Below are 47,702 nucleotides of genomic sequence, written 5' to 3'. Positions count from 1 at the left end.
AGTTACTGTGATAATTACCGCTCAACCTTGTTATTTGGCACTGTAAAATCGAGTTAACAAAGTATGCTCCGGCCCTGGACCTTAACAGACGTTTCAGTCAGTCTGTAACAAGCCTCCTGTCATACACCTTAATGGTGTATGACGGGCCTATCCCCGAATTCTGTATGTCAATGCTTGAGGACAGTCAATTAACAGATACACAGTTTGGCTTAAATGGCTAGAAGCGATAGAAAATTATGCCGGAACCCAGATATAATTTTGGACGTTGGTAAATCTTGATTTTTGTATCGTGGAGATGAGAGGATTGCCGAGTAAGAAAAAAGGAGTAAGAGCTCGTGAGAATATTGCGACTGATTATGATGAGTTTCAATCGAAATCAGGATTTATATTATGATTGATCCAATTCAAACAAAATATTATTTCGGATTGTTTGTTTCTTATTCGTTAGGATTATACTTTTGTTTGTATACAGAGCTTGATCTATTTGAGCGGATGTTGTCTGGGGGAATCATGATCTCTATTCTATTGCTTGGTGTTGCGATAGACTTTTTGGATGATAAGAAATTATATTTTCACAAGTTCACGATATTTGTTTTTATCTTTGTCACGCTCACGACCATTATGATTGGCCGATTTTCATTTTTAATCATGTTTATTATAAATTTCATCATGTCTTTTTGGTGGGGTTTTTATGCTTTAAATTATAAAGGATTTTTGGATGAGCCCAAAAGGAAAAGAAAGTGAGGGTCATCCATGTGATCTCAATAAAAACTGGATACATTTAAGGGTGAGTAGATTGCTTTATTGGTATATTTTCAGGTAAATGTTGACTGAGGTCGCAGCATTTGTGGCGTCAAAAATCAGATTGTAGCAAAGCGCTATCGGGTGAAGTATCTTACGTCACCATGAACCCTTGAATCACAGTATGAGTGCGCCATGAAAACCATTCTCTTTCTATTATTTTTGATGAGCCCTGCCACCTGGGCGGCATGTAACAATATTGCCTGCTACGGTGTAGGGAAAGAAGTATTAACCCGAACCTATCTGGCATCCAGCGGTAATATCTATATTGGCGCGCCAGATGAAAAAGATAAACTAAATTGTCAGCTAGTACAGGGGAAGTATATGACGTTGAAAATGAACCACTTATTATACAAAGAAATTTATTCTACTCTCTTGACTGGAATTGCAGCGCAAAAGCACCTTCAGATTAGGATAGTCGAAGAATCGCCTGTGTGTGAAATATCATATGTGATGATGAATCCTTAAAAATCCAAAAGGTATAATAATGAAATATTTTATTTTCCTGCTGTTTTTTCTCAGTCCGACCACTTGGGCAGCGTGTTATCCGAACCAGTGTCAGGGTGTAGGTAAAGATATACTGGTGTCTGTGTACCCGAGTAGTACGGGTAACATCTACCTGGAAGCACCCGCTGGCAAAGAGAAGCTGAATTGTAAGTTAGCGGAAGGCTATTACATGACGCTGAAAAACACACATCCTATTTTTGAAGCGATGTATTCGACCATCCTGACGGCAGTATCAACGCAAAGAAAGCTGACGGTCCGGATTGTTGAAAACTCGGAAGGTTGTGAAGTGATGTATGTTCGGATGTTTATGTAATTGGAGAACAAAAATGAAAAATTATAAATATGCTGTTTTTTCGGCTGCCATCGCTATGGCATCGCTATCTGTGAATGCAGCCAGTCATTATATTTCAGGAAAAATAACCAATATAACGGCCATCGAAGGGGCGTTATTAGTGCAAGTTGATAATCAAGCGATTCCTGAAAACTGTGTAGGGACGCCATATAACTGGATGAAAATCAAACAGGAAAATACGACGATGATCTCTGTGGTGTTAGCACAGTGGGCAGCGAATAATCGTGTTGCAACCATATATACATCCGGCATCGAGTATCAGGGTGGCTACTGTATTGTTAATCAGGTTGATCCTGCAGGTTAATCAATTATAGGTTTTATGATGAAAAAAATATTATGCACATTACTTGGCTTGTTTTCATTCTCTTTCTCGGTGATGGCGAATCAAAGTGACCCTGAAATTAACCAGAGCTTGACGATCACCCAGGTGTTTTCGGAAGGCACGACGACGGCGGGTTTTTACACCGCGGAAGGGATCAAGGATTGTCAATGGGAAATTATGTACTTAGATCTGTCGACAGAATCGGGGAAAGCCATGTTTTCCCAGGTGCTCGCAGCAAAAAGTGCAGGGTTTAAAGTGGTTCGGATTTATTACAACAAGAAAGAAAGTGGCACTTGTACGGCGACGGGTCTTCATATTCGGTAAGGTTCATAATGTTTAAAATTAAATCAATTCTACTCTGTTTGATGACATTGATCTTTACATCTTCGGCGTGGGCCAAAGAATACTGGATTGATACCTCCGGGAAAGTATTTCAGATTGCCACCTATGCAACAACGGAGACAATCCTCGTTTATTTAGATACGTCTGGAAGCGATGTTGCGGAATGTTCAGATAAACAAGCATTTGCTATCAGTAATACGCTCTCCAGCGAGGCTCGTTCGAGAATGTATTCAATGCTCTTGGCTGCCAAAACAGCAGGTACGCCTGTGACGGTTTCTTATACCAATGTGGGGAGTTGTGAGGTATGGGGTACAAATAACAGTGCCTATCGGCGTATTATGCGATTGATGTAAGAAGGAGAATTGATGTTGAAAAAATTATTTTTGGCTATCGGCCTGTTGTGCGCTTGTACGATGACTTATGCTGGCTCTGTCACGGGAACGGTTTCCCAAATTATCGTCCGGGATGACGGTTTGCATTACGTCTATATCAACGGAGAAGCAACGAACCGAGCAGCGTGTGCGCAAAAAAATGATTACTGGATGATCAAAGATGAAAACAGCACGTACGGAAAATCTCAGTACAGTATGCTATTGGCAGCAAATGCAAGTGGTAAAACCGTCAGTATTGTAGGTGCCGGAACTTGCATGCGCTGGAAAGACGGTGAAGATATTCAATCGATTTCAATAAAATAATCTATATTTAAGCCCGTAAGATGAATTACGGGCATTTCATTAATTCAGATAAATATCTCTGATTTTAAACCAAGCCCCTTCACAGCCTTCAGTGGTGATTGTGACCGATATTGTTGCTGATTTTGCTGCAAGAATCGCAGATTTAATAGCGTTATCTGCCATACGAAGCCCTGCCCAGCCATTACCATCCGGACACTGATTATCAGATTTCGCTTTTGGGAAACCTTGCTTGAGTTGTACTGCAATAGCCCCTTCAGGATTGATATAAACCCGGCTGATGACACCATTGTCCTGACTGTAGGTATGTGTTGCTGCTGATACTTGAAAGCAGATGGTTGTGAGTAATGTCAGCGCTAAATATTTCATTAAAACCGAACCCTGTGTAAGTGACGGGAATCTTTTCCGTCAACGGTAGAGTCGGCATCTTTCGTACAAACGAAATCACCGGTTGCATTTTGCGCACGCATAGCAAGCACGATAGAAAGCAATTCTTTTTCAGTGGATTTGATATAACAGAACTCACCATTGCTTAAGCGAACCTGTGTACTGTTATTATTCCAAAATCCGTAAATAAATTGAATCGACACTTGGGTATTCCACTGCCAGCCATCTCGAAACTCTGGTGCGTTTGCCAAAGCTGAAGTGCTCATTAACATCAGTAAAGATGTTAGACTCAATTTTATTTTGTTCACAGAAACTCCTTATAAGTAGTAAACACCAATAATCTTGCCCTGATCCTGTGGTGTGCAGTCTTCAAAACGGATGACTATCTTTTTATTCGACGTTTGTGCAGCCAATAATACAGAGACGATGGCATCGTATTTGGGGTGGGTTGGCGATAAATAATATCGTGCAGATGAACAGCCATGGGCAGCCAAATCAACAAATGTATTGCCATGTAAATCATAAACATGGAAGTTTTTAGGCACACCTGCCGGGGTGGTCAAAGGTTCTGCGAGTGCGCTGAAAGAAAAGACCAGTAAGAACAGAATGAACTTTTTCATGCAGTGAACTACCTCTGAATTTTATTTGATGAGCTGAATGCTTCTGAGCTGACAGTAATTGTCATTCGAGCCGCTCCAGAATCGATCGGCATCATTCCATACCTGAAATCGAACCTTCTGGTTGGCAACATAAGCCGCCATCGACATTGAAAGATGTCGATCGGCATATTCGGAATCTTTGATATAAACACCGCCAGGGCATTCGGGCAGGCCTGTTGGCATAAGAATTAAAGTATCCCCATCAACCGAAGGAACAACTTCTGCAATGCCCCAGCTGTAGATGCCTTGGATTTGTCCTGTTTGCGTGACAACAATTTCTGCGGAAACAGTATTAGAAATCAGCAGGAATAACGCTGCTGGGATCATGTTTTTCATTTGAATCATCCTGATGAAAATAGCGGGAAATTATATCAGGGCAATCAATGAAAAGATGAAAATAAAATAAGGTTGACGATGAAAATGAGATGCGGACGATATTTCATCACAACGCTGAAGTATCGTTGGGTGAATTTCAGAGCCTGTGACACATAAAAACACCCCAGCTGAGTTTCAGCCGGGGCGTTGGGTTGAATCAAGATTATTGGCTGATTTGGATCAGCTTAACATCCACTGTTGTTTCATGAGTGTCTTTGTCGACTTCGCCCATGAGGGTAACTTCTGTGTCCGGGCCGACCTGACGATCGCCCCAAAGGTGATGATCAATTTCGACGATCATCTCGCCGGTGCTGTCTTTGAAGCGGTATTCTTCGTCACCCAGCGAGGCAATGATGTGGCCGGTCAGGGAGACGCGGCTGTCATCTGCCGCTTGCATGGCCTGCGCCACCGTGGTTGGTGCGTTCTGAGTTTCATTCGGGCCGGTATAACCGCCCTGAGCTGCCATGGCCGTCAGAGGCAGGGCAAGGCTGACGAGTAACACGAGGGTTGGGTTCATGAGACTTTCTCCGTTTGATATCAGACTGAGGACAACAGCTGCGCTGCAACGACGTGAAGCAGGCGGCTTATCCGGGTGCCCGTCACCCGCTGTCTCTTTATAAGATATGTGCCCGTTCGTGAAACAAACGTGAAATTCCTGAGAGAAAGCGACAAAAGCCTGCTCTGGTTCAGGGGGTGTGGCGTGCCATCCCGTGCCAGAGCATCTCGAATGAGGCTTGCCGGCATGTCGGATCAGCGGCCAGAGCGGGCTGCTCAGTCATGAGGCTGACGGTTGCGAGAAACTGGCTGTGGCAGGCATTGAGGATCAGCGGGAGTGGCCATTCAGCGATGAGGCCGTCCTGCTGCGCCTGCCGGATCAATGCGGGCAGAATGGGTAAAGCCTGGCTCAACATGTCGTGCTGATGACTCAGCAGGTAATGCGGATCGTTTGCCATCTGGCGCAGGAACTGAAACTGTTGCGGATGCGTCAGGCCCCAGTCGATGGCCGCCTGCCAGAGGTGCGCGAACTGTGCCTGAGTGCTCAGGCCGGGATCCGGTGGCAGCAGCACCTGTGACATGTCGGCTTTAATGCTCAGATACAGGGCCTCAACCAAGGCTTGCTTGCTGGCAAAGTGGTGGAACAGGGTGCCGTTGGCAACGCCTGCCGTTTTGGCAATTTTGGCTGTCGCCGTGGCCTGAATGCCGTGCTGGGTAAATAATGTCAGGGCGGCGTCGAGCAGTTGCTGTTTCTTATTGACGGTCATGTAATTCTGTTTGGATGTTGGGGAAAATCTGGCTCATTGAGAGCCAGAATCATACCAATCAAAGTCAATCAATGATCAGAAATCGCGCAAAATGCTTGGATGACCAGTAATTGAATTCGATTGGCTTCATACAGGGTCAGCGCAGGAAGAACGCCATCATGCGTGATTGCAGGCGGGCTTTCCAGCCTGAATATGGCGGCGTGACCAGTTTGGCTGTGCTGATACGGCCGCGGGTCAGGACAGTTTTGGCTTTTGAGAAGGTCAGAAACCCTTCATAACCGTGATAATGGCCCATGCCGGACGGACCAATCCCCCCGAAAGGAGCGTCGTCTGCGGCCACGTGGAACACGGTCTCGTTGATGGCCATCCCCCCGGCATGCACTTCCTGTTTCACCCGGGTTTGCAGATCGGGATCGAAACTCATCAGATACAGCGCCAGCGGGCGCGGCCGTTGCTGGATATATTGCAGTGCTTCATCGATGTGCTGATACGTGATCACCGGCAGCAGCGGTCCGAAGATTTCTTCCTGCATCAGCGTCAGGGTTTCCTGCGGATTGACCAGCAAATGCGGCACCATGCGGTGTTTCTGATCATCGCGGGCTTCGGCATGGGCCGGTTCTATCTGAACATCCTGCTGACGGGCTTCTTCCAGCCACTGGCTCAGGCGATCAAACTGACGCTGATTCACCACAGAGGTGAAATCCTGACTGTGAACGCCTTGCGGATACATGGCGGCGAACTGTTTTCTGAACTCTGCGATAAAGGCCTGTGCTTTGCCGTCGGGCACCAGGACGTAATCGGGCGCGACGCAGATTTGCCCGGCGTTGAGGCACTTCCCGAAGATCATGCGCTCAACGGCCAGTGAAATCTCGGCATCCGGTGCGATCAACGTGGGGGATTTTCCGCCCAGTTCCAGCGTGACCGGTGTGAGGTTGTCGGCGGCGGCCCGCATGACGTGGCGGCCCACGGCGGTTGAACCGGTGAACAGCAAGTGGTCAAAAGGCAACTGGGTAAAAGCGGCCGCAATGTCGGCTTCACCTTCCACCACAGTGACCTGCGTGTCATCAAACAGGCTGGCGAGCAGGGCAATCAGGACCTGGTTGGTCGCAGGCGTGAATTCACTGAGCTTCAGCATGGCCCGGTTGCCGGCAGCCAGCGCCGGGATCAGCGGGCCGATGCTCAGCATGACCGGAAAGTTCCAGGGCACCACAATGCCAACGACGCCGACCGGCTGGTACACCACTTCGACCTTGGCTGGCGCCAGCAAGAGTCCTGCATGACGCCGGGACGGACGCATCCATTTTTTCAGACGCTTGAGGGTGTAATTGATTTGGCCGACACAGGGCAGAATGTCGCTGATCAGCGTATCCTGATGACTCCGGTGTCCGAAATCTTTCGACAGTGCCTCGCACAAAGCATCCTGATTTTTGATCAGCGCGGCTTTGAGTTGCTTGAGCGCGTGGATCCGCTGGGTCAGATCCGGCATTGGCGCCGCCAGATAGGCACTGCGCTGGCGATGAAAAAGGTGCTGCAGTTCGAAACTCGTCTTGTGTGCATGAGGCAAAGGGGCTGCGGTCATCCTGATCTCCTGTCGGGGTCTGGCCCGAAATCGGTCTCGCTCATCAATGGGAAGGGCGGAAGGTCAGCGGAATCAATCAAATAAATAAAAACCGACTGACTAGTCGGTTTATCCTAGGCCGGAATGTCTCGGTTCGCAAGTATTAGCGTTTGTGGCCGCTTTGCTCGGCGTGGAAGATATGCAGAAAGGCATCGAAATAGTGCTGCAGCGCAGCGGCCTGATGGGATTCATCCAGCAAGGTCAGCAGTGCGATGCCCGTTTCACAGGTGCACAGATGCCCCGGCTGCTGATTGCGTCGCAACGCGTAACCCGAAAGCTGTTCCGGTTGCAGGCTCAGGCGTGGCAGGCGGGCGAGCCAGGGGCTTTTGCGCACCATTTTGCGGGCCTCCTGCCAGGTCGCATCCAGCAGAATAAACAACGGTTTTTTATTCGTCGCTGCCTGAAAGGGCACTGCCGGATGCTGATCATCGGCCGGAAATAACAGCCAGGGCTGCAGGGTGTCGTCGGCAAGCAGGTCAAGTAATGCCTGTGGCGGCTCGGTCCGGGACCAGCGGATCTGCTGACAGCCGGACAGGCTGCGTGCCATCAACTGACCGGTATTGGTGGCTTTGCCGAACTCTTTGTCGTGGGTCAGCAGAATGAAATGCCCCCGGCTGTGGAGTGTCGGCTGCGCATGGCAGATACAATTGAAACGAAAGCCGCAGTTCGGGCAGGAAGATTCGGTGCTCATGGAAGTCCGTTGCTGTGTTACTCTGCCGGTTATGGTACTGCCCAGACCCATAAAAATCACCAAAACAGGATGCACTATGGCTTATTGGCTCTTTAAAACCGAACCGGATACCTTTTCGATTGATACGCTGAAGCAACTCAAGGTGGGCTGCTGGGAAGGGGTACGGAACTATCAGGCCCGAAACATGATGCGTGATGAGGTGAAACTCGGCGATGAGGTTTTCATCTATCACTCTTCCTGTAAAGACATTGGCGTGGTCGGGATTGCGAAAGTCGTTCGGGAAGCGTATCCGGATCATTTTCAGTTTGACCCGGAGAGTCCTTATTTCGACCCGAAATCGGATCCGGCGAACCCACGCTGGGTGATGGTCGACATCGAATATGTCCGTCATCTGCGGCTGGTGCCGCTGAAGAAAATCAAAGCGAATGATGCGCTGCATGAAATGCCGCTGGTGCAACGGGGCAACCGACTCAGCATTATGCCGGTCACGGCCCAGCAGTGGCAGGAAATTCTGCGGATGACCGGGCAGTTTTAACGCACCGGTGTCGTGGTTGATTGTTTGAATATTCCCTCCCCTTGGCAAGGGGAGGGTTAGGGTGGGGTTCGAGCGGCGGGCGCGAATTGAGCGTTTGTGCCTTATAACCCCCTCCTAGCCTCCCCCTTGAAAAGGGGGAGGGGTCGTCTTGAGTTTTGCGGAAACCACGAATATTCCCTCCCTTTGAAAAGGAAGCAGGGAATATGGCTTACAGCAGTTGCTCTGCCAGATAATGTGCGACGGCTTCATCGGCGCAGGAGCCAATCACATCATGATCAGGCAGTGCCGCCATCACTTTGTGGTGCGCGGTGCCCATGACCAGTCCTTTCCCGGCCATGGTGAGCATTTCGACATCGTTCATGCCGTCGCCGAAGGCAATACAGTCTTTCAGTACATAGCCTTTGGCCTGTGCAACCGCTGCCAGAGCGTGACCTTTGGAGACGCCCGCATCCATCACTTCCAGACACCAGGGCGTTGAAAAGGCAATGTTTGCCTGATCGCCAAAAGCGGCGCGGAACTTATCTTCCAGCACGACCAGCTTGTCATGATCCTTGTCATCCCGGGTGAAGAAGACTTTGGCAACACCTTCCAGCGGCGGATTATCGACATCAAACAACTGATACGTGAAGCTTTCGTGGAAATCGCGTAAGTAGGGATCTTCCACATTCAGCAGCCAGTCGTCGTTGCGGTATAGATGAATGCGCAGTTCCGGCTCGTCTTTGGTCAGGGTCATCAGCGCCTGAATGATTTCCGGCTGAACGTCTTGCTGGAACAGGATTTCACCCTCGCAGGTATGAACCCGGGCACCGTTCGACGTGATCATGTAAGCCGGGATCCCCAGCTGGGCGCGCATTTCGGCGACATCGACATGATGACGGCCGGTCGCAAACACAAAGTCTTTCCCTTGCTGATGCAGCTGTTGCAGCACCTCTTTGGTGAAGGGGGCAATTTTGTGATCCGGGGTCAGCAGGGTTCCGTCGAGGTCAGAAGCAACAATTTTATACATGGCACGTCTCTGTATGATTGGCTCAGGCTGCCTGAGGCAGTCTGGCCGGGTAATTGAGTGTCCCATGCAGTGTAAACCAGAACGGGATCAAGAAAAGAGGCTAATCTGTTGTTGTGATTTTTTCCGCTATTTAGTAGTGATTCAATTCGCCTTATCCCACCTGACTGTTTGCCGTCAGTGTGGATGCAGTTTCTGTGCTGAAGTGGCTGAAATGGGCCAGAATTTCAGTGAGGGCAGGGCTGCGGTAGCGGTCTTGTTCAAACAGCACTTCATGCCGGGCTCCCTGAATGATGCTGAGCCGGCATTGCCCGCCACCTTGCCGGACATGCTGACAGAACAGATTCTGTGCCCGGTTATCGACAATCTGGTCTTCACTGCATTGCAGGAGCAGTAATGGGGTCTGGATACCGTTTGCCTGAGCCACGGCCTGACGGGCTGCCGCCAGTGCCTGCCAGACCCAGCGGGAACTGGGACCCCCCAGTTTCAGCTCAGGTTGATCTTCGTAAAGTTGACGAAACCAGGCATACCGACACTGGCTCTGGCTGAGCGGGTTATCGGCGAAGGGTTTGGGATAATAAGGTGTTTGTCCCGGAGCATAGCCGGGCTGGCGTTGTAACTGCTCGGCAACGCGGGCCAGCGGTGAGGCAATCGGCTTCATCCAGTGGCTGATTTTAATGCCGTGCATCGGGGCGCTCAGCGCTGCGGCATCGAAGATATCCGGATGCCGGGCCAGATACAAACTGACGACTGTCCCGCCCATAGAATGCCCCAGGATGAATAACTGGCGATAATGGGCAGGCAGGACCTGAGATTCGATCAAGGTGTGCAGGTCACTGACATAATCGTCAAATTCTTCGACGTGGCCCAGCTGTGTATCCGCGGTTAAACGACCGGAACAGCCCTGGCCACGATGATCCAGTGCGTAAACATCATAGCCCTGACGGGTCAGTTCCCAGCACAGTTCCTGATACTTATGAAAGCTTTCGATGCGGCCATTGACCAGCACAATCGCTTTCTCACTGCTGAATCCGGTCAGGCTCATCCAGGCGATCGGAATGCCTGCCACACCGGCAAATGCTCCCTGATGCCGACGGGACCAGCAGGTGGCGACCGGGCCGGACATGGTGTCCGTATATTCGGACTCTGTACTGAGTGCTTCTTGGCTGAGAGTAAAGGCGTTACCTTGCATCATGGGAAGTTTGTCCAACATTTATCAGTGATGTCTGGCGGCATTCCAGAATTAGTAATATGTTCCAGTATAACGTAAAGTGTTGATGGTTTTGGGTGTGACATCAAAGCTGATGTCTTTCTACAATGGTATTGTCATCCATCTGACTTGGGTCATTAGTATTCCTGATATGTACGCTTATGTAGCACGTCAGCCAATCTTGAATCGCCAGCAGCGTACCGTCGGCTATGAGCTGCTGTTCCGCGATGGTGAACGGAATGCGTTTCCTCAGATTGAAGCGAACACGGCCACCAGTCGGCTTCTGGTGGAAAATTATATGGCCGTTGGGGATGATCTGGCGACAGCCAGTCAGCGAACCTTTATCAATTTTCCTCATGACAGCCTGATCAAACTCATGCCCTTGCTGCTCCCCAGACAAAAAGTTGTGATCGAAGTGCTGGAAACCTGCACGCCGGATGATGAACTCTTTTCTGCGATTCGGCATCTGAATAAACAGGGCTATACCATTGCGCTGGACGATTATGAACTGGACCCGGCCTGGCAGCGCTTCATGCCCTATGTGCACCTGATCAAACTGGATTTCATTAAACTGGGCTGTCAGCGGGCCTGTGAATTTGTGGCACAGCAAAAAAGCCAGCGTCTGAAATTTCTGGCAGAAAAAGTGGAGACGCGGGAAGAGTTCGAGGCAGCCAAGTCGGCAGGCTTTCATCTGTTTCAGGGCTATTATTTCAGTAAGCCTGAACTGCTGAAAAATCGTCAGGTGACACCGGAAACGCTCACCACATTGCGCTTGTTGCGGGAAATCAGCCAGTCTCCGGTCGATTTTCAGCGGGTAGAAAGGATTATTTCCAGCGACGTTTCTTTATCGTATTTGCTCCTGCGGTACGTCAACTCAGCCGCCCACCGGACCCTGACACCCATCGGGAATTTCAAACAAGCGCTGGTGTATCTGGGAGAAGAGAAGGTTAAACTCTTTGTCTCCGTGGTGGCCGCGGCGCATGCTTCAATTCATAAACCTCGTGAACTCTATGTTCTGTCGTTGCAGCGGGCGCGGATGTGTGAAGAACTGGCGCGGTGCAGTGGGGTGAAACTCAACAGCGATCAGGCTTTTCTGGCCGGGATATTTTCCCTGCTGGATGCGTTACTGGATAAACCCTTACCAAAGCTGCTGGAGCTGTTACCGCTATCCGAAAATGTCCAAATCGCCTTGCTGAAACGGGAAGGGGAATTGGGCGATATTCTGAATTTGCTGGATGCCTACGATAATGCCGACTGGGAAGTGACCGCACATTACTGTGAAAAGCTGGGGGTGAAGGAAACACAGGTGGCCAGTATTTATCACGACACCTTACACTGGCTGACCAGTTACCAGATCCCGTATCAGAAATGACGAATGTCGGTGGAAAGGGTTGAAAAGAGGAAAAAACAAACCGGGCTGTTGCCCGGTTTGTGATCAATGTGACTGAGATTAGCCAGCAACGTTGTAGTAGGTTGCAGCACCCGGGCCGACCGGAATTCCCAGTACGAAAACCCAGACGTAGAACATCAGGCTCCAGCCCACAACGAATACCATGGAATATGGCAGCATGGTTGCGATCAGCGTCCCCAGACCCAGATTCTTCTGGTAGCGGGTGGCAACGGCCAGAATCATCCCGAAGTAGCTCATCATTGGCGTAATGATGTTGGTGACTGAATCACCAATCCGGTAAGCGGCCTGAATGGTTTCCGGCGCATAACCCACCAGCATCAGCATCGGCACGAAAATTGGCGCGGTCACGGCCCACTGTGCGGATGCCGAGCCGATCATCAGGTTGATGAAGCCACACATCAGAATGAAGGCAAAGAACAGCATTGGGCCGGTCAGACCAATGGACTGCAGGAAATCTGCACCGCCCACGGCAAAGACCTGGCCAAAGTTGGTCCACTTGAAGAAGGCGACAAATTGCGCCGCAAAGAAGACCAGTACAATGTACATCCCCATCGAAGACATGGATTTGGACATGGCATCAATCACATCGCGGTCTGTCTTCATGGTGCCCACCACTTTACCGAACACAAAGCCCGGAATGGCAAAGAACACAAAGATAAAGGCCACGATCCCTTTCAGGAACGGTGAGCCAGACACCAGACCGGTTTCCGGATGACGCAGAATACCGTTCTCAGGCACGATGGTCAGTGCCAGCAGGGCAGACACGGCCACCATGGCCAGACCGGCGAATTTCAGACCTTTCTTCTCCAGATCGGTCAGTTTACCCATCTTGTCTTTACCCAGATCGTCGCTGGCTTCTTCCACATTGTAAGTGCCCAGTTTCGGCTCGACGATTTTCTCGGTGACGAAGGCACCCATGATGGTGATCGCAAATGTCGAAGCAAACATGAAGTACCAGTTCACTTCCGGACCGACTTCATAGGTTGGATCGATCATTTGCGCAGCCGTCTGGGTGATACCGGACAGCAAAGGATCCACGGTACCCAGCAGCAGGTTGGCGCTGTAACCGCCGGAAACACCGGCAAAAGCAGCAGCCAGACCGGCCAGCGGGTGACGTCCCAGCGAGTGGAACAGCATCGCAGCCAGCGGGATCAGCACCACATAGCCCAGTTCTGCAGCTGTGTTGGAAATGATACCGGCAAAGACCACCACCAGTGTGACCATCCGACGGGATGCGCCCATCACCAGTCCACGCATTGCAGCAGAAAGTAAACCAGAGTGTTCTGCAATTGCGACGCCCAGCATGGCGACCAGAACCGTGCCCAAAGGTGCGAAACCGGTAAAGTTTTTCACCAGATTGGCCACAATCATCTGCATACCTTCAGTATTCAGCAGGCTGACCACATGGATTAGCCCATCCGCTGCACGGCCTGGTGCGCCTTCAGGACGCGGGTCGGCAACAGAAACACCAAAGTAACCGGCAATACCGGAAGCAATCAGGATTGCCAGGCTGAAAAGTGCGAATAAAGTAATTGGATGTGGCAGCAGGTTACCCAGCCACTCAACCGTGTCGAGAAAACGCGTAAACAGCGTTTTTTTAGTATTCACTTGATTTTGTGAAGCACTTGAATGCATCACGACCTCCATTTTTTACGTCATGTACCCGTCAATGGGCATCTTGTCGAGGCGGGAGGTTACGCTATTGTTAATGCATCAAACAATATAAATATGTGTCTAAATATTTCATTTGTGTGTTTATTGTCTGGTTTGCCGCAATTTTAATGGACTTTTATGTTGATAAAGGTGTCATGTGCGGCTCAAAAGGCTGATTGATATGCTTCTTGTTGGGTATTTGTGATAAATATTCAGGCATCCATAGCTGTTTCTCTGGACAAGTACGTTGTTCAGAATGGGGGTCTGATGTGACCGATGTCACAGAAATGAAGGGTTCATAATAAAACACCATGCAAATTAGCAATTCATTAACATGAGCGTGAATGTCTGGCGCTATGCTGGGAAACAGAGCGATGCGGGATGGAGCGGCCTGAGCCGGACTCGGAGAGGAGTACATGAGAGAGAAGATCGTCTTTATTGATTTATTACGCTGCGTCGCTGCAACTGCTGTCGTGGTCATTCATGTGCTTGGTCCTTATCGGGAAATGCTGGGCGTGCTCCCGGACCACGCCTGGATCACGGCTGTCAGTTACAACAGCTTCAGCCGCTGGGCTGTGCCTGTCTTTATTATGATCACGGGCGCACTGATGCTCAGTGATCAGCGGCCCTTCAATTTGAACTATTACCTGCGTCGGCGCCTTGGCAAAGTCCTGCTCCCTTTTATCGTCTGGTCTGTATTTTACGCAGTGCTTTCAGGAGCGACCGGATCCGGGTTCCAGCCAGAGCTTGCGCTGTCCACGCTGGTGGCGATGCCGGTCCATGAAACCTATTACCACTTGGGCTTCTTTTATTACTTTATTCCGCTGTATCTGGTGATCCCTTTTTTTCAGGCGTGGGTGAAGCGGGCAGATGACACGGCCGTGAAAGGGGTGACGCTGGTCTGGATGGGGCTCACCACTTTATTCTTGTTTCATGTGGATGGCCCGTGGAGTGCTGAGCTGGTGCTTTACAGTGGCTATTTACTTCTGGGCTACACCATGCTTCGTTTTTCCTGGCCGCCCCGTCGTTGGCTGCTGCCATTGGGAATCGCGGCTTTGCTTCTGACAGACTATATGGTTATCAGTGACAGCTTTGCACAAGGGGAATATACGGTGGGACGCTGGCTGTCCTACAAAACCCTCAATACCGTGCTGATTGCGGCGATGGTTTTTGCCGTTTGCCGGTATCTGGCGGATCGGCTGGAGGAACAGACGCTGTCCCGGCTGGCTTTCGTGAGCCGGTACAGTCTGGGGATTTACTTACTGCACCCGCTGTTTCTCTGGCCGGTGCGGGCATTTGATTGGTATCCCATGCATCCGGCCGTGATGATTCCGTTCTGGACGGTGATTGCAGGCGGGCTGGCGTTGCTGGTGAGCTGGTTACTCAGTCGCAGCCGTTTCACAGCCTGGCTGGTGCCCTGAAGCCGTTTCAGCGTTTCAGGGCAAAATGCAGAAATTGCTGGCCGCGATAGGTCAGTGTGCCCTGATCACCAGGGGTCAGGGCATGAAAATAATGCGGACCGACCTGGAATTCACGCTTGGGTCCGCCTTTGAGTGGCTGAACGAATACCCAATATGCTTCGGACGCCTGCCCGGGTTGGACATCACTCAGCGTGATGCTTTGTTTATCAAGGATTTGTACGGCCAACTGTCGTTCGACGGCGTTGGTGCCCGCCAGATGCCGGCGGTAAATCAGGCTGAAGCTGGCTACCGCGAGCAACAGCAGGACAGCCAGGATCAGAAATGGGATGAGGGTCATCGCGTTCTCCTTTTTGGCAGGCATTATGCGGAGACTCTGGAAGAATGTCTGTGATGGGGCTTTTGTTTGTATATGAACCGAACGGAGTTCAGGTTTGCAACTTGCTGATCTGCCTGTAAGGTTAAAAGAAAGTGTGGTCGACATGACCGAATGTAGGAGTAGTCATTGGTGACAGAAATTGAGTTAGTGGTGAACCGAAGCCGGCGGCTTGAGTATCTGCTGAAGCGACATTATCACGCCGAAGGAAAAGGTCTGCACCAGTTGATCACCAGTTGTGAAGAGCGATTACCCCACGAAATCATTCCTTCGCTGCGCTATGTTGCAACGATGCGCAATAAGGTGGTCCATGAAGAGGGGTTTGAGCTCAATGTTCAGGGCTTCCGAAAAGCCTGCCGTGATTGCGAAAAAGAGCTGACACCCAGAAGTACCCGTCGAGTCTGGGCCGTCGCCGTGTTGCTGGTGGTTGGGATGACCGCGCTCGCACTGTGGTTCTATTCGACGAACTGGCATCAGATTAAATTCAACCCATAGCGCAGGCTGGATGGGATGAAGGGGATGGAAACAAAAAAGGGGCTTCAGCCCCTTTTTTGTTAGAAATTCATTTTTGCTTAATAAAGCACAGGCAGCAACATGAGACCGGCGACGACGGCGATCATGACAAGCCCTTGTTTTTGAGATGAAGATAACATGGTATTAGGCTCCTAAACTGTTGCTGATGGGTTGATGGAAAAAGAATAGCACTTTTTTTATCTGCTGATCAAAGCCTGAGTGTGATATTTAGCGATAAATTTACTTTTAGTTGTCATAAATTTTACTGATTGAGGGTGGAAGTCTGCCAAAAATGACGTGATTAAAAATTAAACACGATTGTGTTTGAGCATGATTGATTCATTTATCATGTTGTTTTTATTTATTTTTTAATTGTTTTTTTGTGTTGATTATTTCATCTTGATGCACTTGTTGGGTTTTTTAAGGCTTAATGGCCATGCTGTGGTGGAATCTGACTTTTTTCTGTCATTTTATTACTGTTTTTTCCATCGGGTGTGCCTTTTGGGCGGTGATGGCCTTGTTGAAGAGGCTGGAAACGTCATGATTCTCATCATGATTGTAACTTTGTTAGATAAATCTAATGCGAGTGATGTTGAACGGGTTTAGAAGGTAAGTTTTTGTTTAACTTGTTGTTTATTATTGTGATTAATTGGTTATGATGTTCGGGTTACTGCGATAAATCAGAAGGGTTGTATGGGCATGGGAACGGTTTTTTCTCTGCTTGGTCTTCACTTCGGCTACCAAGCAAGGGTGACAGCATTTTTTCAGCCTACGGCTCATCTTTTCAGGAATGAAACGCGCAACTTTGACAGAAATAAGCCCTTTAAGAATAAGTTAGATGAAAGTGTGATAGATCACAGAGGTGAGAATTGGCCGGATTTCTGAGGGCTCCGGGCTAGACAATCCGCTGGGGGTTTTTACACTGTGACTGCTTTGATAACTCTGGTGAACGTATGTGGGTCTGGTTAGCCGTCTCTTTTTCTGCATTGCTGCATATTAATGCCGCTTATCGCGGCCCTCAGTGGCAATTTTATCTGTTCAAACCGCTGACGATTGTCTTACTGCTGGCAACAACCATCCAGTTTGGCCCCAGCGAACTGTATCAGAAGCTCATCATTGCCGGTTTGCTGTGTTCTGTGGTGGGAGACATCTGCCTGATGCTGCCGAAAGACAGGTTTGTCGCTGGTTTGGCGAGTTTCCTGCTGGCGCACGTCATCTATTCTGTGGCTTTCTGGGGAGAACTGGCCGGACCGATTGTCTGGTGGCTGCCAGCATTACTGGGGGGGGCAGGCATTATCGTTTATCTGCTGCTGTTGCCCTCTCTGGGTCGGTTGGCTGTGCCTGTTGCAGTTTACATCGCCGTGATTCTGCAAATGACCTGGGCAGCAGGTGAGTACTGGCTCACCACCAGAACCGGCGCGGGTCTGGCTGCGTTTGCCGGTGCGCTGATTTTTCTGATCTCCGATACCTTGCTTGCACTGGATCGATTCCGGGGCAGGTTTGCGGCGGCGACGGGGAGTATTATGACAACTTATTATCTGTCTCAGGCCTTGCTGGTGATCAGCGTGCTGCTCCGCTGAGACGAGTCGCAGAAGGAATGTCTGATGACCTCACCCTGGCAGCAAATTTATCATGCAGGTAATGCACTGGAAGCGCACCTGGTCAAAGGCATGCTGGAGCACGCGGGCATTGATGTCCGGTTGACCGGCGAGAACCTCAGTGCTGCGGCAGGTGAATTGCCTGCAGATGTGGTTCAGGTCGCGCTCTGGGTGCAGGAGAGGGATGTGTCCAGAGCCAGCCAGTTAGTGATGGGTTACGAACAGGGTGGGTTCAGCCCATGGCGCTGCCCGGCCTGCGGAGAATTGAATGAAGGGCAGTTTGACTGGTGCTGGCAATGCAGCACGGACAAACCTGAATCAGCCTGAAGCGATGGCCTGCCGCACTCCCTGCAGTCATCAAAAAAGGGTGCCTGGCGGCACCCTCAAATCTTTGCGATGGTCTTACATCATATGTTTGCGACGAATATCCAGCAGCGCAAAGATACCGAAGATCAGAATGGACCACTTTTCCCACCGGCTCAGTGATAACTTGTCCCCAAATGCGCCAATAAAAATCAACATTTGCAGGCCATGCATCGCCAGCAAAAAGGCGGTCATGATATAGAGTGCAATGGCTGCCACACCGGGGAATGGGTGGAACAGGTTGAGCAGCAACACGGCCCAGACAAAGCCAATGGCAATCTTGGCAAGTAAAATCAGCGTTTTCATGGTTTCTCTCTCTGATACAGGCGGTAGCAAACCTGGCCTGCTGTTTTTTCTTTCAGCAATTGCCAGTGCGTTGGAGTGTCTGGCGAACCGAGTTCTTTTTCGGCTTCCAGGTAAATCAGGGCATGGGGCATCAGCCAGCCGTTTTCTTCCAGCAGACGGATGACTTCCGGCAGCAGATCACGACGAAACGGCGGATCAATGAAGACCAGATCATAAGCGGTTCCTGGCTTTGCCAGATACGCCAGAGAATCGGTCTGATGCAAAATTGCGTTGTCTGAACCCAGTGTGTCCAGATTACGTTTCAGCTGATTGGCGGCCTGTGAATCCAGTTCTAACAGCGTCAGTTGTCCTGCGCCACGTGACAGGGCTTCCAGACCCAGACTGCCACTACCAGCGAACACATCCAGACAGGTCGCCCCGTGGATCTCAGGGGCCAGCCAGTTGAAGACGGTTTCTTTCACCCGGTCGGTTGTCGGACGAAGCCCGGCGACATCGTGGACGGGCAGTTTTCGTCCCCGCCAGCGGCCACTGATAATTCTTACAAAGCCTCCCGGACTGGGTTTGTTAGGCTTTTGTCCGGATTGTGTCTTACGTCTTGTCATACATTTCTTCGACCGTAGAGAAAGTGATAGTATACATGGGCCTGATTATCTTTGTGTTTGTGCCTGACGGCGCACCACAAGCCCAAAGATAAACAGGCCATTTATTTTCAGGCCGCAAATTGTACCAATCAATTTCCAGGATTTGCCAATGGCAGAAAAAAAGAAGCGCGGATTATTTTCATGGCTGGGGTTTGGCGCTGAAGAGCAAACCGAGTCGCAGGCACAGCAAAAAGAATCACAAGAGCAGGACGCCGCTAGTCCGGCAGATTCTGCACAGCATGAAACTGAACAGCAGGCAGCGCAGACTGAGTCTGAAACCGCGTCCGAGCAACCCCTTCAATCCGGCACCGTTGCTGAAGAGATGCAGGAGAAGCATGACGCTGAACCTGAGCTCCCGGAGCAAAGTGCCCATCTGGATGTGGAAGCTGCAACGCAGCCGCATCAAGCCGAGGAAATTTCTGAATCATCACGAAACACCGAAGCGGTGACAGACACAGCGCCTGAGAAAGCGCAGGCTGAGCCTGTCGTGCCGGTATCTTCTGAACCGGCTGTGCAGGATAAACCGCAGCGGGAGGGCTTTTTCAGTCGCCTGATGAAAGGACTGAAGAAAACCCGAAACAATCTGGGTTCGGGTTTCTTCGGACTCTTCCGGGGTAAACAAATCGACGATGATTTGTTTGAAGAGCTGGAAGAGCAATTGCTGGTGGCCGATGTCGGCATGGATACCACGCTGAAAATTATTGAAAACCTGACGGAAAAAGCCGACCGCAAACAGCTGAAAGATGGCGAAGCCCTGTATGGCTTGCTGAAAGATGAGCTGGGCGACATGCTGGCAAAAGTTGAGCAGCCACTGGTGATTGATACCCGCCGCAAACCTTATGTCATTCTGATGGTGGGCGTGAACGGGGTGGGGAAAACCACCACGATTGGCAAGCTGGCCAAACAGTTCCAGAGTCAGGGTCACTCTGTGATGCTGGCTGCGGGCGATACCTTCCGTGCAGCAGCGGTAGAGCAGCTGCAGGTTTGGGGCGAGCGCAACAATGTACCGGTTGTGGCACAGCACACCGGGGCGGACAGTGCATCGGTGATATACGATGCGATTGAATCGGCCAAAGCCCGGAACGTGGATGTCGTGATTGCGGACACCGCAGGCCGCCTGCAAAACAAAGGCAACCTGATGGAAGAGCTGCGCAAGATTGTTCGTGTGATGCAGAAAATCGATCCACAGGCGCCGCACGAAATTATGCTGACCGTGGATGCCGGAACGGGCCAGAATGCGATCAGTCAGGCGAAATTGTTCAGCGAAGTGGCACCAGTGTCTGGTATTACCCTGACAAAACTGGATGGCACCGCAAAAGGTGGTGTAATTTTCGCCATCGCAGATCAATTTAAGATTCCTATCCGCTACATTGGTATCGGAGAAGGCATTGAAGATTTGCGTCCGTTTGCCGCTCAGGAATTTATTGAGGCACTCTTTAGCGACGAGGAATAAACGTGATTCGGTTTCAGCAGGTCAGTAAAGCATACCGGGGGGGGCGGCAAGCCCTGCAAAAAGTGGATTTTCATCTGGGTAAAGGTGAGATGGCTTTTCTGACCGGACATTCCGGTGCCGGGAAAAGTACGCTGCTGAAGTTGATTGCGGCGATCGAGCGGCCAAGTGATGGCCGCATCTATTTTAACGATCACGACATCACCCGGATTGACCGCCATCAGATCCCATTTCTGCGGCGTCATATCGGAATGATATTTCAAGACCACAGATTGCTGATGGATCGCACCGTGTATGACAACATCGCCCTGCCGTTGCAAATCGCACAGTCTGCGCCCGGTGATATCAAGCGCCGGGTTTCTGCGGCGCTGGATAAGGTCGGCTTGCTGGATAAGGCGCAGTGCCTGCCAATCCAGCTGTCCGGTGGTGAACAGCAGCGGGTCGGCATTGCCAGAGCCGTGGTGAACAAGCCGCTGGTGGTTCTGGCGGATGAACCGACCGGAAATCTGGATGCAGATCTGTCTCAGCAAATGATGGGGTTATTCGCGGAATTTAACCGGGTGGGTGTGAGTGTCCTCATGGCCACGCACGACACCTCTTTACTGAGCCGTCACAGCTATCGTCGGCTGGATTTGCACAACGGCATGTTGCGAGAGGTTGCCTATGGCGCGTGAATCCCAAAGCTGGCTGACGATTCAGCGTCAGGTCGGTAAGCAAACACTCACTGATTTATGGCGACGTCCGCTGGGGAATGTCCTGACGCTGGCAGTGCTGGCCTTTGCACTGACGCTGCCATCCTGTTTTTATCTGGCTGCGAAAAATATCAGTATCGTGAGTGCAGCCTGGCAAAACCCCACGCAACTGACGGTGTATCTGAGGGAAGGCACCCGCGACGGCGAAGCCAAACAATTACAGGAAAGCATCGCCGGCTGGGCGGAAGTCAGCCAAGCTGAATATATCTCCCCCGAGCAGGGACTGGATGAATTTCGCGAGCATGCTGGGTTCGCTCAGGCGTTAAGCTTGCTGGATGAAAATCCACTCCCCGCAGTGCTGGTGATTAAACCCATCGACGCGTGGCAAAGCACGGATCAGGCAACTGTGCTGGCGGAGAAACTCAGTGAGCAATCGGGTGTGGATGATGTCCGGCTGGATAGTGATTGGTTGCAGCGGCTGGATGCGATTAAACAACTGAGTGTGTCACTGGCCATGCTGATGGCTGTCCTGATGTTGCTGGCTGTTTTTCTGATTGTCGGCAATACGCTGCGACTTCAACTGCAAAATCAGAAGGATGCCGTGCAGGTGATGAAGCTGGTTGGGGCAACCAACCGCTATATTCTGCGGCCATTTTTGTATACCGGGGCCTGGTATGGGCTGTTGTCTTCTCTGGCGGCGTTAGTGCTGACGACGCTGGTTTGCCTGATGCTGGAAGGTGCCGTTGATAAACTGGCGGCGCTCTATGGTAGCGACTTCCATCTGACCGGGCTGGCGTGGGATGAGAGTCTCCTGCTGATCATGCTCTCCTCCCTGCTTGGTGTGCTGGCTGCCCGGCTGTCTGCCGGGAGGCACTTAAAAGAAATTGAACCAATCTGACGTTTCACACTCTATGTATTGGTCATGTTGCTTGCAATTTGGCCATCATTAGAGGCATTATTGTCGGTCAGGTAACGTGTTTGTTACCTGATTTGATCTGAAAGACCTGAGTGTAAGACTCGGGCAATCCAATCCACAGGGGTTACTGAATGACAAAAGAGATGACTTCATTAGCTTTAGTTTCTGCAGACAGTCTGGACAGTTATATCCAGTCCGTGAACGGCTATCCGATGTTGACGGCTGAGCAGGAGCGTGAGTTAGCTGAGCGTCTGCATTATGAAGGCGATATTGAGGCTGCACGCGGTCTGGTATTGTCTCACCTGCGTTTTGTGGTCCATGTTGCCCGTGGCTATACCGGTTATGGTCTGCCGATGGCAGATTTGGTGCAGGAAGGAAACATCGGTTTAATGAAAGCCGTCAAACGTTTCAACCCAGAAGTGGGTGTGCGTCTGGTTTCCTTTGCCGTGCATTGGATCAAAGCTGAAATTCATGAGTATGTGCTGCGTAACTGGCGGATTGTCAAAGTGGCGACCACCAAGGCACAACGGAAACTCTTCTTCAACCTGCGTAAGTCAAAGAAACGTTTGGGCTGGTTTAACAACGAAGAAGTGGCAATGGTTGCCGAGCAACTGGGTGTCGAAAAGAGTGAAGTGCGCGAGATGGAATCCCGTCTGGCGGCACAGGATGCTACTTTCGATATGCCGGTCGATGAAGACGATCGCGACAGCAGCTATACGGCGCCTGTATTTTTCCTGGAAGATAAATCTTCAGATGTGGCGCAAAGCTTTGAAGACAATAACTGGGAAAACCATGCCAACAATCGTCTGTCTCTGGCGTTGTCGAACCTTGACGATCGGAGCCAGCACATCGTCCGCTCCCGTTGGTTAGACGATGAGAAAGCCACTTTGCAGGATCTGGCTGACCATTATGGCGTCTCGGCTGAGCGGATCCGTCAGTTGGAAAAGAATGCGATGCGTAAGCTGAAAGATGCGGTGGGCGACGCGTTCTGATGATCTTGTGCAGGCAAGATCCTGACAGATGCAGGATCCCGCCTGAATCTGGATTTTCTATCCACAAAGTTATTGCATGAAGAAACCGGCCAGCGGCCGGTTTTTTTGTGTCTGAAGTCAGGCAGGACGTGAGTTGAAGGCGAGCCGTATATTTTCAGCGCGATGCATGCTTCATATTATCCACAGGCTTTGATCGGATCCTCACTACATCTAGTGGATCCTTGGATTCGAAAACACATTATCAACGCAATTCACAGATTTTTCCACAGGTGGCCAAAGCTTGATCAATACTTGAAAGCAGGGCGGGAACTGTGAACCTAAGCGCTGATCCCCAAAGGGATATTTCACTGAATCAGACGTCGTGTGTGGCGGATTAGATTTTCAAAGCTGTGAGTAACTGACTCAGGTATACTGGCTGCCTGTAAGCCATGGCGGATCTATCCATGCCATCTGTCGCATTTTCTTGCGGCAGATACGGTTGATCCTCTATTTGCTTATGAATGATCATCTTGAAATTCGGACCTGCCGTCGCAGAATAGGGCAGGTGCATCCCTGAACACACCACGAGGCTATCATGGAGCAGTTTGAACACATTTCCGTTGAACAAGCGTATGAACTATTACAACAGTCAGAAAGCCGGGCCGTGCTGGTCGATATCCGCGATCCACAATCTCATGCATTGTCCCGTCCGGAATCTGCGTTTCATCTGACCAATGATTCCATGGTTCAGTTCATGAATGATGTCGACTTTGAGCAGCCCGTGATCGTCATGTGCTATCATGGCATTAGTTCTCAGGGCGCGGCTCAGTATCTGATTCATCAGGGATTTGAGACGGTTTACAGCATGGACGGCGGCTTTGAAGCCTGGCATCGTGCGGCTTATCCGTGTGAGACCCAGTCTGTGTAAACAAACAGATCAAGGGAGGCAGGCATGCTGCGGATTGTCGTACTCGACAATCCCCGGATGGCGCAAGCATTTATCGATTACATGGCCTCCCGAGGGATTGAGTTGATGTTGGCACCTGAACCGGGTGGCCAGTATGCGATCTGGCTGACCGATCCACAGCATCAGGTTGAAATTGAAGCCGAATGGCAGCGATTTTCCGATCATCCGGAGGATCCAAAATACCTAGCCGCATCCTGGCAGATGGTCAGCCGGCACCCGCAGCCGAAGTTTAACTATCACAGCCCGAGTCTGCTGGCTCAGATCCGGGCTCAGGCCGGACCGGTTTGTCTGACTGTACTGGGGGTCACCCTGGTTATCTATTGTCTGTGGTTGCTGGGCTGGCAGCGACCTCTCTTCCAAGCGCTGCATTTTCCTTTGATGCAAGGTGATGGGTGGCAACTGTGGCGGTATGTGTCACACAGTTTGCTGCATTTCTCCATCCTGCACCTTGTGTTTAACTGCCTGTGGTGGTGGATTCTGGGTGGTCGCCTGGAAAAACATAGCGGCAGTTTGAAGCTGCTCGAAGTGTTTTTACTGTCTGCACTGATATCCGGGCTGGCACAATATTGGGTGAATGGGCCAAACTTTGGCGGCCTTTCCGGTGTGGTTTACGCCTTGATGGGATATCTGTGGTGGCTGGGCTGGCTGGCACCGTCTCGCGGGTTGAGCCTGCCGAATGGCATTGTGGTCCTGATGCTGATTTGGCTGATCTTGGGCTTTACCAACATCATGGGGATCCAAGTGGCCAATATGGCGCACCTGTTTGGCCTGATCACGGGGTGTGTTCTGGGCTTTGTTGATGCGCGCCTGCGACACCCGGCAAACTCCTGAGCTTTCCTTCAGGAGTGGGATCCCTTCCCTAGCCACATGGCTGAATGACCAGTAAGATGAGCACGCCATTCATTTCCGGTCTCTCAGACCTCTGGAACAATGTTAATTCAGGAGCACTAACAGCAGTGAAGCAAAGCAAACGTCATCAGGAGATCATTGATCTCGTGAAAACTCAGGGCTACGTCAGCACTGATGATTTGGTTGCCCGGTTTCAAGTCAGCCCGCAAACCATTCGCCGCGATCTGAATGAGCTGGCGGAAGAGAATAAAATCCGTCGCCATCATGGCGGTGCGACGGTGCCATCCAGCTCAGTCAATACGTCTTATACCACCCGAAAAGTGATGCAACTGGCCGAGAAAGACCGGATTGCTCAGGCGATGGTGCAGCATATTCCGGATGGCGCGACACTTTTTATCGACATCGGCACAACACCGGAAGCCGTTGCACGCGCTTTGCTTGATCACAGCGACCTACGTGTGGTCACCAATAACCTCAATGTGGCCGGGATTCTGACCGGAAAAGATGATTTCCGGGTGATTCTGGCGGGCGGAGAAGTGCGAAACCGGGACGGCGGTATTGTCGGTGAAGCAACCCTGGATTTCATCTCACAGTTCCGTCTCGATTTCGGCATCATCGGGATCAGTGGTATCGATCTGGACGGCTCTTTACTGGACTTTGACTACCATGAAGTTCGGGTGAAACAGGCCATCATTGAAAACAGCCGCTGCGTGATGCTGGGTGTCGATCATACGAAATTTGGCCGCAACGCCATGGTGAACTTAGGGGATGTCAGTCAGATCGACATGCTGTTTACCAATAAAACGCCGCCGGAACCATTGTCGAAGCGTCTGGCCGAGCTGGACACCCATCTCGAAATCATTACAGACTGACATGGTAATCGCCTGAGCGTTTTCGCGCATTTCGCGTCAGCTATGACTCTTCTTTCTAGGAATACCCCCATAAAGCTGCCTGTAAGGCAGCTTTTTTTGTGCGTATGATCATAATGGTGTCATATTTCGCGCATAAAAAGGATGATGTTCGCGTTGCTTTTGGCTATATTGAGCGATAACGAACATTCAAACTCAGTGATGACTTTCGAATGCATGGCCTATGCTAATAAGCAGGCATGAATTCGAGTGGTGCGAAAAAGGTACAGGTGACAGGCATGACAGCAGCAAATGAGATTCTGGACATCATCGTTGTTGGTGGTGGTATTAACGGTGCCGGTATTGCGGCCGACGCCGCAGGGCGCGGTCTGAAGGTGGCATTGTTTGAGGCGGAAGACTTTGCATCTGCAACGTCATCAGCCAGCTCAAAGCTGATCCATGGTGGCCTGCGCTATCTGGAGCATTATGAGTTCCGTCTGGTCGGGGAAGCACTGGCCGAGCGGGAAGTCCTGCTTCGTAAAATTCCGCACATTGCCAAACCGATGCGCTTTCGCCTGCCGCACCGTCCGCATCTGAGACCTGCCTGGATGATCCGTGCCGGTCTGTTCCTGTATGACCATCTGGGAAAGCGCACCACGTTACCGGCCAGTGAAGGGCTGCGATTTGGCGCCGATTCTGCACTGGTGCCGGAAATCACCAAAGGCTTTGAATATTCAGACTGCTGGGTGGATGATGCGCGTCTGGTGATTCTGAATGCGATCGAAACCGCGTCTCGTGGTGGGGAAGTCCGCAATCGCTGCCGGGTTGAAAAGGCGGAACGTCAGGGCGATACCTGGCTGGTGACTGTGCTGGATACCCAGTCGGGTGAGCGTTTTACCCGTCGTGCTCACGCCCTGGTGAATGCGGCTGGCCCGTGGGTGAAAACTTTTTATGACACCAGTCTGGATACGCCGTCGCCACGCAACATTCGTCTGATCAAAGGCTCGCATATTGTGGTGCCGCGCGTGCACGACGAACCACAGGCTTACATTCTGCAGAATGAAGACAACCGGATTGTGTTTGTGATCCCTTATCTGGACCGTTTCTCGATTATCGGCACGACCGATGTGGAATATCACGGCGATCCGCGTCAGGTCGCGATTGATGAAGACGAAATCCGCTATTTGCTGAAAGTGTACAATGATCACTTCAAAGCCAAGCTGCAGCGTCAGGATGTCGTCTGGACATACTCTGGTGTCCGCCCGCTGTGTGATGATGAATCGGATTCCCCGCAGGCGGTCACCCGCGATTATACGCTGGAGCTGGAGCAGGAAGGCTCGCAGCCACCGCTGCTTTCAGTCTTTGGTGGCAAGCTGACGACTTACCGGAAACTGGCCGAATCGGCACTGCAGAAGCTGGCGCCTTTCTTTCCGAAGATGGGACCGGCCTGGACCGCAGACGCTTGTCTGCCCGGCGGTGAGGTGAACTTTGATTTATCTCGTCTTGCGAAAGATCTGCAGGCGCATTTTGCATGGCTGTCGGATTTTACGGCAGAGCGGTTGGCGACCAACTACGGCACGCTGAGCTGGAAAATCATGCAAGGTGTCAGCACCGAGGCTGATCTGGGAGAGCATTTCGGCGAAGGTTTGTATGCCCGTGAAGTGGATTATCTGATGCAGGATGAATTTGCTGCCAGTGTGGAAGACGCCCTGTGGCGCCGCAGTAAGCTGGGACTGTATCTGACACAGGAGCAGCAGCAGGCGGTGGCGGCGTATATGTCTGCCAAACAAGCCGAGGCCCATGCGGCATAAACGAATGACGGGAAAACAGGGCTGTTGCCCTCAAACGAACAAAGGCGCTCATTGAGAGCGCCTTTTTATTTTTGATCGCTTCATCCCACCGCAAAGATGGGTTTACTGATACAGATACTTGGTAAAGAGTAACTCGGTCAGAAGTTTCTGATTGGTTTCGGCAATCAGCAAGTCATTCACGCGATCCAGACACAACTGGCGGATGGCTTCACGCCCGGCCAGCGACTTGATTTTCGACTCTGGCTGTTCGCCGATAATCTGAATCACGGCATCACGGATCAGTGGGGCGTGGTGCTCGACCAGAGGCAGGTAATCCGGATCGGCGACCATGAGATCGACTTGCAGACGCAGATAACCCAGCTTTTTACCCTGAGTGATGTAATTGGTTGTAATATCTGGCGTCAGCGTAAAATAGCTGTATTGCGGGTTTGCTGAAGCAGTCTGTGCCAGCGCGGGCTGGCTCAGGGAAAACAGCAGCACCGCGAAGGTCAGGAGTAGAGATTTCATCTTGCTATCCATCTGTCTCTGGGAAAAATCTGTTACCCAAGTGCCTACTTTGGCGAGGAATCGTATTCCTGCCCGCGCCAGCTTGCTACAATAGGGCATCAATCAATGTGAATTAAACCAATCGCAGTCAATCACTGGTCATCCTAGCTTGTTCAAATGTTCGATCACTGCGTTAGATTTTTTGATTGCAGAATGACTACTGATCTAAAAAATCTGCCTTGTTTTCAAACATTTTTCCTGCGCTATTTCTGATTATTGACTGACGTTGATTGGTATTATTGAACACATTCTATCACCCTTTACAGGGGCTGTTGATCTTTTGGTTGTCAGTGAGACACGCAAAATCATTGTTTTTGCAGCAAGTGATGCAGTGCAGATATGCAACAATAAGGGCGCATTGGGTTTCATCTGTCATCAGACAATGTACCTGTCCTGACAATTAAGGCGGATCTAATCCGTTGGATATAAACCTCAAGATACCGCAGTTTCGCGAATTGAATTGGGAAGATGTCGACATTCAAGCAGATTTATAAGCCCCTGCTGGCTCAGGCCGACTGGCAATCCAGCGACCAGGTCAAGATGGCCGATGCCGTGCTGGCCAGTTGGCTGCATGAGCAGGGATCGCTGTCACGCCGGTTTGCCCGGGATTGTCATCAGTTCAGTGTGCTGTTGCTGGAGCAATCGCCCATCAAAGCGGCACAACTTCAACCCGGTGAACAGCAAATGCTGGGGCGGGTGGATTGTCTTGAGCGGAATGTGGTGCTTCAGGGCGACGGGATTCCCTGGGTATTTGCACGGACATTGATTCCGTTACCGACTCTGACTGGCGATGAGCAGGATCTGGCGCAGCTGGGCGAATTGCCGCTGGGCTACCGGGTGTTTACCGATCAGAGTGCCCGCCGGGATGCATTGCAGCTGGCTGAGTTCCGGCTGGAAGGTGAATCGCTCTGGGCACGGCGCTCGCGGTTGTGGGTGAAAGAAAAACCGATGCTGGTGGCCGAATTATTTTTATCGGCGGCACCTGTGTACCCGCGAAAAGCAGCGCAGGACGGCAATCCGCTGTCTACTTTCAAACCGTCAATATCCGTCACATCAGGCCGGTAGTCTGCGGTGAATGCTTTAAAAAGGAGAATCTGGGTTTTGGAGATAACCAAAGCAAGGGCTTACTGTCAGTTAGCCCGTCTGGACCGCCCGATTGGCAGTCTGTTACTGATGTGGCCGACCTTATGGGCATTGTTTCTGGCTGCAGATGGGATCCCGGACTGGCCTGTGTTGCTGGTGTTCATACTGGGTGTTTTTTGCATGCGGGCCGCGGGTTGTGTGATCAACGATTATGCGGATCGTCATGTCGACGGTTATGTGAAACGCACGGCGCAGCGACCCATGCCTGCCGGGTTGATCAGTGAACGGGAAGCGCTGGGCTTTTTTACCTTGCTGGTTCTGGTGTCATTTGGTCTGGTGCTGACGATGAACGCGCTCACCATTCAGCTCTCGGTCATTGGTTTATTGCTGGCTGCGGCGTATCCCTTCATGAAGCGCTATACCCATTTGCCGCAACTGGTGCTGGGGATGGCATTTGGCTGGGCCATTCCCATGGCTTATGCCGCGCAGTCGGGTGAGTTGCCGCCCGTGGCCTGGATGCTCTTTGTGGCAAATATTCTCTGGACCATCGCCTATGACACGCAATATGCCATGGTTGATCGCGATGATGATCTGAAAGTCGGGATTAAGTCGACGGCCATTCTGTTTGGTCGTCATGACAAACGTATCATCGGGGCGTTACAACTGGGGACACTGGGATTGCTGATTCTGGTGGGCATTCAGCTGTCACTGACGCCAGTGTATTACTGGAGTCTGCTTGGGGCCGCGGCATTGTTTGTGTATCAGCAGCACCTGATCCGGGGCAGAGAGCGTGAGCCATGCTTCAAGGCATTTCTGAACAATAATTATGTCGGCATGGTGGTTTGGCTGGGGATGGCGGCAAGTCTGTTGCTCTGATGGATGTCGGCTTCATGAGACAAAACGCCCGCAATCGCGGGCGTTTTTCGTTTCAGCGGTGCACTCAAGCGTTGGTTGTTTCCGGCGGCTGTTCTTTTTTGTCTTCCCGGTTCATGACTGCCTGAATGGTCAGCTTGATTTCAGGAGAGACCAGATCGGCCAGTAAATCCGCGAGGCTGGCAACCGGCCGGGACACGGCATGGTTCTCTTCATTCAGATAACCTTGCTGACGCAGAGTTTTCACCAGAGAGGAGAACACGCTTTTATCAAAGAATTCCGGAGCATTAATGCCATGCAGACGGCTCAGGCGCTGGGCCATCATCTGACTTTGCTGCTCCAGATCGCTTTTCATCAATTGGGGCTCACCGCGCAGGAGCGTCAGGGTGATCGCATAGCGCTGCAGTGTTTCAGTGATGGTGTTGCCCAGTAGCTGAAGCGGACCGATACGCGCGCTGTTGAGTGACAACACATTGTCATCGCTCAGGATCAGACGCTGGCGGATCAGCTCATCAATCAGAATATCAATGGCATCCGGTAAATCACTTTCATCAAAGCGCAGGTACAGTTCTGCCTTCAGGAACGGGTAGAGCAGACCGATCTGGCGATGCATTTCCGCCCGGCTCAATTGCTGATGAGACACCACAATGTGAGCAATCAGCGATGGCAGCGCAAACAAATGAATAATGTTGTTCCGGTAGTAGGTCATCAGCAACGACTGCTGGCGGTCGAGCGAGATGATGTCACCCAGACTGTCCCGCTCCACCAGGAACTTATCCATACCGATCGCATGCTCAACCAGTGCTGAGACAGAATCAGACGGCTGCGTGCAGTTCGGTGAGTACGGAGTGTTCTGCAGCAGTTGCAGGTAGCAATCGACCTGCTGTTCCAGCTCTTCGCGGCTCAGGGCCCGCTGACGGGAAGACAGCAGAGCCAGCGCGCAGAGTGTCAGGCCGTTGGTGGCTGCAGCATCGTTGATGTGGGTCATCATTTTATCGGCCAGACTGTTCACCACAGGATTCAGCCATTGCGGGCGCTGTGGTTCAATCGGATCAATGTCCTGACGCCATTCCGGCACCTGTTCATTCAGATACTGGTTCAGCGGAATCGGCTCACCAAAGTTCACATAGCCCTGGCCGAAGTTCCGCAGCTTGCGCAGCGTTCGCAGCACCTGGCTGAGATTTTCTTTCTCTTTCCGTTTTCCACGCAGTTCTTTGGCGTAAGTGGCCACTTCCATGACATGTTCGTAGCCGATATACACCGGCACCAGCGTAACCGGGCGATTCAGCCCGCGCAGCATAGCCTGAAGGGTCATCGACAGCATGCCGGTTTTAGGTGCCAACAGACGACCGGTGCGGGAACGGCCCCCTTCGCTGAAGTATTCGACGGAATAGCCTTTGGCGAAGAGTTCACCCAGATATTCACGGAACACCGTTGAATACAGGCGATTTCCCTTAAAACTGCGGCGAATGAAAAATGCGCCGCCACGGCGGAAGATCGGCCCGGCCGGGAAGAAATTCAGATTAATGCCCGCCGCGATATGGGGTGGGACCATGCCTTCCTGATACAGCACGTAAGACAGCAGCAGGTAGTCCATGTGACTGCGGTGACAAGGGACATACACAATCTCATGGCCATCCTGCGCCAGCTGACGCACGCGCTGTGCGTTACTGACATTAATGCCCTGATACAGGCGGTTCCACAGCCAGCTCAGGAAGCGGTCGCCATGGCGCACCAGACTGTAGGAGAAATCGGCTGCGATCTCTTCCATCATGTCGATGGCTTCTTTGCGCACTTTTTCCAGCGGAACATCCCGGCTTTCGGCCTCTTCGCGCACCACTTTTTCAATGGCTTTGGAAGCCAGTAAGCGGTTAAACAGCGCCTGACGTTGTGGCAGACGTGGACCAGCCGCAGCAAGCTTCTGGCGGGAGAAATGAATTTTGGCGACCCGGGCCAGTTTGTTGGCGATGGTATCATCCGCGCCGTATTTATCTGCCATGAAACGCAGCGAGACGGTTGGGCTCAGGCGGACCAGACAGTCGCGTCCCTGTGCCAGAATAGCGAACCCTTTCTCCGGTCCGTTCAGTGCTTTGAGGATCGGCTTGGACTCACCTTCGGTTCCTGGTTTGCGCCCCCACAGCACAGAGGCGGGCAGGAGCTGTACATCCAGCTCTGCGTCGGCCTGATGGGCTGCGAGCAGATCGGTAAACAGCGCCAGTGAAGACGCAGGAATCTGGCCGTTACTGCCAAATATGCTCGGGCTGTCGGCGACAAAAACATAACGGGGAAACGTACGGCCATGGATGACCATAGGTTCCAGCGGATCAGGCAGCCCGGCCGCTTTGGCAGCAGCACTCAGGGTCAGCAGATCGGTCTGCGAACTGAAGGGTAAGGTGTAAAGAATCGGTCGGTTCAAATCCAGCGGCAGTTCTGCGACTGGATCGGAAGGAATTGTGCGGGTCTTTACCAATAAAGAAAGCGGCAAATTCAGTAAACTTTGCGACAATTTTTGCCAAGTTGACATGTTGATTACTAGCCTCGAAATCTTAATGCGTGGCAAGGATAGCAGAAAACGGAATAGGTTTAGCTGGGAAAACATCAACTGAAACGGCGAAATGTGATTTTTTTGCTGACTTTTCCTGCGAACATGCGACAGCACGCATTTCCTTGATTCTGCGCGATATAGCCTTTTCAAACCCCTGAACACTGGATATACTCACAGTGAACTGTATAAAAAGACAGGGTATGTCATGAAGCCGTTAACGCCACGCCAACAAGAAGTCTTTGATTTGATCAAAGCAAAAATTGAAGAATGCGGGATGCCACCGACGCGGGCGGAGATTGCCCGTGAACTGGGATTCCGTTCTGCCAATGCGGCAGAGGAACATCTGAAAGCCCTTGCCCGCAAGCAAGTGATTGAAATTGTACCGGGTGCTTCCCGGGGGATCCGTTTGCTGGTTCATGAAGAAGCACCGGATGAGCCGGGACTTCCCCTGATTGGCCGGGTTGCTGCCGGAGAACCCATTCTGGCGCAGGAACATGTTGAAACCCACTATGATGTTGATCCGGCGATGTTTAAACCTCAGGCAGATTTCCTGTTGCGGGTGAATGGCATGAGCATGAAGGACATTGGGATTCTGGACGGCGATCTGCTGGCTGTACACAAAACTCAGGATGTGCGGAACGGTCAGGTTGTTGTTGCCCGCGTGGATGACGATGTGACGGTGAAACGTCTGGAGAAAAAGGGTGCTCAGGTCTTTTTGCATGCAGAAAATGACGCTTTTGCGCCAATTGTGGTTGATCTGACTCAGCAACAACTGACCATTGAAGGCATTGCCGTTGGGGTGATCCGCAATGGTGGCTGGAGTTAAATTGCACCCGGTTCAAATCGGGCAGAGGATTTCTTTGCATTAAAGAATGAGAGTCATTATCATTCAAGGGTAACCTTGGAGATGATCATGACGAAATCTGCCCGCTACCATATTCCGGCTGACCTGTTGCAGCCGCTCTGGCTCCGCAGCCGCGAGAGTCTGGCGGACGGTGGTTTAATATATGACCCGCTTGCCGCAGCGGCATGTCAGCAGTGTCATCTCGCACCAGATTGTCTGACCGGGAATGTCGATCAGCATCAATTACTGCACGCCACATTAACGCTGCTGGTCGATCAGCGCGTTCAGCATTTTTTACGTCGTTTTCCCAACGGGCATGTCATCAATGTCGGTGCCGGATTGGATACGCGTTTCTATCGTCTCGATAATGGCCGTTGTCGCTGGCTGGAACTGGACTGTGATGAAACCTTGCTGTGGCGCCAACGCTTATTCCATCGCAGTGAACGTTACCGGATGCGTCCGGGGTCTGTGACCGATCTGAGCTGGCTCTCTCAGTTGCCGACCAGTTTTTCCTCGCCGGTGATGCTGGTGTGTGATCAGGCATTACTGCAGGCATCTGAGGCCGAAGTGGCCCGGTTTGTACAGCGGGTTGGCTGCCATTTTCATCAACTGGAACTGTGCCTGGTGCTGGCGGGTGATCGCTGTCAGACCGCGTTAGGGCAACAGTTGGGCGCTCAGGAGTATGACCATGGCTTTGCGGATCCGGTGCGTCAGTTGCTGCAATGGTTGCCCTGGTCTGAAGAAGTTGCCAGTCATTCCCCCTTGGATGTAGCGTGTCCTCGCTGGCGGCCGTGGCATCGCTGGTTGACCCGGCTGACTGCATTTCGTCACCGATTAACGCCGGTTGTGACTCACTTGCGTTATTAGCCACAAAATCATTCTATTGCCGCTTATATTGCAGAATCCTGAAGCTTGTCTATTTCTTGCGCAAAATTTTGCGCATTCTCCGAAATCTGTCCTAAGTTAAATGTAAACAAGCTGTTAAGAGCTTTTTTGCGCTGAGAAGACTTTCCGGCGGGTTCGGCTGTCTCTGTTCCTGTGATCAGACTGCCGCGACCACATGGACTGACTGCAGGAGGGATCCAGGGAATGATGCGGCAATTGTTTTACGGATTACTGGGCGGATTCGTGTTGCCTGCATGGGCAGAGACGACATCCATGCCGCTGAATATGACTCAGGGAGTGACCGGGGTCAGTCAGCAGGTTTATTCGCTGCACATGACGATCTTCTACATCTGCGTGGCGATTGGTGTGGTGGTATTCGGCGTGATGTTCTGGGCCATTATCCATCATCGTAAATCACGTGGTGCTGTTGCTGCGTCCTTCCACGAGAGCACCAAGGTCGAACTGCTCTGGACGCTGATCCCCTTTGTGATTCTGATTGTGATGGCGATTCCTGCCACCAAAACCCTGCTGGCCATGGAAGATACCACCCAGTCTGATCTCACCATTCAGATCACGGGCTCGCAGTGGAAATGGCATTACACCTATTTTGGTGAGGATGTGTCGTTTTATTCCAATCTCGCAACCACACAGGCACAAATCAAGAATGAACGCCAGAAACGGGAGAATTACCTGCTGGAAGTCGATCATCCGCTGGTGTTGCCCGTCGGCCAGAAAATTCGTTTTCTGATGACCTCTCAGGATGTCATTCATTCCTGGTGGGTGCCCGCATTCGCAGTGAAAAAAGATGCCAACCCAGGCTTTATTAATGAAGCCTGGACCCGGATTGACGAGCCCGGTATTTACCGGGGGCAGTGCGCCGAGCTATGCGGGAAGGATCATGGTTTCATGCCCATTGTGGTCATCGCCAAATCCCAGGCTGACTATGATGAATGGCTGCAGGTGACAAAAACCGCCCAGCGGGTGGCGCGGGAAGAAGAGCAACGTCTGCTGGATATGGAAATGCCGATGGATGAGCTGATGGCCATGGGCGAAAAAGTCTACAACACCCGTTGTGCTGTGTGTCATCAGGTGAATGGTCAGGGGCTGCCGGGTGCCTTCCCGGCGCTGGCTGGAGAAGGGATATCGATGGATCCGGGTAAGAAACTGGAACACATCAGCGTGGTGGTTCATGGTCGGAATGGCACGGCGATGCAGGCATTCGGGCCTCAGCTGAGCCTGAAAGAGCTGGCTGCGGTGATTACCTATGAGCGAAATGCCTGGGGAAATGACACCGGAGATACCGTGCAGGCTGCAGAGGTTCAGGCAGTGTTGAAAGGCGAAGAGCTTTAGGGAGTGACCAAGCATGACGGACATGATGCGCGAGCAGGCGGCGGAAGACACCACGCATACAGCACATGAAGTGCACCACCATCACGGGATTCGGCGCTGGCTGTTTACGACCAACCACAAGGATATCGGCACACTGTATCTGCTGTTCAGCTTTGCGATGTTTTTGATTGGCGGTGCCATGGCCATGGTGATCCGGGCGGAGTTATTCCAGCCGGGGCTGCAGTTGGTGGAGCCCAACTTTTTTAACCAGATGACGACGGTTCACGGCCTGATTATGGTCTTTGGTGCCGTGATGCCCGCATTTACCGGACTTGCGAACTGGATGGTGCCGATGATGATCGGGGCGCCGGATATGGCATTACCCCGGATGAATAACTGGAGTTTCTGGATTCTGCCGTTCGCCTTCACCATGTTGCTGGCATCGTTGTTTATGGAAGGGGGCGGCCCGAACTTTGGCTGGACTTTCTATGCGCCGCTGTCGACCACGTATAGCCCGCAAAGCACCGGCTTGTTTGTGTTTGCACTGCACATCATGGGGATCAGTTCCATCATGGGGGCAATCAACGTCATCGTCACCATTATCAACCTGCGTGCACCAGGCATGACTTACATGAAAATGCCGCTGTTTGTCTGGACCTGGCTGATCACGGCGTTTCTGCTGATTGCGGTAATGCCGGTGCTGGCCGGGGCGGTCACCATGGTGCTGACCGACAAGTATTTCGGCACCAGCTTTTTCGATGCGGCAGGCGGGGGAGATCCCGTGATGTTCCAGCATATCTTCTGGTTTTTTGGTCACCCTGAAGTGTACATCATGATTTTGCCGAGTTTCGGGATCGTTTCGGCGATTGTTCCGGCATTTTCGCGCAAGAAACTCTTCGGTTACAGCTCCATGGTGTATGCCACCGCTTCGATTGCCGGGCTGAGTTTTCTGGTCTGGGCGCACCATATGTTCACAACGGGGATGCCGGTGGCCGCCGAACTCTTTTTTATGTACTGCACCATGCTGATTTCGGTCCCGACCGGGGTGAAGGTGTTCAACTGGGTGGCGACCATGTGGCGCGGGTCTCTGACGTTTGAAGTGCCCATGCTGTTTGCCATTGCCTTTATCATTCTGTTCACCATCGGGGGGTTCTCCGGCCTGATGCTGGCGATTACGCCGGCAGACTTCCAGTACCATGATACCTACTTCGTGGTCGCGCACTTCCACTATGTGCTGGTCTCCGGTGCAATTTTCTCCATCATGGCTGCGGCCTACTACTGGTTGCCCAAATGGACTGGACACATGTTTGATGAGCGGCTCGCCAAGTGGCATTTCTGGTGCTCTGTGGTGTCGGTGAACATTCTGTTCTTCCCGATGCACTTCCTTGGTCTGGCCGGGATGCCGCGCCGGATCCCGGACTATGCTTTGCAGTTTGCAGATGTGAACGCCGTGGTCAGTATCGGGGGCTTTATGTTCGGACTGTCGCAGCTGATTTTCCTGGCGGTATTGATCAAGTGTATCCGCGGCGGTGAGCCTGCCGGGGCCAAGCCCTGGGACGGGGCCGAAGGACTGGAATGGACCGTGCCTTCACCCGCGCCTCACCATACGTTCTCAACGCCACCGAAGGTGGATTAAGGAGGCACTATGGCTGACAACGGCCAAGATAAAGGCAAGAAGAAGTCGCTGCTGACACTGATTGTATTGTCGCTGGGGATGTTCGGCTTCGCCTTCGCACTGGTGCCACTTTATGACGTGTTCTGCGAAGTCACCGGAATTAACGGAAAAACGTCCAATCAGGCGGCGATTGCCAGTCAGCAGGTGGATGAAAAGCGCAATATCACGGTGGAATTTGTGGCGTATATCAATCCGGGTATGGCCTGGCAGTTCGAACCTGAAGTGACCCGCATGGTGGTGCATCCGGGGGAAACCCACAAAGTGCTGTTCGCGGCGAAAAACCTGACGAAGCATGCCACGGTCGGACAGGCAGTGCCTTCGGTGTCGCCGGGGCAGGGGGCACAGTATTTTAATAAGATTGAATGCTTTTGCTTTAACCGCCAGCCACTGGCGGCCGGTGCATCGGCAGAATTGCCATTGCTGTTCTATATCGATCCCGAGCTGCCAGAGGACATCAATACTCTGACGCTGGCTTATACCTTGTTTAACGCTCAGCCGGAACCCGCGGCACAAACGCAATGAGGTCGACCATGGCAAATCCATACTCTGAACATGATCAGTCGCTGACGCCACCCCACGAGCCTTATTACGTCCCGGCGGCCAGTGCATGGCCGATTGTGGGCGCAGTGGCTCTGTTTTTGATTGCGATGGGCGCTGGGGCCACAGTCGGCGGGCTGTTTGGCGGAAATGGCCCCTGGATACTGATGTCCGGGGTTGGCCTGTTGCTGATGATGCTGGTGGGTTGGTTCCGGGATGTGATCCGGGAGTCGATGAGCGGGTTATACAGCTCGCAGATGGATCGTTCGTTCCGGCAGGGCATGAGCTGGTTTATTTTCTCTGAAATTATGTTCTTTGCTGCATTCTTCGGTGCACTCTTCTATGCCCGGATGATTGCCGTGCCCTGGCTGGGCGGGGCGGGCAACAATGCGATGACTCATGAAGTGCTGTGGCCGGAATTTATTGCGCATTGGCCGTTGGTGATGACACCGGGCGGAACGGAAACGCAGGCGATGGGTCCGATCGGTCTACCTTTATACAACACGCTGATTTTGCTGACGTCTTCAGTCACGGTGCATCTGGCACATACCGCTCTGGAAAAAGACAACCGCCCGCGGCTGACCCTGTTTTTATTGCTGACGGTGCTACTTGGCGGGCTGTTTGTTTACCTGCAGGGTGTGGAATATATCCATGCCTATGAAGAGATGAACCTGACGCTGGATGCCGGTGTGTATGGCAACACCTTTTTCATGCTGACGGGTTTTCACGGCCTCCATGTCACGCTTGGCACTCTGATTTTGTTCATTGTCTGGCTGCGGGTCTTGAATGGCCACTTTTCGGCCAAGAGTCACTTTGCGTTTCAGGCCGGTGCCTGGTACTGGCACTTCGTGGATGTGGTCTGGCTGGGGCTGTTTGTGTTCGTTTATATCCTGTAGCGCATTGCGTTAGTAAGGTCGCGGATTGGGATCAATCAGGCCCGTGGCCAGCGCCAGCAGTAAGAGGGCGAACAGCAGGACAGAAAACAATATCCGGCGACCGAGAAAGTGAGACATCGGCTTACTTTGTTTGCCCCGGAGCATCACGGGCAAGGCCCGGAACAGATTAAACACAATAAAGATCAGCAGGCAGATTATCAGGGCTTTCAGCAGCATGGGCACTCCGTGTGTGGCTGTATCCGGCGACCGAAGTGAGGTTCAGGACGCAATGAGACGAACAGGGTTTGTTCTTTTTACTTTGGTGGTCCTGCTGGGGTTGGTCAAGCTGGGATTGTGGCAAATCTCACGGGGACAGGAAAAAGAGATCCTGACGGCTGCACTCAAACTTCGGGGCGAGCAGACCTATTTCAGTCTCGCCAGTCTGCCTGAAGACCCTTTGTGGTACCGGGTCAGACTCAGCGGCACGTTTGACCACAGCCAGGCTGTCTTGCTGGATAACCAGCTCGATCAGGGCAGGCCGGGATACCACCTGTTTTATCCGTTCCAGACAGAACGCGGGGACTGGCTGCTGGTGAATCTGGGCTGGATTGCCGCGCCGCAATACCGGGAGGAACTGCCGGTTCTGCCCGAACATCACGGGTTGGTGCAGATCACCGGAACCATTGCGCCCCCGACGCAACTCCCAGAGCTGGCGCAGGAGGTGCCAGGAGAAAGCTGGCCTCGGCGGGTGCAAAATATTAAGCCAGACGAGCTGGCCAGCGCGACCGGATTACCCTTGCCGGCCTGGGTGGTTCAGATCGCACCGGACGACCCGCTGGCGCTGAAGCAGAACTGGCAGCCGGTGGTGATGGGGCCGCAAAAGCATTATGCCTATGCCGCGCAGTGGTTTCTGCTGGCTGTTGCAGTGGCCGGTATGGCCTGGTGGTGGCTTCGACGGACGAAGCCGGAAAGAAAAGGAAGTCAGGGATGAAGAAACATGTCAGCTTAATTCTGTTGTTACTGGTTTTTATCTTGCCTGTGCTGCTGGCCAAATTGGTGCTGGATCGCCACTGGTATCAGGGCGGCGTCACCAATCGTGGGCAACTCCTTGAAGAGCCGGTTGTGTCCGACTGGCTGGGCAATCGGGGTCTGTGGCAGCTGGTGTATCTGTTACCGGAACAGTGCGATTCCCGTTGTCAGGGGGCGTTGTTCAATTTACGACAAGTACCTGTGGCAATGGGGGCTGAGCAGGAGCGAGTGGCGAGCCTGATTCTGGTGTCCGGGCAAGGTCATCTGAGTTTACCTGCGGACGAGTCATCCGCTGCAGGCGGCGCGATTCTGGTCGCACCGCAGCCTGTGCTGGATCAGTTACGGCAGCTTCAGCATGGTGCGGAAGCGATTTATATCGCGGATCCGCAGGGCAATGTGATGCTGGCTTACCCGCTGGTGGAAGGAAAAACGCAGGTGCTGGCGCAGGGCAAAGACATGTTGCGTGATCTGAAGCGTCTGCTGAAAGTCTCCAAGATTGGCTGATAGCGCATTGATGCGCGAAGGAGTAGCGATGGATAGCCTGGCTTCTCAATTCCGCCTAACCGACCGGCGGTTTACCTGGCTGGTTGGTTTGACCTTTTCCTTATCTGTGACCGTGATTGCATTGGGCGCGTATACCCGGCTGACGGAAGCCGGATTGGGCTGCCCGGACTGGCCAGGTTGTTACGGATTTCTGACCGTGCCCAAAACGGAATCCCAGCATGCATTGGCGCAGCAAGCCTTTCCGGATCATCCCGTTGAAGTCCATAAAGCCTGGAATGAGATGCTGCATCGTTATGTGGCAGGCGCATTAGGTCTGCTGATTGTAGCCATCAATGTAGTGGCCCGCCGCCGGGCAGACCGGCCCCGCAGGATGCCACTGATTTTACTGGGGATTGTGATTTTTCAGGCCGCACTGGGGATGTGGACGGTGACCATGGCGCTCAAGCCTGTGGTGGTCATGGGGCATTTACTGGGGGGCTTTACCACCGCCAGTCTGCTGCTGGTACTCTGGCTGCGGATGCTCAGACGTCAGCGCCCAGCGGCTATGTCCGGCCCGCCTGCCGTCTCTCCATCCCTGACGTCTGTGCGGCGATTAGCCGTGGCGGCTTTGGTCGTTGTCGCCATGCAGATTGCGCTGGGCGGTTGGACCGCCGCGAATTACGCAGCGGTTGTCTGTACGCAATTGCCCGTGTGTGAAGTTGATTGGGTCAGCAAGTTTGATATCACCGCCTTTGAACCCTGGCAGCCTGGATTTCAGACCTATCAGTACGGCGTGTTGAATTTCGATCAGCGGGTGTCCATCCATGCTGCACACCGAATCGGGGCCATGATCACCACAGCGATCGTTTTGCTGTTGTGCTGGCAGCTGTGGCGAATAGGGTGGCGTCGTTCGGCGTTGGGTCTCACGGCATTACTGGGGATTCAGATTGCGCTGGGGGTGACCAATGTGGTGGCCAGTTTGCCTTTACCTGTGGCCGTTGCACATAACCTGGGTGGTCTGAGCCTGTTGCTGGGAACATTGTCGACATACTGGGTGTTGTCTCGTCATCGGGAAACGACCCGGTTCAAGCAGCGACCGGCGATTCACCGGGTGAAATACAGCAGGCACGGGCACGGATTGCCTTTACAGCGCAAACCTGCCGGGTACGTGCAGATGACACAGAAGTCCGGTTAATTCAGGGAGGAAGAAAAGATGGCAAAATCAAACCTTGTCGAACAGCGCCAGATTGCCCTGTCCGGCCGTCACTGGCGGCAGCTTGGCCGGGATTACCTGATGATGACCAAGCCCAAGGTGGTGGCAATGCTGTTGCTGACCGCACTGGTGGGCATGTGTCTGGCCGTACCGGGGATTCCGCCGCTCAAAGCCGTGGTGTTGGGGCTGATGGGGATTGGCCTGCAGTCCGCTGCTGCAGCTGCGTTCAATCATGTGCTGGATCGCCGGATTGACGCCCGGATGGCGCGAACCCATCACCGCCCGCTGGCCCGAGGCCGGGTACCGATGTTGCATGCGGTGATTTTTGCCAGCGGTATGATGGTGCTGGGCTTTGCCTTGCTCTGGCAACTCAATGCGCTGACTGCGTGGCTGACCTTTGCCAGTCTGGTCGGCTATGCGCTGGTTTATACCGTGTGGCTCAAGCACGCGACGCCTCAGAATATCGTGATTGGTGGACTGGCGGGGGCAGCGCCACCTTTATTGGGCTGGGCGGCGGTCACCGGTGAGTTTGATCCCCATGCATTGCTGCTGGTGATGCTGGTGTTTGCCTGGACCCCGCCGCACTTCTGGGCGCTGGCGATTCACCGGCGGGATGATTACGCCAAGGCTGATGTGCCGATGCTGCCCGTAACCCATGGCATCGCGTTCACGAAGACCATGGTGCTGCTCTATACCCTGATCCTTACTTTGATTGGCCTCATGCCCTGGCTGACTGGCATGAGTGGGATGCTGTATCTGGCGGGAAGCCTTGCATTGAATCTGGGCTTTGTGGCTTATGCGCTGAAGCTGAAATTTGCGGATGAGCCCGGTCATGCATGGGCGACGTTCAAGTATTCCATCTGGCATTTACTGGGTTTATTTGTGGTGCTGCTGGCCGACCACTGGTTGCAGGCCCTGATCGCCTGAGGATACCGGCGGCGGATTGTGTCGCTGCCGGTCACCCCTTACACTGTGCGGCTGAATGGATTGAACAATAAGGTATTGCCGTGCTGGCCGCATTAAAAGATGTCTCCCTCCACCGTCAGGTTTTTGCGCTGGCGTTTCCCATGGTGTTGTCCAATATCACGGTTCCGCTGCTTGGGCTGGTGGATGCCGCAGTCATTGGTCATCTGGAACACGCCTGGTATTTAGGGGGCGTGGCCGTCGGTGGCATGATGATCAGTGTGACCTTCTGGCTGCTGGGCTTTCTGCGAATGGCGACAACGGGGCTCTGTGCTCAGGCCTATGGCGCCAGCAACAAACCTGCCCATGCGGCTGTGTTTCTGCAGGGTATCGCGCTGGCTTGGGGGCTGGCGCTGCTGCTGATTGCAGGCCACAGTCTGATCCTCGGCGCTGTCTTTCATTTCAGTGATGCCAGCAATGCCGTGAAAACCTACGCCGATCAGTATTTTTCCATCCGGATCTGGGGCGCGCCTGCCGCTCTGGCAAATTTCGTGATCATGGGCTGGCTGCTTGGCAGTCAGAATGCCCGATTACCGATGTGGCTCCTGATCATCACCAACAGCGTCAATATTCTGCTGGATGTACTTTTTGTGCTGGGGCTGGGCTGGCAAGTGAAAGGGGCTGCGGCTGCCTCGGTGATTGCTGAATACAGCGGGATGCTGCTCGGGTTCTATTTCGTGTCACGGCAGTGGGTCGTCCTGAATTTGCCCCGCTGGAACACCCAGCTGGATAAAATCCGACAAGGCATGGGGCGATTGCTGCGACTCAATCGGGATATCTTCCTGCGCAGCTTATGCCTGCAACTGGCATTCAGTTTTATGACCTTTCAAGGGGCCAGCCTGGGTGATCATGTCGTGGCTGCCAATGCAGTGCTGATGAGTTTTCTGATGCTGGTGTCTTACGGCATGGATGGCTTTGCGTATGCGATGGAGGCCATGGTGGGGAAAGCCATCGGGGCCAGGAACCGGGATGCGCTTGGGCGTTCGCTGATCGGGACGACGTTCTGGAGTCTGGTGATTTCGCTCGTTATGACCCTGGCATTTGTTTACTTCGGTTCGCAGATTATCAGCCTGATTTCTGACATTCCTGCGGTTCAGGCAGAAGCCGTGCGGTATTTGCCATGGCTGGCCGCCGTGCCGCTGGTCTCCATGTGGTGTTTTCTGTTGGACGGCATTTTCATCGGTGCCACTCGCGGGCGGGAAATGCGCAACAGTATGTTTGTTGCCACCTGTACATTCTTTCTGATTTGGCAAGGGTTCCAGGCGTTTGGCAATCACGCCTTATGGGCGGCCATGCTCGGTTTTCTGGGCATGCGGGGGCTGTCGCTTGCGGCTATTTTTGCCTATCAGTGGCAAAAAAATATTTTCCTTGAAGAGGCCTGTACCAACAAATAGTTAGCATATTTTATGCTGTTCAATAAGCCGTCTTGGGTTTAAAAATCTATCCTTTACCATTGAAAGTGTTTAAAATGTAACCTGTTTTTGGTTGGTATAGGTTGAAAATGAAACAAAAGTTCGGTGTTTTTTTATTGGTAATTATGAGTTTAGGCTGGTGTTTTCATGTGAATGCGATGCCTTCGGGAGCCAAGTTGAAAGTGACGGCAACCGCTTATAATTCGGTACCCGCACAAACAGACAGTAACCCATCGATTGCTGCCTGGGGAGACCGACTTAAACCGGGCATGAAGGCCATTGCAGTGTCCCGTGATCTTTTGAGTATGGGCCTGAAGCACGGTTCGAAAGTGAAGATTTCCGGTCTGCCGGGTGAGTATGTGGTGCTGGATAAGATGCACCGTCGCTGGTCAAAGAAGATTGATATCTACATGGGACGTGATGTCCGGGCAGCCAAGAACTGGGGCCGACGATCAGTCACCATCACCGTTATTGAAGCCTGATCAAGCAAAATACCTAGCCGAATAATCGCACGAAAGCCTGATTATCCTGATAGGCATTAAGCCCAAAGTATAAAAAAAAGCCGCAATCGCGGCTTTTTTTGTGTTCATGACGTGTTCACGACGTGTTCGCTGTATCGGCGCGCGGGTAGGGCTTCGCACGCCTCAAAACATGAATCAGTAATATGAGTGATCGCCGCGGGCGTGCTCCGTGACGTCACGCACTCCTTTGAGTTCACCGCTGAATTCAGCCAGCAGTTGCTTCTCAATCCCTTCTTTCAGGGTGACATCAACCATGGAACAGCCGTTACAGCCGCCGCCGAACTGCAGAATGGCCACACCGTCTTCGGTAATTTCAGACAGCGATACATGACCACCGTGACCCGACAGCTGCGGGTTGATCTGAGTCTGAATCACATAATCCACACGCTCCATCAGGGGCGCATCGTCTGAAACTTTACGGACTTTGGCGTTTGGTGCTTTCAGGGTCAGCTGAGAGCCCATTTTGTCGGTGACAAAATCGATTTCGGCATCGGCAAGAAATGGCAGGCTCAGTTCATCGACATAGGCAGAGAACAGATCAAATTTGAGTTCAGTGTCGGTGGCCTCAACCGCTTCCGGCGGACAGTAAGACACGCCGCACTCAGCGTTCGGTGTACCCGGGTTCACCACGAAGACACGGATGCTGGTTCCTTCCGGCTGCTGGGCCAGCAGCTTGACGAAATGCTGTTGTGCAGTTTCTGTAATAGTAATCATAGACACGACGTTATACCTGACTTAGTAAGCGTAAAACCTATTCTACTCTTTGGCGATCAAACTCGCACCCCTGAATCTTGTGTGGTTTTTTTGAACAGATCACCGCACCGAGACTTTTGGATGCGGGGTGAAGGCCAGGCAGTAGATATCGATCTGGCGGACGCCTTGCTTGCGTAGCAGCCGGGACAGGACAGACACCGTGCTGCCAGTGGTGACCACATCATCAACAATGGCGACCTGTTCGGGCCAGTCTCTTTCTTTGAGTATAAATGCCTGTTGCAGATTCTGCAGACGAGCCTGCCGGGATAACTGATGCTGCGGCAAAGCGCGCCGGATACGGCGTAGGCTTTGCGTATCAACCGTCGCATTCAGGCTGGAAGCCAGGGTTGTCGCCAGTACGGTACTCTGGTTAAAACCCCGCAGCAGCAGCCGCCACGGATGCAGGGGAACAGGCAGCAACAAAGGTGCGGGCGCTGTAATCTGAGCAGCCAGCAACCGGGCAAGCGGTGGCCCCAGCCAGAATTGACGCTGGAACTTAAACTGTTGGATCAGACGATTCAGCGGGAAGCCATACTCACCCAACCGCACCAGCCGATCCCAGTGTGGTGGTGTGCGCAGGCAAAAACCACAGTGGGGACTGGCATCTAACGTGGTGGCGCCGCAATGTTGGCAGTAAGGTGGCTGCGGCAGGCTGGTCAGGCAAGTCTGACACCACAGGTGATCATCGTCACGCAGTGGTAAGCGGCAGAGTCCGCATTGCGGATTTGGCCATTGAAAGATTGATCTTCGCGTCACAGGGGATAACATCCTTGCCATCCGGTTTTCTCAGGTGAAGGAAGTGTACATGGCGGCGTCGGTTTACTGGCAAACATTTGGCCCGGAGTCGGGGCAGGGATCCGATCTGGTTCTCATTCATGGTTGGGGCATGAATGGCGCGGTCTGGCAGCACCTGATCCCACAGCTCAGTGCGCAGTACCGGGTTCATGTGGTCGATATGCCGGGTTATGGCCACAGTGCTGATGTGGCAGCGGACTCAGTATCTGCCATGGCACAGGCCATTCTGGCTGACGCACCGGCGCAGGCCGTCTGGCTTGGCTGGTCTCTGGGCGGGCTGGTTGCCAAACAAGCGTCACTGCTGGCCCCGGATCGCATCCGTAAGCTGATCACGGTGGCAAGTTCCCCCTGTTTTGCTGCCAATGGCCGCTGGCGTGGCATTCAGCCACAAGTGTTGCGTGACTTCCAGCAACAGCTCCGTGACGACTTCGCTTTAACGGTGGAGCGTTTCATGGCGCTTCAGGCCATGGGCAGCCCAACGGCAAGGCAGGATATCAAGCAGCTCAAACAGGCCGTTCTGTCACGGCCTCAGCCGACACCATCTGCACTGGCAGCAGGGTTGGAAATGCTGGCGGACGTTGATCTGCGTGAGGCACTGAGCGGGATTCGTCAGCCCTGGCTGCGGATGTATGGCCGACTGGACGGGCTGGTACCCGCCAAAGTGGCTGCAGACATGGATCAGCTGGCGCCGGATTCTCATAAAATGGTGTTCACCAAGGCGTCTCATGCACCCTTTATTTCTCATCCGGAGGACTTTCTGCATACGTTGAAAGTCTTTATGAACGAGGAAAGCTTTTCAGCACCCGCGACCACTCGGGTATAAAAATTAAAGTTAAAAGCCCTCTGGCCGATAAGCTCTGAGTACAGGCAGCAGAATTCTGCCATCTTTAGAACTATCAATACGTCGCACGACAATACCACGGATGTGTCAGGGTCGCGCTGGTTGCCTGAAGGAGTCGTCTCAACATGATCGTGTCGCCCCTGAATGTCAGTATGCCGACACTGGCACCCTCGGTGAATCCGATGACCGAGCAGGCTGCCCGTGATAATAAAGTGCGCAGCAAAGTTCGTCCGGCCAGTGCCAGCCTGGAATCGGGCAGCGAACCATCCCTGAAAGGTGATGAAAAGCAGATGAAACGTCCGGGCTGGGATCCCAGCGAACATCCGGGCTACGAGTCTCTTGATCAGCCGGTGTCGCGTGGTTACGGCTATCAGCAGGATTTTGAACAGCTGGTGCTGGCTTTGTCTGCCGACAGTTACATGAAGGATGTCAGTGAACTTGGCTATAGCATGCACATCCGTTTACCCCGAGCATTACTGGAAGAGCTGGCACAAATCAGTAATATGGAACGGATCCGCAGTGTGATCCGCTATAAATATGCCCAGTCCACCGTCCCGAACCCGCCCACCGAAATGCTGAAGATTGTTTGATTACCTGCGTTTTCAAAGTGAATTTAAAATTCATGCGATGGCCTTATGCATTTGCACTATTGTAATGCTTCAGTAGATGATGCCATGCCCACTTCCGTAAAAAGATAGATGTGACAAGCATCATCAAAAGGTAACGATAAACAGATAGGTTACCTGTTGTGATGAGTTGATAGGGAAACCAGCACACTAAGGTGAACGGGAGCAGGGCAAGATCATGAACGTTTTTTGCTCAATGCTAGGTGAAAATTGACCAGACGAACCAATTGTGATCTTATGCTCCTCTTTTGAGGAGTGGCCATGAATATCGATACCATCAAAGAACATTTCAGCATCATCCGTGACGAACGACAAAGCGCAAAAGTGGACTATCC

Annotated in this window: 56 protein-coding genes; 36 read left to right on the top strand and 20 right to left on the bottom strand. The window is 52.4% G+C overall.

Annotated features, from left to right (window positions below):
• Positions 1-936: 936 nt before the first annotated feature.
• From Q4579_RS20125 to Q4579_RS20100, 6 genes are read left to right on the top strand one after another with little or no spacing between them, the layout of a single operon-like run.
• Positions 937-1,269 (top strand): hypothetical protein, encoded by a 333-nt coding sequence (locus Q4579_RS20125; RefSeq protein WP_303566557.1) that lies wholly within the window; start codon positions 937-939, stop codon positions 1,267-1,269.
• Between the two features lie 19 nt (positions 1,270-1,288).
• On the top strand, positions 1,289-1,621 hold the full coding sequence (locus Q4579_RS20120; protein WP_303566555.1) for a hypothetical protein: 333 nt from the start codon (positions 1,289-1,291) through the stop codon (positions 1,619-1,621).
• 13 nt (positions 1,622-1,634) lie between these two features.
• A complete protein-coding gene (locus Q4579_RS20115; RefSeq protein ID WP_303566554.1) occupies positions 1,635-1,964 on the top strand; it encodes a hypothetical protein in 330 nt (109 codons plus the stop codon).
• A gap of 18 nt (positions 1,965-1,982) precedes the next feature.
• On the top strand, positions 1,983-2,306 hold the full coding sequence (locus tag Q4579_RS20110; protein ID WP_303566553.1) for a hypothetical protein: 324 nt from the start codon (positions 1,983-1,985) through the stop codon (positions 2,304-2,306).
• An 8-nt stretch (positions 2,307-2,314) separates the two neighbouring features.
• A complete protein-coding gene (locus Q4579_RS20105) occupies positions 2,315-2,677 on the top strand; it encodes a hypothetical protein (protein ID WP_303566552.1) in 363 nt (120 codons plus the stop codon).
• 12 nt (positions 2,678-2,689) lie between these two features.
• Positions 2,690-3,019 carry a hypothetical protein gene (locus Q4579_RS20100; protein WP_303566551.1) on the top strand — a complete coding sequence of 110 codons (330 nt, stop codon included), beginning with the start codon at positions 2,690-2,692 and terminating at the stop codon, positions 3,017-3,019.
• Between the two features lie 39 nt (positions 3,020-3,058).
• Here Q4579_RS20100 and Q4579_RS20095 read toward each other — a convergent pair whose 3' ends face one another.
• The 8 genes from Q4579_RS20095 to Q4579_RS20060 all read right to left on the bottom strand — a co-directional run bounded on the left by Q4579_RS20095 (position 3,059) and on the right by Q4579_RS20060 (position 8,008).
• Positions 3,059-3,385, bottom strand: a complete 327-nt coding sequence (locus Q4579_RS20095; protein ID WP_303566550.1) for a hypothetical protein — start codon at positions 3,383-3,385, stop codon at positions 3,059-3,061.
• Complete coding sequence (locus Q4579_RS20090) at positions 3,385-3,711, bottom strand: hypothetical protein (RefSeq protein WP_303566549.1); 327 nt, start codon at positions 3,709-3,711, stop codon at positions 3,385-3,387. Before Q4579_RS20090 ends, Q4579_RS20095 begins: the two co-directional genes overlap by 1 nt.
• 9 nt (positions 3,712-3,720) lie before the next feature.
• Complete coding sequence (locus Q4579_RS20085; RefSeq protein ID WP_303566548.1) at positions 3,721-4,023, bottom strand: hypothetical protein; 303 nt, start codon at positions 4,021-4,023, stop codon at positions 3,721-3,723.
• A 21-nt stretch (positions 4,024-4,044) separates the two neighbouring features.
• Positions 4,045-4,398 carry a hypothetical protein gene (locus Q4579_RS20080; RefSeq protein WP_303566547.1) on the bottom strand — a complete coding sequence of 118 codons (354 nt, stop codon included), beginning with the start codon at positions 4,396-4,398 and terminating at the stop codon, positions 4,045-4,047.
• Positions 4,399-4,600: 202 nt separating this feature from the next.
• Positions 4,601-4,954, bottom strand: a complete 354-nt coding sequence (locus Q4579_RS20075) for a NirD/YgiW/YdeI family stress tolerance protein (protein WP_303566545.1) — start codon at positions 4,952-4,954, stop codon at positions 4,601-4,603.
• 169 nt (positions 4,955-5,123) lie between these two features.
• Complete coding sequence (locus Q4579_RS20070) at positions 5,124-5,699, bottom strand: TetR/AcrR family transcriptional regulator (RefSeq protein WP_303566544.1); 576 nt, start codon at positions 5,697-5,699, stop codon at positions 5,124-5,126.
• A gap of 136 nt (positions 5,700-5,835) precedes the next feature.
• Positions 5,836-7,278: a coniferyl aldehyde dehydrogenase gene (locus tag Q4579_RS20065; RefSeq protein ID WP_303566543.1), complete on the bottom strand. Its 1,443-nt coding sequence runs from the start codon at positions 7,276-7,278 to the stop codon at positions 5,836-5,838.
• A gap of 142 nt (positions 7,279-7,420) precedes the next feature.
• Positions 7,421-8,008 carry a tRNA-uridine aminocarboxypropyltransferase gene (locus tag Q4579_RS20060; protein WP_303566542.1) on the bottom strand — a complete coding sequence of 196 codons (588 nt, stop codon included), beginning with the start codon at positions 8,006-8,008 and terminating at the stop codon, positions 7,421-7,423.
• 76 nt (positions 8,009-8,084) lie between these two features.
• Between Q4579_RS20060 and Q4579_RS20055 the strand changes: the two genes are divergently transcribed.
• Entirely contained in the window at positions 8,085-8,543 is a 459-nt protein-coding gene (locus tag Q4579_RS20055) for an EVE domain-containing protein (RefSeq protein WP_303566540.1), read from the top strand.
• 208 nt (positions 8,544-8,751) lie between these two features.
• On the opposite strand, the gene Q4579_RS20050 is transcribed toward Q4579_RS20055, so the two are convergent.
• Both Q4579_RS20050 and Q4579_RS20045 read right to left on the bottom strand, forming a co-directional pair.
• The gene (locus tag Q4579_RS20050) at positions 8,752-9,549 is read right to left on the bottom strand and encodes a Cof-type HAD-IIB family hydrolase (protein WP_303566539.1); all 798 of its coding nucleotides are present in this window, start codon (positions 9,547-9,549) and stop codon (positions 8,752-8,754) included.
• Between the two features lie 151 nt (positions 9,550-9,700).
• Positions 9,701-10,741: an alpha/beta fold hydrolase gene (locus tag Q4579_RS20045; RefSeq protein ID WP_303566538.1), complete on the bottom strand. Its 1,041-nt coding sequence runs from the start codon at positions 10,739-10,741 to the stop codon at positions 9,701-9,703.
• A 94-nt stretch (positions 10,742-10,835) separates the two neighbouring features.
• Here Q4579_RS20045 and Q4579_RS20040 point away from each other — a divergent pair, with 94 nt between their 5' ends.
• The gene (locus Q4579_RS20040; protein ID WP_303566536.1) at positions 10,836-12,128 is read left to right on the top strand and encodes an EAL and HDOD domain-containing protein; all 1,293 of its coding nucleotides are present in this window, start codon (positions 10,836-10,838) and stop codon (positions 12,126-12,128) included.
• A 78-nt stretch (positions 12,129-12,206) separates the two neighbouring features.
• On the opposite strand, the gene Q4579_RS20035 is transcribed toward Q4579_RS20040, so the two are convergent.
• Complete coding sequence (locus Q4579_RS20035) at positions 12,207-13,802, bottom strand: AbgT family transporter (RefSeq protein ID WP_303566535.1); 1,596 nt, start codon at positions 13,800-13,802, stop codon at positions 12,207-12,209.
• 434 nt (positions 13,803-14,236) lie between these two features.
• Between Q4579_RS20035 and Q4579_RS20030 the strand changes: the two genes are divergently transcribed.
• Complete coding sequence (locus Q4579_RS20030) at positions 14,237-15,241, top strand: acyltransferase (protein ID WP_303566534.1); 1,005 nt, start codon at positions 14,237-14,239, stop codon at positions 15,239-15,241.
• Positions 15,242-15,248: 7 nt separating this feature from the next.
• Here Q4579_RS20030 and Q4579_RS20025 read toward each other — a convergent pair whose 3' ends face one another.
• Complete coding sequence (locus tag Q4579_RS20025) at positions 15,249-15,578, bottom strand: DUF2500 domain-containing protein (protein WP_303566533.1); 330 nt, start codon at positions 15,576-15,578, stop codon at positions 15,249-15,251.
• Between the two features lie 168 nt (positions 15,579-15,746).
• Here Q4579_RS20025 and Q4579_RS20020 point away from each other — a divergent pair, with 168 nt between their 5' ends.
• From Q4579_RS20020 to Q4579_RS20010, 3 genes are all read left to right on the top strand, one after another.
• Positions 15,747-16,109, top strand: a complete 363-nt coding sequence (locus Q4579_RS20020; protein ID WP_303566531.1) for a DUF4145 domain-containing protein — start codon at positions 15,747-15,749, stop codon at positions 16,107-16,109.
• 971 nt (positions 16,110-17,080) lie between these two features.
• Positions 17,081-17,707, top strand: coding sequence for a lysoplasmalogenase (locus Q4579_RS20015; RefSeq protein ID WP_303566530.1), 627 nt, complete (start codon positions 17,081-17,083; stop codon positions 17,705-17,707).
• Positions 17,708-17,731: 24 nt separating this feature from the next.
• Positions 17,732-18,052 carry a DUF2007 domain-containing protein gene (locus Q4579_RS20010; RefSeq protein ID WP_303566529.1) on the top strand — a complete coding sequence of 107 codons (321 nt, stop codon included), beginning with the start codon at positions 17,732-17,734 and terminating at the stop codon, positions 18,050-18,052.
• A 75-nt stretch (positions 18,053-18,127) separates the two neighbouring features.
• Here the strand turns inward: Q4579_RS20010 and Q4579_RS20005 are convergent, their stop codons facing one another.
• Together Q4579_RS20005 and rsmD are read right to left on the bottom strand one after the other, a co-directional pair.
• The gene (locus Q4579_RS20005) at positions 18,128-18,394 is read right to left on the bottom strand and encodes a DUF1145 domain-containing protein (RefSeq protein ID WP_211646567.1); all 267 of its coding nucleotides are present in this window, start codon (positions 18,392-18,394) and stop codon (positions 18,128-18,130) included.
• Complete coding sequence (rsmD, locus tag Q4579_RS20000) at positions 18,391-18,996, bottom strand: 16S rRNA (guanine(966)-N(2))-methyltransferase RsmD (protein ID WP_303566528.1); 606 nt, start codon at positions 18,994-18,996, stop codon at positions 18,391-18,393. The genes Q4579_RS20005 and rsmD overlap by 4 nt, the downstream gene beginning before the upstream one ends.
• A gap of 148 nt (positions 18,997-19,144) precedes the next feature.
• On the opposite strand from rsmD, the gene ftsY reads away from it, so the two are divergent.
• The 8 genes from ftsY to glpD all read left to right on the top strand — a co-directional run bounded on the left by ftsY (position 19,145) and on the right by glpD (position 27,539).
• Complete coding sequence (ftsY, locus tag Q4579_RS19995; RefSeq protein ID WP_303566527.1) at positions 19,145-20,488, top strand: signal recognition particle-docking protein FtsY; 1,344 nt, start codon at positions 19,145-19,147, stop codon at positions 20,486-20,488.
• Positions 20,489-20,490: 2 nt separating this feature from the next.
• Entirely contained in the window at positions 20,491-21,159 is a 669-nt protein-coding gene (gene ftsE, locus Q4579_RS19990) for a cell division ATP-binding protein FtsE (protein WP_303566526.1), read from the top strand.
• Positions 21,149-22,075, top strand: a complete 927-nt coding sequence (ftsX, locus tag Q4579_RS19985) for a permease-like cell division protein FtsX (RefSeq protein WP_303566525.1) — start codon at positions 21,149-21,151, stop codon at positions 22,073-22,075. Before ftsE ends, ftsX begins: the two co-directional genes overlap by 11 nt.
• A 149-nt stretch (positions 22,076-22,224) precedes the next feature.
• Positions 22,225-23,085: an RNA polymerase sigma factor RpoH gene (gene rpoH / locus Q4579_RS19980; RefSeq protein ID WP_303566524.1), complete on the top strand. Its 861-nt coding sequence runs from the start codon at positions 22,225-22,227 to the stop codon at positions 23,083-23,085.
• Between the two features lie 574 nt (positions 23,086-23,659).
• On the top strand, positions 23,660-23,992 hold the full coding sequence (gene glpE / locus Q4579_RS19975) for a thiosulfate sulfurtransferase GlpE (protein ID WP_303566522.1): 333 nt from the start codon (positions 23,660-23,662) through the stop codon (positions 23,990-23,992).
• A 24-nt stretch (positions 23,993-24,016) separates the two neighbouring features.
• On the top strand, positions 24,017-24,862 hold the full coding sequence (glpG, locus tag Q4579_RS19970; RefSeq protein ID WP_303566521.1) for a rhomboid family intramembrane serine protease GlpG: 846 nt from the start codon (positions 24,017-24,019) through the stop codon (positions 24,860-24,862).
• Between the two features lie 125 nt (positions 24,863-24,987).
• Positions 24,988-25,752 (top strand): DeoR/GlpR family transcriptional regulator, encoded by a 765-nt coding sequence (locus Q4579_RS19965; protein ID WP_303566520.1) that lies wholly within the window; start codon positions 24,988-24,990, stop codon positions 25,750-25,752.
• Positions 25,753-26,027: 275 nt separating this feature from the next.
• On the top strand, positions 26,028-27,539 hold the full coding sequence (gene glpD / locus Q4579_RS19960) for a glycerol-3-phosphate dehydrogenase (protein ID WP_303566519.1): 1,512 nt from the start codon (positions 26,028-26,030) through the stop codon (positions 27,537-27,539).
• A gap of 102 nt (positions 27,540-27,641) precedes the next feature.
• Here the strand turns inward: glpD and Q4579_RS19955 are convergent, their stop codons facing one another.
• The gene (locus Q4579_RS19955) at positions 27,642-28,046 is read right to left on the bottom strand and encodes a flagellar basal body-associated protein FliL (RefSeq protein ID WP_303566518.1); all 405 of its coding nucleotides are present in this window, start codon (positions 28,044-28,046) and stop codon (positions 27,642-27,644) included.
• 507 nt (positions 28,047-28,553) lie between these two features.
• Between Q4579_RS19955 and Q4579_RS19950 the strand changes: the two genes are divergently transcribed.
• Both Q4579_RS19950 and ubiA read left to right on the top strand, forming a co-directional pair.
• Entirely contained in the window at positions 28,554-29,150 is a 597-nt protein-coding gene (locus tag Q4579_RS19950; RefSeq protein ID WP_303566517.1) for a chorismate lyase, read from the top strand.
• 36 nt (positions 29,151-29,186) lie between these two features.
• A complete protein-coding gene (gene ubiA, locus Q4579_RS19945) occupies positions 29,187-30,044 on the top strand; it encodes a 4-hydroxybenzoate octaprenyltransferase (protein WP_303566516.1) in 858 nt (285 codons plus the stop codon).
• 64 nt (positions 30,045-30,108) lie between these two features.
• Here ubiA and plsB read toward each other — a convergent pair whose 3' ends face one another.
• Positions 30,109-32,565, bottom strand: a complete 2,457-nt coding sequence (gene plsB / locus Q4579_RS19940) for a glycerol-3-phosphate 1-O-acyltransferase PlsB (RefSeq protein WP_303566515.1) — start codon at positions 32,563-32,565, stop codon at positions 30,109-30,111.
• Between the two features lie 226 nt (positions 32,566-32,791).
• Here plsB and lexA point away from each other — a divergent pair, with 226 nt between their 5' ends.
• The 6 genes from lexA to Q4579_RS19910 all read left to right on the top strand — a co-directional run bounded on the left by lexA (position 32,792) and on the right by Q4579_RS19910 (position 38,752).
• Entirely contained in the window at positions 32,792-33,412 is a 621-nt protein-coding gene (gene lexA / locus Q4579_RS19935) for a transcriptional repressor LexA (protein WP_303566513.1), read from the top strand.
• Positions 33,413-33,499: 87 nt separating this feature from the next.
• On the top strand, positions 33,500-34,297 hold the full coding sequence (locus tag Q4579_RS19930) for a class I SAM-dependent methyltransferase (RefSeq protein ID WP_303566512.1): 798 nt from the start codon (positions 33,500-33,502) through the stop codon (positions 34,295-34,297).
• Between the two features lie 222 nt (positions 34,298-34,519).
• A complete protein-coding gene (gene coxB, locus Q4579_RS19925) occupies positions 34,520-35,665 on the top strand; it encodes a cytochrome c oxidase subunit II (RefSeq protein ID WP_303566511.1) in 1,146 nt (381 codons plus the stop codon).
• Positions 35,666-35,678: 13 nt separating this feature from the next.
• Positions 35,679-37,280, top strand: coding sequence for a cytochrome c oxidase subunit I (gene ctaD, locus Q4579_RS19920; RefSeq protein ID WP_303566510.1), 1,602 nt, complete (start codon positions 35,679-35,681; stop codon positions 37,278-37,280).
• Between the two features lie 9 nt (positions 37,281-37,289).
• Positions 37,290-37,841 (top strand): cytochrome c oxidase assembly protein, encoded by a 552-nt coding sequence (locus Q4579_RS19915; protein ID WP_211646550.1) that lies wholly within the window; start codon positions 37,290-37,292, stop codon positions 37,839-37,841.
• 8 nt (positions 37,842-37,849) lie between these two features.
• Positions 37,850-38,752 (top strand): cytochrome c oxidase subunit 3, encoded by a 903-nt coding sequence (locus tag Q4579_RS19910; protein ID WP_303566508.1) that lies wholly within the window; start codon positions 37,850-37,852, stop codon positions 38,750-38,752.
• Between the two features lie 9 nt (positions 38,753-38,761).
• On the opposite strand, the gene Q4579_RS19905 is transcribed toward Q4579_RS19910, so the two are convergent.
• Entirely contained in the window at positions 38,762-38,968 is a 207-nt protein-coding gene (locus Q4579_RS19905; protein WP_211646549.1) for a DUF2909 domain-containing protein, read from the bottom strand.
• Between the two features lie 52 nt (positions 38,969-39,020).
• Here Q4579_RS19905 and Q4579_RS19900 point away from each other — a divergent pair, with 52 nt between their 5' ends.
• The 6 genes from Q4579_RS19900 to Q4579_RS19875 all read left to right on the top strand — a co-directional run bounded on the left by Q4579_RS19900 (position 39,021) and on the right by Q4579_RS19875 (position 44,313).
• Positions 39,021-39,722, top strand: coding sequence for an SURF1 family protein (locus tag Q4579_RS19900; RefSeq protein WP_303566507.1), 702 nt, complete (start codon positions 39,021-39,023; stop codon positions 39,720-39,722).
• On the top strand, positions 39,719-40,264 hold the full coding sequence (locus Q4579_RS19895) for a cytochrome oxidase (RefSeq protein WP_303566506.1): 546 nt from the start codon (positions 39,719-39,721) through the stop codon (positions 40,262-40,264). Before Q4579_RS19900 ends, Q4579_RS19895 begins: the two co-directional genes overlap by 4 nt.
• 28 nt (positions 40,265-40,292) lie before the next feature.
• On the top strand, positions 40,293-41,438 hold the full coding sequence (locus Q4579_RS19890) for a heme A synthase (protein WP_303566505.1): 1,146 nt from the start codon (positions 40,293-40,295) through the stop codon (positions 41,436-41,438).
• 18 nt (positions 41,439-41,456) lie between these two features.
• The gene (gene cyoE, locus Q4579_RS19885) at positions 41,457-42,383 is read left to right on the top strand and encodes a heme o synthase (RefSeq protein ID WP_303566504.1); all 927 of its coding nucleotides are present in this window, start codon (positions 41,457-41,459) and stop codon (positions 42,381-42,383) included.
• An 80-nt stretch (positions 42,384-42,463) separates the two neighbouring features.
• A complete protein-coding gene (gene dinF / locus Q4579_RS19880; RefSeq protein WP_303566502.1) occupies positions 42,464-43,813 on the top strand; it encodes an MATE family efflux transporter DinF in 1,350 nt (449 codons plus the stop codon).
• 107 nt (positions 43,814-43,920) lie between these two features.
• Complete coding sequence (locus Q4579_RS19875) at positions 43,921-44,313, top strand: 3D domain-containing protein (protein ID WP_303566500.1); 393 nt, start codon at positions 43,921-43,923, stop codon at positions 44,311-44,313.
• Positions 44,314-44,487: 174 nt separating this feature from the next.
• Here the strand turns inward: Q4579_RS19875 and nfuA are convergent, their stop codons facing one another.
• Positions 44,488-45,066, bottom strand: coding sequence for a Fe-S biogenesis protein NfuA (nfuA, locus tag Q4579_RS19870; RefSeq protein WP_303566558.1), 579 nt, complete (start codon positions 45,064-45,066; stop codon positions 44,488-44,490).
• A gap of 99 nt (positions 45,067-45,165) precedes the next feature.
• Entirely contained in the window at positions 45,166-45,861 is a 696-nt protein-coding gene (locus tag Q4579_RS19865; RefSeq protein ID WP_303566498.1) for a ComF family protein, read from the bottom strand.
• Between the two features lie 49 nt (positions 45,862-45,910).
• On the opposite strand from Q4579_RS19865, the gene bioH reads away from it, so the two are divergent.
• A complete protein-coding gene (bioH, locus tag Q4579_RS19860; protein ID WP_303566497.1) occupies positions 45,911-46,723 on the top strand; it encodes a pimeloyl-ACP methyl ester esterase BioH in 813 nt (270 codons plus the stop codon).
• Between the two features lie 143 nt (positions 46,724-46,866).
• Positions 46,867-47,331: an ATP-dependent Lon protease gene (locus Q4579_RS19855; RefSeq protein WP_211646542.1), complete on the top strand. Its 465-nt coding sequence runs from the start codon at positions 46,867-46,869 to the stop codon at positions 47,329-47,331.
• A 186-nt stretch (positions 47,332-47,517) separates the two neighbouring features.
• Here Q4579_RS19855 and Q4579_RS19850 read toward each other — a convergent pair.
• Positions 47,518-47,702, bottom strand: a 185-nt coding sequence (locus tag Q4579_RS19850; protein WP_303566494.1) for a hypothetical protein, incomplete at its 5' end; no start/stop codon positions are given.

The sequence above is a fragment of the Photobacterium sp. 1_MG-2023 genome (assembly GCF_030547945.1).
In the GTDB taxonomy this organism is placed as follows: Bacteria; Pseudomonadota; Gammaproteobacteria; order Enterobacterales; family Vibrionaceae; genus Photobacterium.
Note: the sequence above shows the minus strand (reverse complement) of the source record. Positions and strands in the feature narration are given on the sequence as shown.

Coding starts and splice junctions, on each gene's coding strand:
- Q4579_RS20125 (WP_303566557.1), top strand. CDS start 937: ATGAAAACCATTCTCTTTCTATTATTTTTGATGAGCCCTGCCACCTGG.
- Q4579_RS20120 (WP_303566555.1), top strand. CDS start 1,289: ATGAAATATTTTATTTTCCTGCTGTTTTTTCTCAGTCCGACCACTTGG.
- Q4579_RS20115 (WP_303566554.1), top strand. CDS start 1,635: ATGAAAAATTATAAATATGCTGTTTTTTCGGCTGCCATCGCTATGGCA.
- Q4579_RS20110 (WP_303566553.1), top strand. CDS start 1,983: ATGAAAAAAATATTATGCACATTACTTGGCTTGTTTTCATTCTCTTTC.
- Q4579_RS20105 (WP_303566552.1), top strand. CDS start 2,315: ATGTTTAAAATTAAATCAATTCTACTCTGTTTGATGACATTGATCTTT.
- Q4579_RS20100 (WP_303566551.1), top strand. CDS start 2,690: ATGTTGAAAAAATTATTTTTGGCTATCGGCCTGTTGTGCGCTTGTACG.
- Q4579_RS20095 (WP_303566550.1), bottom strand. CDS start 3,385: ATGAAATATTTAGCGCTGACATTACTCACAACCATCTGCTTTCAAGTA.
- Q4579_RS20085 (WP_303566548.1), bottom strand. CDS start 4,023: ATGAAAAAGTTCATTCTGTTCTTACTGGTCTTTTCTTTCAGCGCACTC.
- Q4579_RS20080 (WP_303566547.1), bottom strand. CDS start 4,398: ATGAAAAACATGATCCCAGCAGCGTTATTCCTGCTGATTTCTAATACT.
- Q4579_RS20075 (WP_303566545.1), bottom strand. CDS start 4,954: ATGAACCCAACCCTCGTGTTACTCGTCAGCCTTGCCCTGCCTCTGACG.
- Q4579_RS20070 (WP_303566544.1), bottom strand. CDS start 5,699: ATGACCGTCAATAAGAAACAGCAACTGCTCGACGCCGCCCTGACATTA.
- Q4579_RS20065 (WP_303566543.1), bottom strand. CDS start 7,278: ATGACCGCAGCCCCTTTGCCTCATGCACACAAGACGAGTTTCGAACTG.
- Q4579_RS20060 (WP_303566542.1), bottom strand. CDS start 8,008: ATGAGCACCGAATCTTCCTGCCCGAACTGCGGCTTTCGTTTCAATTGT.
- Q4579_RS20055 (WP_303566540.1), top strand. CDS start 8,085: ATGGCTTATTGGCTCTTTAAAACCGAACCGGATACCTTTTCGATTGAT.
- Q4579_RS20050 (WP_303566539.1), bottom strand. CDS start 9,549: ATGTATAAAATTGTTGCTTCTGACCTCGACGGAACCCTGCTGACCCCG.
- Q4579_RS20045 (WP_303566538.1), bottom strand. CDS start 10,741: ATGATGCAAGGTAACGCCTTTACTCTCAGCCAAGAAGCACTCAGTACA.
- Q4579_RS20035 (WP_303566535.1), bottom strand. CDS start 13,802: ATGCATTCAAGTGCTTCACAAAATCAAGTGAATACTAAAAAAACGCTG.
- Q4579_RS20030 (WP_303566534.1), top strand. CDS start 14,237: ATGAGAGAGAAGATCGTCTTTATTGATTTATTACGCTGCGTCGCTGCA.
- Q4579_RS20025 (WP_303566533.1), bottom strand. CDS start 15,578: ATGACCCTCATCCCATTTCTGATCCTGGCTGTCCTGCTGTTGCTCGCG.
- Q4579_RS20015 (WP_303566530.1), top strand. CDS start 17,081: ATGTGGGTCTGGTTAGCCGTCTCTTTTTCTGCATTGCTGCATATTAAT.
- Q4579_RS20010 (WP_303566529.1), top strand. CDS start 17,732: ATGACCTCACCCTGGCAGCAAATTTATCATGCAGGTAATGCACTGGAA.
- Q4579_RS20005 (WP_211646567.1), bottom strand. CDS start 18,394: ATGAAAACGCTGATTTTACTTGCCAAGATTGCCATTGGCTTTGTCTGG.
- rsmD (WP_303566528.1), bottom strand. CDS start 18,996: ATGACAAGACGTAAGACACAATCCGGACAAAAGCCTAACAAACCCAGT.
- ftsY (WP_303566527.1), top strand. CDS start 19,145: ATGGCAGAAAAAAAGAAGCGCGGATTATTTTCATGGCTGGGGTTTGGC.
- ftsX (WP_303566525.1), top strand. CDS start 21,149: ATGGCGCGTGAATCCCAAAGCTGGCTGACGATTCAGCGTCAGGTCGGT.
- rpoH (WP_303566524.1), top strand. CDS start 22,225: ATGACAAAAGAGATGACTTCATTAGCTTTAGTTTCTGCAGACAGTCTG.
- glpE (WP_303566522.1), top strand. CDS start 23,660: ATGGAGCAGTTTGAACACATTTCCGTTGAACAAGCGTATGAACTATTA.
- glpG (WP_303566521.1), top strand. CDS start 24,017: ATGCTGCGGATTGTCGTACTCGACAATCCCCGGATGGCGCAAGCATTT.
- glpD (WP_303566519.1), top strand. CDS start 26,028: ATGACAGCAGCAAATGAGATTCTGGACATCATCGTTGTTGGTGGTGGT.
- Q4579_RS19955 (WP_303566518.1), bottom strand. CDS start 28,046: ATGAAATCTCTACTCCTGACCTTCGCGGTGCTGCTGTTTTCCCTGAGC.
- Q4579_RS19950 (WP_303566517.1), top strand. CDS start 28,554: ATGTCGACATTCAAGCAGATTTATAAGCCCCTGCTGGCTCAGGCCGAC.
- plsB (WP_303566515.1), bottom strand. CDS start 32,565: ATGTCAACTTGGCAAAAATTGTCGCAAAGTTTACTGAATTTGCCGCTT.
- lexA (WP_303566513.1), top strand. CDS start 32,792: ATGAAGCCGTTAACGCCACGCCAACAAGAAGTCTTTGATTTGATCAAA.
- Q4579_RS19930 (WP_303566512.1), top strand. CDS start 33,500: ATGACGAAATCTGCCCGCTACCATATTCCGGCTGACCTGTTGCAGCCG.
- coxB (WP_303566511.1), top strand. CDS start 34,520: ATGATGCGGCAATTGTTTTACGGATTACTGGGCGGATTCGTGTTGCCT.
- ctaD (WP_303566510.1), top strand. CDS start 35,679: ATGACGGACATGATGCGCGAGCAGGCGGCGGAAGACACCACGCATACA.
- Q4579_RS19915 (WP_211646550.1), top strand. CDS start 37,290: ATGGCTGACAACGGCCAAGATAAAGGCAAGAAGAAGTCGCTGCTGACA.
- Q4579_RS19910 (WP_303566508.1), top strand. CDS start 37,850: ATGGCAAATCCATACTCTGAACATGATCAGTCGCTGACGCCACCCCAC.
- Q4579_RS19905 (WP_211646549.1), bottom strand. CDS start 38,968: ATGCTGCTGAAAGCCCTGATAATCTGCCTGCTGATCTTTATTGTGTTT.
- Q4579_RS19900 (WP_303566507.1), top strand. CDS start 39,021: ATGAGACGAACAGGGTTTGTTCTTTTTACTTTGGTGGTCCTGCTGGGG.
- Q4579_RS19895 (WP_303566506.1), top strand. CDS start 39,719: ATGAAGAAACATGTCAGCTTAATTCTGTTGTTACTGGTTTTTATCTTG.
- Q4579_RS19890 (WP_303566505.1), top strand. CDS start 40,293: ATGGATAGCCTGGCTTCTCAATTCCGCCTAACCGACCGGCGGTTTACC.
- cyoE (WP_303566504.1), top strand. CDS start 41,457: ATGGCAAAATCAAACCTTGTCGAACAGCGCCAGATTGCCCTGTCCGGC.
- Q4579_RS19875 (WP_303566500.1), top strand. CDS start 43,921: ATGAAACAAAAGTTCGGTGTTTTTTTATTGGTAATTATGAGTTTAGGC.
- nfuA (WP_303566558.1), bottom strand. CDS start 45,066: ATGATTACTATTACAGAAACTGCACAACAGCATTTCGTCAAGCTGCTG.
- bioH (WP_303566497.1), top strand. CDS start 45,911: ATGGCGGCGTCGGTTTACTGGCAAACATTTGGCCCGGAGTCGGGGCAG.
- Q4579_RS19855 (WP_211646542.1), top strand. CDS start 46,867: ATGATCGTGTCGCCCCTGAATGTCAGTATGCCGACACTGGCACCCTCG.